This window comes from Janthinobacterium sp. BJB426, from assembly GCF_002735705.1.
Taxonomy (GTDB): Bacteria; Pseudomonadota; Gammaproteobacteria; order Burkholderiales; family Burkholderiaceae_D; genus Janthinobacterium.
In genome coordinates this window covers 1-57336 of sequence record NZ_PDZL01000021.1, presented here as the reverse complement: position 1 = coordinate 57336, position 57336 = coordinate 1, and the positions used below count along the sequence as shown (strand labels likewise).

The 57336-nt window shown below is 63.8% G+C and carries 49 protein-coding genes and 1 pseudogene (1 of these 50 only partly in view); 28 read left to right on the top strand and 22 right to left on the bottom strand.

Annotation, left to right across the window (positions count from 1 at the left end; genetic code table 11):
- The 5 genes from CSQ93_RS24455 to CSQ93_RS24435 all read left to right on the top strand — a co-directional run.
- Positions 1–609, top strand: partial view of a TlpA disulfide reductase family protein gene (locus tag CSQ93_RS24455; RefSeq protein WP_099380279.1) — the 3' portion only. 216 nt of this gene lie to the left of the window's left edge; 609 of the gene's 825 nt are visible here — the last part of the coding sequence; its start codon lies off the left edge, out of view; its stop codon occupies positions 607–609.
- Between the two features lie 58 nt (positions 610–667).
- The gene (locus CSQ93_RS24450; protein ID WP_099380278.1) at positions 668–943 is read left to right on the top strand and encodes a metal/formaldehyde-sensitive transcriptional repressor; all 276 of its coding nucleotides are present in this window, start codon (positions 668–670) and stop codon (positions 941–943) included.
- A 10-nt stretch (positions 944–953) separates the two neighbouring features.
- Positions 954–1913, top strand: coding sequence for a CDF family Co(II)/Ni(II) efflux transporter DmeF (gene dmeF / locus CSQ93_RS24445; RefSeq protein WP_099380277.1), 960 nt, complete (start codon positions 954–956; stop codon positions 1911–1913).
- Positions 1914–2003: 90 nt separating this feature from the next.
- The gene (locus tag CSQ93_RS24440; protein WP_034756972.1) at positions 2004–2345 is read left to right on the top strand and encodes a zinc ribbon domain-containing protein YjdM; all 342 of its coding nucleotides are present in this window, start codon (positions 2004–2006) and stop codon (positions 2343–2345) included.
- Positions 2346–2410: 65 nt separating this feature from the next.
- Positions 2411–3439, top strand: coding sequence for an RNA methyltransferase (locus CSQ93_RS24435; RefSeq protein ID WP_099380276.1), 1029 nt, complete (start codon positions 2411–2413; stop codon positions 3437–3439).
- Here CSQ93_RS24435 and CSQ93_RS24430 read toward each other — a convergent pair.
- Positions 3436–3840, bottom strand: a complete 405-nt coding sequence (locus CSQ93_RS24430) for a hypothetical protein (protein ID WP_099380275.1) — start codon at positions 3838–3840, stop codon at positions 3436–3438. The two genes, CSQ93_RS24435 and CSQ93_RS24430, sit on opposite strands and share 4 nt — an antisense overlap.
- Before the next feature lie 221 nt (positions 3841–4061).
- Here CSQ93_RS24430 and CSQ93_RS24425 point away from each other — a divergent pair, with 221 nt between their 5' ends.
- Positions 4062–4739: a phosphoribosylanthranilate isomerase gene (locus CSQ93_RS24425; protein WP_099380274.1), complete on the top strand. Its 678-nt coding sequence runs from the start codon at positions 4062–4064 to the stop codon at positions 4737–4739.
- Here CSQ93_RS24425 and CSQ93_RS24420 read toward each other — a convergent pair.
- From CSQ93_RS24420 to CSQ93_RS24390, 7 genes are all read right to left on the bottom strand, one after another.
- Positions 4736–5644, bottom strand: coding sequence for a LysR family transcriptional regulator (locus tag CSQ93_RS24420; RefSeq protein ID WP_099380273.1), 909 nt, complete (start codon positions 5642–5644; stop codon positions 4736–4738). The two genes, CSQ93_RS24425 and CSQ93_RS24420, sit on opposite strands and share 4 nt — an antisense overlap.
- 198 nt (positions 5645–5842) lie before the next feature.
- Complete coding sequence (locus CSQ93_RS24415; RefSeq protein ID WP_099380272.1) at positions 5843–6370, bottom strand: 4'-phosphopantetheinyl transferase family protein; 528 nt, start codon at positions 6368–6370, stop codon at positions 5843–5845.
- A gap of 9 nt (positions 6371–6379) precedes the next feature.
- Entirely contained in the window at positions 6380–10435 is a 4056-nt protein-coding gene (locus tag CSQ93_RS24410) for a Pls/PosA family non-ribosomal peptide synthetase (RefSeq protein WP_099380271.1), read from the bottom strand.
- Positions 10436–10583: 148 nt separating this feature from the next.
- A complete protein-coding gene (locus CSQ93_RS24405; RefSeq protein ID WP_099380270.1) occupies positions 10584–11291 on the bottom strand; it encodes an anaerobic ribonucleoside-triphosphate reductase activating protein in 708 nt (235 codons plus the stop codon).
- Positions 11281–11481 carry an anaerobic ribonucleoside-triphosphate reductase gene (gene nrdD / locus CSQ93_RS29700; protein ID WP_092712624.1) on the bottom strand — a complete coding sequence of 67 codons (201 nt, stop codon included), beginning with the start codon at positions 11479–11481 and terminating at the stop codon, positions 11281–11283. Before nrdD ends, CSQ93_RS24405 begins: the two co-directional genes overlap by 11 nt.
- On the bottom strand, positions 11478–13226 hold the full coding sequence (locus tag CSQ93_RS24395) for a ribonucleoside triphosphate reductase (protein ID WP_099380269.1): 1749 nt from the start codon (positions 13224–13226) through the stop codon (positions 11478–11480). The genes nrdD and CSQ93_RS24395 overlap by 4 nt, the downstream gene beginning before the upstream one ends.
- A gap of 118 nt (positions 13227–13344) precedes the next feature.
- A complete protein-coding gene (locus CSQ93_RS24390) occupies positions 13345–13761 on the bottom strand; it encodes a hypothetical protein (RefSeq protein ID WP_099380268.1) in 417 nt (138 codons plus the stop codon).
- A 162-nt stretch (positions 13762–13923) separates the two neighbouring features.
- On the opposite strand from CSQ93_RS24390, the gene ubiU reads away from it, so the two are divergent.
- From ubiU to ubiT, 3 genes are all read left to right on the top strand, one after another.
- Positions 13924–14961: a ubiquinone anaerobic biosynthesis protein UbiU gene (gene ubiU, locus CSQ93_RS24385; protein ID WP_416208778.1), complete on the top strand. Its 1038-nt coding sequence runs from the start codon at positions 13924–13926 to the stop codon at positions 14959–14961.
- 124 nt (positions 14962–15085) lie between these two features.
- Entirely contained in the window at positions 15086–15982 is an 897-nt protein-coding gene (gene ubiV / locus CSQ93_RS24380; RefSeq protein ID WP_099380267.1) for a ubiquinone anaerobic biosynthesis protein UbiV, read from the top strand.
- A 20-nt stretch (positions 15983–16002) separates the two neighbouring features.
- Positions 16003–16530 carry a ubiquinone anaerobic biosynthesis accessory factor UbiT gene (gene ubiT, locus CSQ93_RS24375; RefSeq protein WP_099380266.1) on the top strand — a complete coding sequence of 176 codons (528 nt, stop codon included), beginning with the start codon at positions 16003–16005 and terminating at the stop codon, positions 16528–16530.
- 20 nt (positions 16531–16550) lie between these two features.
- Here ubiT and CSQ93_RS24370 read toward each other — a convergent pair whose 3' ends face one another.
- A complete protein-coding gene (locus CSQ93_RS24370) occupies positions 16551–16814 on the bottom strand; it encodes a heavy-metal-associated domain-containing protein (protein ID WP_086138331.1) in 264 nt (87 codons plus the stop codon).
- 249 nt (positions 16815–17063) lie between these two features.
- On the opposite strand from CSQ93_RS24370, the gene CSQ93_RS24365 reads away from it, so the two are divergent.
- The 15 genes from CSQ93_RS24365 (at position 17064) to CSQ93_RS24295 (ending at position 36162) form a co-directional block, all read left to right on the top strand.
- The gene (locus CSQ93_RS24365; protein WP_158301343.1) at positions 17064–17933 is read left to right on the top strand and encodes a substrate-binding periplasmic protein; all 870 of its coding nucleotides are present in this window, start codon (positions 17064–17066) and stop codon (positions 17931–17933) included.
- A 261-nt stretch (positions 17934–18194) separates the two neighbouring features.
- Positions 18195–19877: an aspartate-alanine antiporter gene (gene aspT, locus CSQ93_RS24360; protein WP_099380265.1), complete on the top strand. Its 1683-nt coding sequence runs from the start codon at positions 18195–18197 to the stop codon at positions 19875–19877.
- A gap of 56 nt (positions 19878–19933) precedes the next feature.
- Complete coding sequence (gene aspT / locus CSQ93_RS24355) at positions 19934–21622, top strand: aspartate-alanine antiporter (protein WP_099380264.1); 1689 nt, start codon at positions 19934–19936, stop codon at positions 21620–21622.
- Between the two features lie 56 nt (positions 21623–21678).
- Entirely contained in the window at positions 21679–23289 is a 1611-nt protein-coding gene (locus CSQ93_RS24350) for a bifunctional aspartate transaminase/aspartate 4-decarboxylase (protein WP_099380263.1), read from the top strand.
- Positions 23290–23476: 187 nt separating this feature from the next.
- The gene (locus CSQ93_RS24345; protein ID WP_233516327.1) at positions 23477–24886 is read left to right on the top strand and encodes a TolC family protein; all 1410 of its coding nucleotides are present in this window, start codon (positions 23477–23479) and stop codon (positions 24884–24886) included.
- 2 nt (positions 24887–24888) lie between these two features.
- Positions 24889–25863, top strand: coding sequence for an HlyD family secretion protein (locus CSQ93_RS24340; protein WP_099380261.1), 975 nt, complete (start codon positions 24889–24891; stop codon positions 25861–25863).
- 6 nt (positions 25864–25869) lie between these two features.
- A complete protein-coding gene (locus tag CSQ93_RS24335) occupies positions 25870–27051 on the top strand; it encodes an ABC transporter permease (protein WP_099380260.1) in 1182 nt (393 codons plus the stop codon).
- Positions 27048–28199: an ABC transporter permease gene (locus CSQ93_RS24330; RefSeq protein WP_099380259.1), complete on the top strand. Its 1152-nt coding sequence runs from the start codon at positions 27048–27050 to the stop codon at positions 28197–28199. Before CSQ93_RS24335 ends, CSQ93_RS24330 begins: the two co-directional genes overlap by 4 nt.
- Before the next feature lie 169 nt (positions 28200–28368).
- Positions 28369–29949: an AAA family ATPase gene (locus CSQ93_RS24325; RefSeq protein ID WP_099380258.1), complete on the top strand. Its 1581-nt coding sequence runs from the start codon at positions 28369–28371 to the stop codon at positions 29947–29949.
- On the top strand, positions 29946–30413 hold the full coding sequence (locus CSQ93_RS24320) for a hypothetical protein (protein ID WP_099380257.1): 468 nt from the start codon (positions 29946–29948) through the stop codon (positions 30411–30413). Before CSQ93_RS24325 ends, CSQ93_RS24320 begins: the two co-directional genes overlap by 4 nt.
- Before the next feature lie 9 nt (positions 30414–30422).
- Complete coding sequence (locus CSQ93_RS24315) at positions 30423–31400, top strand: hypothetical protein (RefSeq protein ID WP_099380256.1); 978 nt, start codon at positions 30423–30425, stop codon at positions 31398–31400.
- A complete protein-coding gene (locus tag CSQ93_RS24310; RefSeq protein ID WP_099380255.1) occupies positions 31397–33166 on the top strand; it encodes a vWA domain-containing protein in 1770 nt (589 codons plus the stop codon). The genes CSQ93_RS24315 and CSQ93_RS24310 overlap by 4 nt, the downstream gene beginning before the upstream one ends.
- Position 33167: 1 nt before the next feature.
- The gene (locus CSQ93_RS24305; RefSeq protein WP_099380254.1) at positions 33168–33761 is read left to right on the top strand and encodes a hypothetical protein; all 594 of its coding nucleotides are present in this window, start codon (positions 33168–33170) and stop codon (positions 33759–33761) included.
- The gene (locus tag CSQ93_RS24300) at positions 33758–35137 is read left to right on the top strand and encodes an AMP-binding protein (protein WP_099380253.1); all 1380 of its coding nucleotides are present in this window, start codon (positions 33758–33760) and stop codon (positions 35135–35137) included. Before CSQ93_RS24305 ends, CSQ93_RS24300 begins: the two co-directional genes overlap by 4 nt.
- On the top strand, positions 35134–36162 hold the full coding sequence (locus CSQ93_RS24295; RefSeq protein ID WP_099380252.1) for an AAA family ATPase: 1029 nt from the start codon (positions 35134–35136) through the stop codon (positions 36160–36162). The genes CSQ93_RS24300 and CSQ93_RS24295 overlap by 4 nt, the downstream gene beginning before the upstream one ends.
- On the opposite strand, the gene CSQ93_RS24290 is transcribed toward CSQ93_RS24295, so the two are convergent.
- Positions 36134–36697 carry a TetR/AcrR family transcriptional regulator gene (locus CSQ93_RS24290; protein ID WP_099380251.1) on the bottom strand — a complete coding sequence of 188 codons (564 nt, stop codon included), beginning with the start codon at positions 36695–36697 and terminating at the stop codon, positions 36134–36136. The genes CSQ93_RS24295 and CSQ93_RS24290 overlap by 29 nt on opposite strands.
- Before the next feature lie 165 nt (positions 36698–36862).
- Here CSQ93_RS24290 and CSQ93_RS24285 point away from each other — a divergent pair, with 165 nt between their 5' ends.
- The gene (locus CSQ93_RS24285) at positions 36863–37672 is read left to right on the top strand and encodes an SDR family NAD(P)-dependent oxidoreductase (protein ID WP_099380295.1); all 810 of its coding nucleotides are present in this window, start codon (positions 36863–36865) and stop codon (positions 37670–37672) included.
- On the opposite strand, the gene CSQ93_RS24280 is transcribed toward CSQ93_RS24285, so the two are convergent.
- From CSQ93_RS24280 to CSQ93_RS24230, 11 genes are all read right to left on the bottom strand, one after another.
- Positions 37669–38955, bottom strand: coding sequence for an O-acetylhomoserine aminocarboxypropyltransferase/cysteine synthase family protein (locus CSQ93_RS24280; RefSeq protein ID WP_099380250.1), 1287 nt, complete (start codon positions 38953–38955; stop codon positions 37669–37671). The genes CSQ93_RS24285 and CSQ93_RS24280 overlap by 4 nt on opposite strands.
- A 93-nt stretch (positions 38956–39048) precedes the next feature.
- A complete protein-coding gene (locus CSQ93_RS24275; RefSeq protein ID WP_099380249.1) occupies positions 39049–39960 on the bottom strand; it encodes a carbohydrate kinase family protein in 912 nt (303 codons plus the stop codon).
- Positions 39957–41585 carry an alpha-amylase family glycosyl hydrolase gene (locus CSQ93_RS24270; RefSeq protein ID WP_099380248.1) on the bottom strand — a complete coding sequence of 543 codons (1629 nt, stop codon included), beginning with the start codon at positions 41583–41585 and terminating at the stop codon, positions 39957–39959. Before CSQ93_RS24270 ends, CSQ93_RS24275 begins: the two co-directional genes overlap by 4 nt.
- 2 nt (positions 41586–41587) lie before the next feature.
- Positions 41588–42478, bottom strand: a complete 891-nt coding sequence (malG, locus tag CSQ93_RS24265; RefSeq protein WP_099380247.1) for a maltose ABC transporter permease MalG — start codon at positions 42476–42478, stop codon at positions 41588–41590.
- Positions 42479–42488: 10 nt separating this feature from the next.
- Positions 42489–44000, bottom strand: coding sequence for a maltose ABC transporter permease MalF (gene malF, locus CSQ93_RS24260; RefSeq protein WP_099380246.1), 1512 nt, complete (start codon positions 43998–44000; stop codon positions 42489–42491).
- A 93-nt stretch (positions 44001–44093) separates the two neighbouring features.
- On the bottom strand, positions 44094–45314 hold the full coding sequence (gene malE / locus CSQ93_RS24255; RefSeq protein ID WP_199534497.1) for a maltose/maltodextrin ABC transporter substrate-binding protein MalE: 1221 nt from the start codon (positions 45312–45314) through the stop codon (positions 44094–44096).
- Between the two features lie 108 nt (positions 45315–45422).
- Positions 45423–46508: an ABC transporter ATP-binding protein gene (locus tag CSQ93_RS24250; protein WP_099380245.1), complete on the bottom strand. Its 1086-nt coding sequence runs from the start codon at positions 46506–46508 to the stop codon at positions 45423–45425.
- Between the two features lie 84 nt (positions 46509–46592).
- Complete coding sequence (locus CSQ93_RS24245; RefSeq protein ID WP_099380244.1) at positions 46593–48230, bottom strand: alpha-amylase family glycosyl hydrolase; 1638 nt, start codon at positions 48228–48230, stop codon at positions 46593–46595.
- Positions 48231–48470: 240 nt separating this feature from the next.
- Complete coding sequence (locus tag CSQ93_RS24240; RefSeq protein WP_099380243.1) at positions 48471–49481, bottom strand: substrate-binding domain-containing protein; 1011 nt, start codon at positions 49479–49481, stop codon at positions 48471–48473.
- A gap of 418 nt (positions 49482–49899) precedes the next feature.
- A complete protein-coding gene (locus tag CSQ93_RS24235) occupies positions 49900–51120 on the bottom strand; it encodes a maltoporin (RefSeq protein ID WP_099380242.1) in 1221 nt (406 codons plus the stop codon).
- 221 nt (positions 51121–51341) lie between these two features.
- Positions 51342–52901, bottom strand: coding sequence for an MFS transporter (locus CSQ93_RS24230; RefSeq protein WP_099380241.1), 1560 nt, complete (start codon positions 52899–52901; stop codon positions 51342–51344).
- A gap of 115 nt (positions 52902–53016) precedes the next feature.
- Between CSQ93_RS24230 and CSQ93_RS24225 the strand changes: the two genes are divergently transcribed.
- The 3 genes from CSQ93_RS24225 to CSQ93_RS24215 all read left to right on the top strand — a co-directional run bounded on the left by CSQ93_RS24225 (position 53017) and on the right by CSQ93_RS24215 (position 57100).
- A complete protein-coding gene (locus CSQ93_RS24225) occupies positions 53017–53931 on the top strand; it encodes a LysR family transcriptional regulator (protein ID WP_099380240.1) in 915 nt (304 codons plus the stop codon).
- A 312-nt stretch (positions 53932–54243) separates the two neighbouring features.
- Complete coding sequence (locus CSQ93_RS24220; RefSeq protein WP_099380239.1) at positions 54244–55365, top strand: patatin-like phospholipase family protein; 1122 nt, start codon at positions 54244–54246, stop codon at positions 55363–55365.
- Positions 55366–55453: 88 nt separating this feature from the next.
- A complete protein-coding gene (locus CSQ93_RS24215; protein WP_099380238.1) occupies positions 55454–57100 on the top strand; it encodes a methyl-accepting chemotaxis protein in 1647 nt (548 codons plus the stop codon).
- 39 nt (positions 57101–57139) lie between these two features.
- Here the strand turns inward: CSQ93_RS24215 and CSQ93_RS24210 are convergent.
- Positions 57140–57336, bottom strand: a pseudogene (locus CSQ93_RS24210) (IS1595 family transposase); the annotation flags it as partial.

The following is a 57336-nucleotide window of genomic DNA, read 5'->3' as shown; positions in this document are numbered from 1 at the left end:
TGGTCCATCATCAATATCCGCGATGGCGGCTTCCTGGCGCCGGCCGGCATCGCGGCCGCGCTGGCCATCGCCGCGTGGCGCTGCCGGCGTCCCGCCATGGCGGCCATGCGCCGCCCGCTGGCCGTCAGCGTCGCGTGCGGCGCGCTGGCCTGGGGCGTGCTGAGCGCAGGGATCTCGCTGGCCTACGACAAGCCGTCGGCCTTGCCGGCCGTGGCGTTGCAGGCGCTCGATGGCGCGCCAGTGACCCTGGCGGCGCTGGCCGGCGGCAAGCCCATGGTAGTCAACCTGTGGGCCAGCTGGTGCCCGCCATGCCGGCGCGAGATGCCCGTGCTGGCCGCCGCGCAGCAGGCGCGCGCCGATATCGTCTTCGTGTATGCGAACCAGCGCGAGGATGCGGCGGCGGCCAGCGCTTTCCTGGACCGGAGCGGCGTCACCCTGCGCAATGTGGTGCTCGACAGCGTAGCGGCGCTGGGCAAGGCGGCCGGGTCCTCGGCCCTGCCCACCACCCTGTTTTATGACGCACAAGGTCGCCTGGTCGATACGCACCTGGGCGAATTGTCCGACGCCTCGCTGGCCAGCAAGCTGCAAAAGATCGCGCCAGCGCCCTGACGCGGCCGCAGCCGTTTCTGATAGTATACCCCCCTATAGTATTTATGGAGGCGGGATCATGGGACACACGGCGCACCACAAGACCAAGCTGCTCAATCGCGTGAAGCGTATCCGGGGACAGGTGGAAAGCCTGGAGCGGGGCCTGGAAGAGGGACGCGACTGCGGCGAAGTGCTGCAGCTGATCGCCGCCGTGCGCGGCGCCGTCAATGGCTTGATGGCCGAAGTCATCGAAGAACACTTGCGCGAGCACGTGGCCAGTCCCGATATCTCCGGCGAGGAGCGGGCCAGGGGCGCCGACGACATCGCGGGCATCCTGCGCACCTACCTCAAATAAGGAGACCGCCATGCAAACGCCATTTATCAAGGAAGACCTCTCCGCCTGGCAGCACGAACACGTCTTTGGCGCAGCCAGCGACAAGGCCGAGCGCCGCGCGCGCATCGTCATGTGGATCACCCTGGCCACCATGGTGCTGGAAATTGTCGCTGGCTGGTGGTACAACTCCATGGCCCTGCTGGCCGATGGCTGGCATATGAGTTCGCACGCGCTGGCCATCGGCCTGGCCGCGTTTGCGTATGCGGCCGCGCGCCGCTATGCGCGCGATCCCCGCTTTGCCTTCGGCACGTGGAAGATCGAGGTGCTGGCCGGCTACACCAGCGCCATCCTGCTGCTGGGCGTGGCCGTGCTGATGGTCGTGGCCTCCGTCGAGCGCCTGTTGTCGCCGCAGCCCATCCACTATCCGCAGGCGATGGCGGTGGCGACTTTCGGCCTGGCTGTCAATCTCGTATGCGCGCTGATCCTCGGCGGACACCACGATCACCACCATGGTCACGGCCATGAGCATCACGACCATCACGACGACCACCATGGCGAAGACCTGAACATGAAGGCCGCCTACATCCACGTGCTGGCCGACGCCGCCACGTCCGTGCTGGCCATCATCGCGCTGGGCGGCGCTTGGGCTTACGGCTGGCAATGGCTCGATCCCGTGATGGGCATCGCGGGCGCCGTGCTGGTGGCCCTGTGGGCGAAAAAGCTGATGCAGGAAACGGGCAAGGTCTTGCTGGACCGCGAGATGGACCACCCCGTGGTGGAGGAAATCCGCGAGGCGATGGAGGTGGAAAGCGCCGGCGACACGCCGCGCATCGTCGACCTGCACGTGTGGCGAGTCGGCAAGCAGCTGTACTCGTGCGCCTTGTCCGTCGTCAGCCGCGATGCCGCATTGACGGCCGCCGAGCTGCGCGCGCGCATCGGCATCCACGAGGAAATCGTCCACAGCACCATCGAGATTATTCGCCGGCCTTGACAATGATGGCGAAAAAGCATGCTGATGCGGGGCGTAGGCAGTATAATGTCGGCTTTTACAGCACGCGCTGTTCACCAGACAGAGAATAAAATGAGCACATTACCACCATGCCCGCAATGCAAATCCGAATTCACGTACGAAGACGGCAGCCAGTTGATCTGCCCTGAATGCGCGCATGAATGGTCGGCCACGGCCGGCGAAGCGGTGGAAGAGGGCGCCAAGGTGTACCGCGATTCGGCCGGCAATATCCTGCAGGACGGCGACACGGTCAGCGTCATCAAGGACTTGAAATTGAAGGGCGGCGGCGGTGTCGTCAAGATGGGCACCAAGGTCAAGAACATCCGCCTGGTCGACAGCGACCACGATATCGACTGCAAGATCGACGGCTTCGGTTCCATGAGCCTGAAGACGGAATTCGTCAAGAAAGTCTAACGCTATTCCCTGTCATACGGCGCGCCTGGCTTGATACCAGCGCGCCGTTTTTTTATTCAGACGCCATGCAAATCGACCATCTCCGCCAGCGCCTGCGCGCCTTGGGCGCCAAGCCCCTGCACGAACAGCGCGTGCTGCGCGACTGGATCCAGGGCCAGCCGCACGACCAGGGCCGGCGCCGCGCCGCAGACTTTTTGCCGCTGCCCGTGCGCGAGGCCTTGCCCGCGCTCGACCTCGAATTGCAAGGCATGCTGAAATTGCTCAGCACACACCCGGGCGCGGACGGTTCCGCGCGCCTGCTGGTGGGCCTGCACGACGGCCAGACGGTGGAAAGTGTGCTGCTGCCGCGCGACGGCTTGTGCGTATCGAGCCAGGTCGGTTGCGCCGTGGGATGCCAGTTCTGCATGACGGGCCGTGACGGCTTGATCCGGCAAGTCACCAGCGGAGAAATTGTCGCCCAGGTGGTACTGGCGCGCACCATGCGTCCCGTGAAAAAAGTCGTCTTCATGGGCATGGGCGAGCCGGCGCATAACCTGAACAATGTGATGGAAGCGATCGAGCTGCTGGGTACCGAGGGCAATATCGGCCACAAGAACCTCGTGTTTTCCACGGTGGGCGACCCGCGCGCCTTCGAGCGCTTGCCGCAGGGGCGGGTCAAGCCGGCGCTGGCCTTGTCGCTGCACACCACCAAGCCGGAGTTGCGCGAACAGCTGCTGCCGCGCGCGCCCAGGCTGTCGCCGCGCGAACTGGTGGACTTCGGCGAAGCATATGCGCGCCTGACCGGCTATCCGGTGCAGTATCAGTGGACCCTGATGGAAGGCGTCAACGACGGTGACGATGAGATGGACGGCATCGTCGCGCTCTTGCAGGGCAAGTACGCCGTGCTCAACATGATCCCGTATAACACCATAGCCGACTTGCCGTTCAAGCGCCCCAGCTGGGAAAAGGCGCGCGCCATTGCCGCCGCCCTGCACGCGCGCGGCGTGCTGACCAAATTGCGCGATTCGGCCGGGCAGGACGTGGAAGGCGGCTGCGGGCAGTTGCGTGCGCGTGAGGCCAAGGGCAAGGTCATTCCCATTCGTGCCAGCGTCTAAACTCCTCCCAGCAAATCGTTTTCATTCAATATCGCAAACGCGATCTCGGGGTGCGCGGCCAGGCAGCGGCGCACGGCGGCGGGAATGGCGGCGCGCGTCTTGCGGCACAGGCCGGGCCGTTCCATCAGGCGGATCTGGAAGCCGCGCACAGTGCGCACTTCGCCGCTGCCCGGTGTAATCTGCAATTCCACGCCCAGGTTTTTCTGCAACAGCAGTTGCAGCTTTTGCAGTTGCGCATGGGTGGCGATGGCCTCGATGTGCGCCAGCAAACGCTTTTCTTCCGTCAGGTTCAGGCGCAGGATGGACAGATCGGCCTGCGCATCGTCGAGCAGGCGCTCGCGCCCGCAGTCGCACAACTGCGGCGGACACTCCTTGCGGACTTCAAAGTCGACGATACGCATGTGCGGCTTCCAATGGCGATCCGGGATAAATCAAGTATCGTCCGCCGCCTGGCGCATGTCAATCAGCGCGGGCTGACGATCAGACGCCAAAGAGTCTGCCCTTGCTCGTTGCTGTGCTGGTGATGGTTTTGCGGCGGCATGACGCGGCCTTGACCGCGTGTCTTGGCGCGCGCGCCGCCCTGTGTTGTAATGTTGCTCATTCCATTTGAACACGCAAGGCCATGAGAACCCGCATCAAGATTTGCTGCATCGCTTCCATCGATGAAGCGCAACTGGCCATAGCCGCCGGCGCCGACGCGCTGGGCCTGGTGGCGGCCATGCCGTCCGGCCCCGGCCCGATTCCCGACGCGCGCATCGCGCAGATCGCCGCCTGGACGCCGCCCCCGGTAGCCACGTTCTTGCTGACGTCCGAGACGACGGCGCAAGCCATCGCCGAACACGTGCGCGCCACGCAGCCGTCCACCGTGCAGATCGTCGGCCATATCGACCCGCGTGAAGTCGAGGAACTGGCGCGCCTGCTGCCCCATGTGCGGCGCGTGCAGGTGATCCATGTGGAAGGACCCGAGGCTTTGGCGCTGATTCCCGCCTACGCGCCCCACGTACACGCTTTCCTGCTCGATTCGGGCCGCCCCGGCGCGCTGGTCCCCGAACTGGGCGGCACGGGCCGCACGCACGACTGGTCCATCAGTGCGCGCTTCGTGCGCGCCAGTCCCCGTCCCGTTTTCCTGGCCGGCGGGCTGAATGACACCAACGTGGCCGATGCACTGCGCCAGGTGCGTCCCTACGGCATCGACCTGTGCTCGCGCGTGCGCACGGATGGCAAGCTCGATGTCATGAAACTGGCCTTGCTGATGGCGGCCGTACGCGACGTGGACGCGGCGCTGTATGCGGAGGGCTAATCAGCCGCCGGCAGCACATTCATCTCGCGCACGAACGCTTCCGTAAACGCGGCCACCATGCCGCTGGCCGCGCGCGGCGAAATCAGGCCGACGATGGAATGCGATTCCTCGTCCGGCAGTGCAATAAAACGCACGCCTGGCGGCGCCACCAGGCGCATGCTGTCGGGGACGATGGCGATGCCCATGTTGGCCTCGATCAGGTTCAGCTGCGACGTCTTGCGCGACAGGGCGCGCGCCGCCTTCGGAAAGAAGCCCTGCGCCAGGCACAGGCCCGCCACCAGGTAGCTGAGGCCTCCCCGGTCCTTGTGCGGGATCGAGACGAACGCTTCGTCGCGCAGGGCGGCTATCGTCGTGCGTTCCAGCGCGGCCAGCGGCGAGGCAGATGACACGGCCACCACCAGTTTTTCCGCAAACAGTTCGCGCACGACGATATTGGCATGCTTGCGCAGGGTGGGTAGGCGCACGAGGCCCAGGTCGGCGCGGCCTTCCTCGATATCGGCAGCCTGGTTTTCCGACGAGCCTTTCGACACATCGAGCGAGACGCCGGGAAACTGCGCCAGTAGCCGGTTCAGCACGGCGCCGATGGCGGGCGTCAGGGTGACGGAACTCGAATGCAGCAGGCGGATGATGCCTTGCGCCCCTTGTCCCACGTGGCGCGCCTGCCGCACGGTTTCGTCGATGTCGTCGAGGATGCGCTTTGCCCGTTCATAAAAGACCTGTCCCGCGGGTGTCAGTTCGATATGGCGCGCGTCGCGCGTCAGCAACTGGGCTTGCACCTCGCCCTCGAGCTCCTTGATCTGCCGGCTCAGGGCCGACTGCGCGATAAATAACTTTTCCGCCGCGCGCGAATAGCTGCCCGCATCGACGACTTCGACAAAATAGCGGAACTGTCTGATGGAAATCAATCGTATGCCTTTTCGAGATCGGAGACTGCCTGATTTGATATTAGCCTGGCCCCGGCATTCGCGTTACAGTGGCCTGGTCTGCTGTCACTGCAAAGGAATGGCCATGCTGGAATTGATCGGGGTGCTGGGATTGCTCGTCAGTATTATCGTAAAACTGATTTTCGTCCAGATCGGCGGAGCTGGCAAAGGCAAGGAAGATTAATATGCCAGAGTCGCGACATACGGTGCCGGCAAAGCCAGCGCTTGCAGGCGGCACGCCGGCGTGGTCCCATCCCACTCCGCCAGCGGCAGTCCTGCGCACTTGAGCACCGCCTCGCGCGCCGTCCATGCCTGCGCCAGGGCCAAGGGGCGCTGTGCATCGGGGCAGGCGGCCAGTTCCTCGGCCACCTGCGGCCCCAGATAGTCGCGCGCCAGATTGAACCAGCCGGCAATGTCCTGCACCCGCATCACGTCGATGCCGACAGGGCCATGCAGGCCGATGGCGGCCAGCGAGATGCCTTCGTCATGGGTAAATGACAAACCCGCCACGCGGCCGGCCAGTAGCAAACGGGGAGGGGCGCCCGGTGTTGACTCCACCGAGATCGCCTCGATATCCATCTTCAGCCATGTCGCCATCGCCTCGCGCACGGCGGCGCGGAGGCGCAACCGGGCCTCCAAGCGCGGCAGCACGGCGGCAATGCCGATCACCAGCACGCCATCCGTCGACCAGAACACCGTGGCATCCATCAGCTGCGATCAGCTACGCAGCGGCGCGGCCGGGCAGCCCGCCCAGTTGCTGCCGGCGGGGATGTGCTCGCCCTTCATCACCAGGGTCAAGGGTCCCAGGCGCGCATTGTCGCCCACCTTGGCGCTGTACAGCACGGAGCTGCGCGGGCCCATGTAGACGCGCTGGCCGATCTCCACGTGGTCGATCTTCATCACGCGGTCCTCGAACAGATGCGTTTGCGGACAGGTGAGCGCATTCAATTCGCTGTAGTCGCCGATGTGCACGCAGTCGAATTCCGTGATGTCGGTCGTGTCCATGTAGACGCCGCGGCCGATCTTGCAGCCGAACAGGCGGAAGGCCAGCGGCAGCCACGGCGTGCCGCGCAGGTAGCGCATGAAGTTGGGCACGGCGATGCCTTCGTACAGATTGGTCACGCCTTCGGAAATCCACACGAACGGCGTCCACATGGGGGCCGCGTGCTTGCGGTAGCGTCCCAGCAGCAGCCATTTGAACAGCACCACCACCAAAAAATTGCCGATGCCGTAGGCCAGGCCGGCGATGGCCAGGTCGCCCACCACTTCGCCCCAGCGTCCGGCGCCCGCGATCGGCATCACGTCCAGTACCAGGGTGTAGCCGACGGCGATCACCACCGCGTGCGGCGCGACGATGCGGAACGCTTCGATCAGGCTGCGACCCAGGCGGCGCAACAGCGATGGCTTGAATGTCAGGTGTTCGGCAAAGCCGCTGACCTGTTCGCGCGCGGGTAAATGCATGGGGGGGGAGCCCAGCCACGTGTCGCCGCTGTGCATCTGCTCATTGCGCGGCGCATGCGTGTGCACGCCGATCAGTACGTGTTCGGGCAGCGTGGTGCCATCCGGGATATAGCTGCCGTTGCCGACAAAGCTGCGGTGCGAGATGACAGTGGGACGCATGGTCATCCAGCCGCCGTCGATCTGTTCGTCGCCCAGCATGACGGCGTCGGCGATGAAGGTATCGTCGCCCAGGGTCAGCATGTCAGGCACCACGCCCAGCGCCGTGGAAATCTCGGCACCCTTGCCGACCTTGGCGCCCAGCAGGCGGTACCAGTACGGCGCGTACACGGTGGCGTAAATGCCGTGCAGGACGTTCAGGCTCGATTCCTGGATATGGCTGACCAGCCACTTGGCGCAATAGATATTGCTGTGCACGGGCGAGCTGCCCGGCTTCAGGCGCGGCAGCGCGCCCCAGCGGATGGCGGCCGACAGCAGGGCCGTGAGCACGATCAGCACGGCGCTGGCGGGGAAGGCCAGCAGGAAGTAGCGGGCCAGCTGGGTCGTCACGTCGCGTCCCTGCAGCCACGGCATCATTTCGCGCTCGTCGAACCAGTCGATCAGCACGAAGCTGGGGAAGACGGGCATGAAGAACAGCACGGCGATGAGTACCATGCCGAAGCAGAAGAACACGGTTTCGCCCGTCAGGCGCAGGCGCGAAACGGCGGGGCGGGGCGGCTGGCTGGCAGGGTCAAACGCGCCAATGTCGCGCGCGGGAGAACCTGTGTACACGCGTCCGGCCGGCACCGCCGCGCCATCGGCCAGGGCCGATTGTCCTTCCAGGTGGCCGAAGGCGCCCACTTGCGTGTTGCCTTCCAGGATGGCGTAAGAACTGATGCAGGCGTCGTCGCCGATGCTGATCCGGCCCAGCAGCAAACGGCCCCGCTCGACCCGGGCGTTTTCAAAGTTGACGGCATTGCCCACGCTGACGTTGTCGCCGATGGACAGCAGGTCGGGCACGCGCAGGGTCATCGAGCCGATGACGACTTCCTTGCCGACTTTCGCGCCCAGCGCGCGCAACCACCAGCTGTTCAGGGACGAGCCGCTGAGCAGGTAGGCGGGCGCCGATTCGACCAGGCGGTCGGCCAGCCACCAGCGGTAGTAGGTGACGCCCCACAGCGGATAGCTGCCCGGTTTCAAACGTCCGGCGATCAGCCACTTGCCGGCGATTGCAATGGCAAATTCGGCCAGGGTCGCCAGCAGGAACACGCCGATGGAGGCGGCGATGGCGCGAGGCACGGTATCGCCCGTGTCGCCCGTGAAGAAGTGGTAAGTGAAGAACGGCGCCATCCACTGCGCCATGCGCAGGGTGACGAGGCCAGGCACGGCCGCCGCCTGTGCCGCGCCGCAAATCCAGCGCTTCAGGGTCGATGGTGGCGTCCATTCCGCTTCCGGCGTGGCCAGCGCCGGCGCTTCATTGAGCACGGCGGCGATCTTGCCGATTTGCCGGTTCTGGTAAATGTCGCGCACCGTCATATGGGCGTAGGCCGGATCGGCGCGCAGTGCGGACGCCAGGCGCGCGGCCAGGAAGGAATGGCCGCCGAGGTCGCTGAAGAAGTCCAGCTGGCGCAAGATCGCCTGGCCCGGGAACAGCTTGGCCAGCGCCGCGAACAGGGCCGCTTCGGCCGGCGTTTCCGGCACGTCCGATTCACCCGCTTCGCCAGCCGGCGGTGCGGACAATGGCATGGCTTTCAAGGCCTTCCTGTCGATCTTGCCCGAGGTCAGACGCGGCATCAGCGGCAGCAATTCAAAACGGCCCGGCACCATATACGGCGGCAAGTGCAAGTTCAATGCCGCACGCAGGGTTTTCGCCGCCAAGGCATCGTCGGGCGCCTCGTCGCTGCCGACGATATACGCCACCAGCTGGTCGATACCGTCATCCTTGCGCAACAATACAGCCACCGTACCCACGCCCGCCTGCTGCGCCAGCACGGCTTCGATCTCGCCCAGCTCCACGCGGAAGCCGCGAATTTTCACCTGGTCGTCGGCGCGGCCCAGGCACAGCACCTGGCCATCAAGATCGATGCGCGCCAGGTCGCCCGTGCGGTACAGGCGCGCATCGTCAGGACCCGTGCTCCAGGGATTGGGCAGGAATTTTTCCAGCGTCAGGTCGGGCCGGCCCAGGTAACCTTCGGCCAGGCCGGGGCCGATGATGCACAGTTCCCCCGTCTCGCCGCGCGGCAGCAGGACGAGCGGGCGGTTTTCTCCCGGCTCGGCCACCTGCAGCACCAGCAAGCCATAGTTGGGCAGCGGCGTGCCGATGGTCACCGGCTCGCCGGGCCGCAAACGCGCCAGGCTGCACGAGACGGTCGCTTCCGTCGGGCCATAGGTGTTGAACATGGCGCGGCCCGGGCGCGACCAGCGCTCGACCAAGGACTCCGGGCACATCTCGCCGCCCAGGTTGATCAGGCGCAGGCTCGGCACTTCCTCGGCAAACAGGGCCAGCAAGGTCGGCACGGCGTGGAGAACGGTGACCTTGTTGTCGGCCAGCGCGCGCGGCAAGGCTTCCGGGTCGCCTGAAATCTCCTTGGGTCCCAGCCACAGGGTGGCGCCTACCAGGTAGGCGATCCAGATTTCCTCGAACGACATGTCGAAGGCGACGGAAAAGCCCTGGTAGACGGTGTCGGATTGCGTCACTTCCAGCACGGCGTTTTCGCTGCGCAGGAAGTGGCAGATGCTGCGCTGGTTGATCAATATGCCCTTGGGCTTGCCCGTGGAGCCGGACGTGTAGATCACGTACGCGGGGTGTTCGGGCAGCACGGCTCCGCGCGTCGGCAGCACTTCGCCCGGCGCGGCGGGGGCCAGCAGGCTTTCCGCCGTCCACACGGGACGCCCAAGTCCGGCATCGGCCAGGCGCGGCGCGAACTGCGCGCAGCTGACCACACCAAAGCCATTGGCGTCATCAAGGCACACTTGCAGGCGCTCGACGGGCGTGTCTTCATCGACGGGCAGCCAGGCGGCGCCCGCCTTTGCAATCGCTGCCTGCATCAGCAGCAGATGGGCGCCACGCGGCAGCCACAGTCCCACGATGTCGCCGGGCTTGACGCCGGCCGCCACCAGGCGCGATGCGGCCAGGCCGGCCTGCGCATCGAGCTGCGCATACGTGATGCGGCGCGCGCCATCGATCAGGGCGATTTGCTCGGGGCAGCGGCGGGCCGTTGCCTCCAGCAGGTCGGCCAGCACTTCCTCGCGCAGCAGATCCGGTCGCGGCGGGCCGTACAGGATGTCGGCGTGGGTGGAAGGGATGCCTGGGTTGACTGCGGTGAAATCGTTCATGGATGACGCTTATCTGTAATGCGGTGTGAGGAATCTGCTATGCCGGGCATGGTGCGCGGCACAGTTGATACATTACAGTACGCAAGACATTTCAGCGTTGCAGAACGGGGAATTTTGTGGGACTTTCAACAATTATGTGGCTGCAGGATCAACCGCCATGATTACGGAATGTAAAACGCGGAAACATGGCGCCGATTTGCGCCACGGTGCGCGGCGCCGGATAGCCGTGCAGGGGGCGGCCGGCCAGCGCCGCATCCGCGCAGCCTTCGGCACGGAACTGCTGCAGCACGTAATTATCGACGCCTTTGGCGGCCAGGGTGGTGGCCAGGGCCAGCAACTGCTCGTCCGGCAGCAGGTCCGGATGGGTGGTGGTGCGGCACTCGTAGGCGACGCCGCTGGCGAGGATGGCGTCCAGACAGGCGCGCGCCGGGTCGCCGCTGGCGGCCACGCGGGTCACATGACGATAGTCGGCAAACGGCGCCTTGATGTCGAAACCGACCCAGTCGACCAGGGGCAGCACTTCCTGCAGGCGTTGCGGATAGATGCAGGCCGTGTGCAGGCCGATGCCGAAACCCAGTTCCCTGACGTCCTGCATGGCGCGCGCCAGCGCCGGGTCCATGCATGCTTCGCCGCCGCTGAAGACGACGGCGTCGACCAGGCCCACGCGGCGGCGCAGCCAGGTCAGGACGTCCTGCCAGGGCATGGCGCCTTCCGGCGTGCGGGGCTGCAAGTGCGGATTGTGGCAATAGCCGCAACGCCAGGGACAGCCCTGCACGAACACCACGGCCGCCAGCTTGCCCGGATAGTCGGTGGCGGAAAAGGGCGTCAGGCCGCCCACTTTCAACTCAGCCGCCATGGCACGCGGGCTGGCCAACACGGGCGCTCGCTTCCGTAAAGTACTGGCGCTCGTGGAATTCGCCCTGCTTGCCGATGTTGAACGAGGCGACGGGGCGGTGGTAGCCCATCACGCGCGTCCAGATTTCGCAGCGCTGGCGTTCGGTGTCGAGCAGGGTGATGGCGGGAGTGAAGTCGGGACGTGCGTTCATGGCGTTTCCTTGAGTGGGTGAGCGAGATCGGACTGCTTGCGGGCGATCAGTTCCGCGTCGCAGGTGGGACAGAATTCATGTTTGCCGGCCAGGTAGCCGTGGCGCGGGCAGATGGAAAACGTGGGCGTGACGGTAATGTAGGGCAGCGAAAAGCGGCTCAGCGCGCGTTTTACCAGTTCGCGGCACGCGCTCGCATCCGACAGCGCTTCCGTCATGTACAGGTGCAGCACCGTGCCGCCCGTGTACTTGCGCTGCAGCACGTCCTGTAATTCCAGCGCCTCGAACGGGTCGTCCGTGTGGCCGACGGGCAGCTGCGACGAATTCGTGTAGTACGGGTTGTCGCTTGTTCCCGCCTGCAGGATGGCGGGATAGCGCTTGCGGTCTTCGCGGGCGAAGCGGTACGTCGTGCCTTCGGCCGGCGTCGCTTCCAGGTTGTACATATGGCCCGTCTCTTCCTGGAAGGCCACCATGCGGGCGCGCACGTGGTCGAGCAGGCGTATCGCCAGCGCATGGCCCTCGGCGGACGTGATGTCGTAAGCGTCGCCGCTGAAATTGCGGATCATCTCGTTGATGCCGTTCACGCCCAGGGTGGAAAAGTGATTGCGCAGGGTGCCCAGGTAGCGTTTCGTGTACGGGAACAGGCCTTGCTGCATCAGTTCCTCGATGGTGCGGCGTTTGATTTCCAGGCTGGTCTTGCCCAGTTCCAGCAGGCGGTCCAGGTCGGCCAGCAACGCTGGCTCGTCGCCGCGCCACAAGTGACCCAGGCGCGCGCAGTTGATCGTCACCACGCCCAGGGAACCGGTCTGCTCGGCGGAACCGAACAGGCCATTGCCCCTTTTGAGCAGTTCGCGCAAGTCCAGCTGCAAGCGGCAGCACATGGAGCGGATCATGTTCGGCTTGAGTTCCGAATTGATGAAGTTCTGGAAGTAGGGCAGGCCGTAGCGGGCCGTCATCTCGAACAGGCGTTCCGCGTTTTCGCTATGCCAGTCGAAATCCTCGGTGATGTTATAGGTGGGGATGGGGAAGGTGAAGACCCGGCCCTTGGCGTCGCCCGCCATCATGATCTCGATGTAGGCGCGGTTGATCATGTCCATCTCCGCCTGCAGCTCGCCATAGCTGAAGTCCATCTCCTGGCCGGCGATGACGGGAATCTGTTCGCGCAGGTCGTCCGGGCAGACCCAGTCGAACGTGAGGTTGGTGAATGGCGTTTGCGTGCCCCAGCGCGATGGCACGTTGAGGTTGAAGATCAGCTCCTGCATGTACTGGCGCACGTCTTCGTAGCGCAGGCTGTCCTTGCGGATGTAGGGCGCCATGTAGGTGTCGAAGGAGCTGAACGCCTGCGCGCCGGCCCACTCGTTTTGCAGGGTGCCGAGAAAATTGACGATCTGGCCGATGGCGCTCGACATGTGCTTGGGCGGGCCCGATTCGATCTTGCCTGGCACGCCATTCAAGCCTTCATGCAGTAGGGTGCGCAGCGACCAGCCGGCGCAATAGCCGGCCAGCATGTCGAGGTCGTGGATGTGCAGCGCCGCTTCGCGGTGCGCCGCGCCCACTTCCGGCGGATACACCTGGTCCAGCCAGTAGTTGGCGATGACCTTGCCCGACACGTTGAGTATCAGGCCACCCAGCGAGTAGCCCTGGTTGGCATTGGCGTTGACACGCCAGTCGCGCCGGTCCAGGTATTCATTGATGGACGCGGCGACATCGACCTGGCCGCGTGTGGGGGAAACTGCATTTGTCGTCATGAAACCTCCAATAAACACAACATGCGGTGTTTTTATGGAGATTAATCACTAAATATAGTGGCGTCAAAGGGTGCGTGCAGTTGCGTGACGAATCCTTGATGCAGGTGAAAAAACCACCTCAGCCGGTTTTGTTCCAGCGCGTTTCGCGCAGGATCAGCCAGCTCGCGCAAAAGAACGCGACGCCGCAGGCGGCGATGCTGGCGACGGAGGCGGGCAGCACGTGCGCCCAGATTTCCAGCGGCGAGTAGGTGCTCCAGCTGGCCACGCGTGCGTCGAACGTCACGTAGTTCGCCAGCAGCCAGTAGACGGCCAGCAGGCCCGTGCAGATGGCGGCCTGACGCAGCAGCGGCAGTTGGCGGCGCGCGAACACGGCCAGCAGGAACAGCAGCAGCACGCCCGGATACGCGCCCAGTACTTCCGGCGACAGGACGGAGATGGTCTCTGCGTCATAGCCATCGGCCGGGCCGGCCCACTGCACTTGCAGCGCGGTGAGGAACAGGGTGAGCAGGAAAATCAGCAGCGGTTTGCGGGTCATGGCGGGCAATCGAAGAGGGAGAAAAGTGGGGCATTTTACAGCCAGGTCAAGCAAGTTGAACGCGCGCCAGCCATGCATGCATTCCTTCACCTGCGTCAAGGACTGGGCGGCATGGGCGGGGCTATAGTCTGCACCCTGAGCCGATACAGGACTGTGAATATCATGATGCTTGATTCAACCACCGCCACCCGCGTGGCCGGACCGCTGGAACTGGTCTGCCCCGCCGGCAGCCTGCCTGCCTTGAAAGCGGCCGTCGACAATGGCGCCGACACCGTCTACCTGGGCTTTCGCGATGCCACCAATGCGCGCAATTTCGCCGGCCTCAATTTCGACGAGAAGGCCATCGCCGAGGGCGTGCGCTACGCCCATCAATATGGACGCAAGGTGCTGCTGGCGCTGAACACCTATCCGCAGCCGCACAACTGGGCCGTGTGGCGCAGCGCCATCGACCGCGCCGCGCAAGCCGGCATCGACGCCATGATCGTGGCCGATCCTGGCCTGATGGCGTATGCGGCCCAGCACCACCCGCAGCTGCGCCTGCACCTGTCCGTGCAGGGCTCGGCCACCAACTATGAAGCCATCAATTTTTACCATGAACACTTCGGCATCGCCCGCGCCGTGCTGCCGCGCGTGCTGTCGATGGCGCAGGTCGAGCAATTGATCGCCAAGACGGAAGTCGAGATCGAGGTCTTCGGCTTCGGCAGCCTGTGCGTGATGGTCGAAGGGCGCTGCGCGCTGTCGTCGTATGCGACGGGCGAGGCACCGAACACGCACGGCGTGTGCTCGCCGGCGAAATCCGTGCGCTGGCTGGAAACGCCGAAGGGCCTGGAATCGCGTCTGAACGGCGTGTTGATCGACCGCTATGCGCCCGGCGAAAACGCCAGCTATCCCACCCTGTGCAAGGGGCGTTTCGAAGTCAATGACGAAGAGTATTACGCCATCGAGGAACCGGCCAGCCTGAACACGCTGGCGCTGCTGCCGCAGCTGATCGCCATGGGCGTGCGCGCCGTGAAAATCGAAGGACGCCAGCGCAGTCCCGCCTATGTGGCGCAGGTGACGCGCGTGTGGCGCGAAGCGATCGACGCCTGCCGCGAAGGCAATGCGCGCTACGCTGTCAAGCCGGGCTGGATGGCGGCCATGGACAAGCTGGCCGAGGGCCAGCAGCACACCTTGGGTGCCTACCACCGCTCTTGGAAATAGCAAAACCTACTGCGCGTCCCGGGGCGTGGCCTGCGATGCTCGCTGTGCTCTAGCACAGCTGCGCTTCTCGGCCTCGCCGCGAACCGCTCGCTACGGTTTTGTAAACTAAAAAAATGGAAAAGACATGTTAAAACTCTCTTTGGGCCCCTTGCTGTACTACTGGCCGCGCGCCACCGTTTTCGAGTTTTACCAGCAGATCGCCGGCACCGCCGTCGATATCGTGTACCTGGGCGAAACCGTCTGCTCGCGCCGGCATGAGGTACGCCTGGCCGACTGGCTCGATATCGCCGACATGCTGGCCGCCGCCGGCAAGGAAGTGGTGCTGTCGACGCAGGCGCTGATCGAGGCGGGCGCGGAACTGGCGACCCTGCGCCGCATCACGGGCAATGGCCGCTACGGCGTCGAGGCCAACGACATGGGCGCCGTGCACTGCATGGAAAAGGGCGCGTCCTTCGTCGCCGGTCCCCATTTGAACCTGTTCAATGGCCCCAGCCTGCAATTGCTGGCGCGCCTGGGCGCGCGGCGCTGGGTGATGCCGCTGGAAATGGGGCAGACGGCGCTGGCCGAGATGCAGCGCCAGAAACCGGAAGGGCTGGAGACGGAAGTGTTCGCCTACGGCCGCATGCCGCTGGCGTTTTCCGCGCGCTGTTTCACGGCGCGCAACCGCAATCTGCCGAAGGACGATTGCGGCTACAGCTGCCTGGAAGAGCCGGACGGCCTGCTGCTGCGCACGCGCGATGAAGTGCCGTTCCTCGTGTTGAACGGCACGCAGACGCAGTCGGCGCTGGTCTACAACCTGGTGCGCGAACTCGACGCCATGCGCGACATGGGCGTGGCGGTGGCGCGCATCAGCCCGCAGGCCATGCATACGGAACAGGTGATCGCCATCTTTGACCGCGCCCGCCGCGGCCAGGTCAGCGGGATCGGCGCCCAGGCCCAGCTGGCGGCCTGCCAGCCGGCCGGCGCCTGTGACGGCTACTGGCACGGCCAGCCCGGCATGGAACAGCACGCCGCCCATTGAACGCCTCGAAAGGAAGCACCATGCAAGATCAACTGGAAAGATTGCCCGTCCCGGCCAAGCCGAGTATGAGCAAGCCCGCCGTGTCGTACCGGCTGCCCGAACCGCTGGCCGAATTGCTGTCCAAGCTGCCGCCATATCCCGCCTCCTGGCTGTTCGTGCAAGGCTTGAACCGCCTGCTGGCGCCGCAATTGCCCGACGATGTGCGGCGCAGCCTGGAAGGGCGCAGCCTGCGTTTGCGGCTGCTGGACGCGGGCATCGCCTTCGATTTCGAGTGGCAGGGCACGGTGTTCGTGGCCGAGCGCTATGTCGACGTGCCGGACCTGTGCATCGCCGCCAGCGTGCATGATCTGATGCTGCTGGCGCGGCGCCAGGAAGATCCGGACACCCTGTTCTTCAGCCGTCGCCTGAGCCTGGAAGGCGACACGGAACTGGGTCTGCTGTTCAAGAATACGCTCGATGCCATCGAGTTGCCGCCGTTCGACTTGCAGGCGCTGGGACCGCGCCGCGTGCTGGCGCATCTGCGCGACCGGGGCGCGCGGGAAGGCTGAGCGGAGAAAGGAGCAGGCGTTCAGTGGCGGCAGTGGCCGCAGGCGCCGCTGCAGGACGGCAGTTGTTCTTCATTGGAGGCCTCGCCCATGAAGCCAGCGTCATTGACGGCGGCCAGCAGGCGTTCCTGCGTGGCCAGGCGTTCGTCGAATTGCACCGTGGCGCCGTGGCGCGCCAGCGAGACGCACACAGTGGCCACGCCCGTGACGGCTTCGAGCGCGCCCGTCAGCCTGTCGGCGCAGCCTTCGTGATCCATCCCGATAATATTCAAGCGTGCTGTCTGCATGGGGGTCCTCTTGTTTTTCAAATAAAAAAACAGCGTAGGCGAGCGGTGCGCATGCCGTCCAGAGTAGCACGCAAGATTTATTTTCTATTTGCGGTTTTATTGATCTGGATTAATACTCACCCCTCCTGGTCAGCTTGAAAGTGCTGTTGTTTTGTACACAGTTGCCGTATTCCAGTCGACAAGCGTGCTCTGCTGCGCGATACTGTCATTCTGATAAGAACGCTATGAAAGCGCTGGAAAGGAGGGGCCATGCTGCGCCGCCCCCTGCTCAAGCTTGCTGCCCTGTGGCCATTGGGCGCGGCCATCGGCGCGGTGCCGCCGCCGCTGCCGCTCGTGTATCCGCGTCACCAGGCGCTCGATGATCCGCAGCAAGGTTATGTGACGGCCTTGCTGCAACAGGCGCTGGCCCGTTCGGGCCAGGCCTATGCCTTGCGCCGCTCCGAATTGCGCATGGTGCAGACACGCGCGATGCAGGAAATCGCCACGGCCTCGGGCGGCGTCGACATCGTCTGGGCCATGACGAGCCGCGCGCGCGAAACGCAATTGTTGCCGGTGCGCATCCCCATCGACCGCGGTTTGATCGGCTGGCGCGTGGCCCTGATCCAGGCCCGCCAGCCGCAGCTGCTGCGCGGCGTGCGCAGCATTGGCGCCCTGGCGCGGCTATCGGCCGGTCAGATGCGCGACTGGCCCGATTCCGCCATCCTGCAGGCGAATGGCTTGCGCCTCGATACCTCGAGTACCTATGAGGGCCTGTTCCAGCAACTGGCGGCGGGGCGCATCGATTACTTTCCCCGTTCCGTGATCGAGGCGCAAAGCGAGCTGGCCAGCCATGCGCACTTGCCGCTGGCGCTCGACACGCACCTGGTCATCCGCTACCCGGCCGCGCTGTACTTTTTTGTCGGCCGGCACCGGCCGGAACTGGCGCGCCACATTGAAAGGGGACTGGAAACCATGCTCGCCGATGGCAGTTTTGTACAGCTGTTCCAGCGCCATTTCGGTCGCCTTGCGGAGGCTTTGCAACTGTCCCACCGGTACGTGCTGGAACTGGCCAATCCCGACTTGCCGGAGGAGACGCCTTTGGTGCGCAAGGCCCTCTGGTATCGTCCAAAACATCACTAGTAGTTTTATTGATCAGTGTCAAACAACCGCTTCAATCGTGCGCAGGATGTTTGATGAAACGCAAGGTGAGTTCAACAGAACACCTGTTGACACTTGTAAATTTTTCACCGAACATGATTCCTCGTAACAACATTTCTCCGGCGCAAGCGTTTACCGCAGGTGCCGTGCAGGATCCGTGCGCCCGTTCAACAGCCAGCTGCCGTCAGCCGCCGAACGCTCTGTTCTCTTGTAACCATCCGTTATCTTTTCGAAGGTTTGTCCATGCTCGATTCGATCACGTCCGTATTGCACCAGGTGCCGGAACTGGCCCTGTTCCTGGCGCTGGCGCTGGGCTATGCGGTAGGGCAGATACGTTTCGGCCCGATCCAGCTGGGCGGCGTGTGCGGCACCCTGATCGCCGCGCTGCTGATCGGCCAGCTGGGCATCACCCTGGACGCCAGCGTCAAGAACGTCTTTTTCATGCTGTTCATCTTTGCCCTCGGCTATGCGGGTGGGCCCCAGTTCTTTGCCAACCTGAATGCCAAGGGCTTGCGCCTGGGCTTGCTGTGCCTGATCGAGGTGGTGGTGGTGCTGGGACTGGTGCTGCTGGCCACGCGTTTCCTTGGCCTGGACCAGGGCACGGCAGCCGGCATGATGGCGGGCGCGGCGACGGAATCGGCCGTCGTCGGCACGGCTACGGACGCCATCTCGAAGCTGGCGCTGCCGGCCGCCCGCATCGCCGAGCTGCAGGCCAACGTGGTGACCGCGTATTCCATCACATATATTTTCGGCCTGATCGCCATCGTCATCGCCACCAGCCAGATTTTTCCGCTGTTGTTGCGCGTCAACCTGCGCGAGGAAGCCGATAAATTGTGGGAAAAGATGGGCGGCGCGCAGACCGATGGCGATGGCGTGCAGGCCACGCCGGAAATGGTGGGCCGCGCCTACCGCATCAGCCGTGGCGCGGGACGCCGTCTCGACGCCTTGCAGCATATTTTTGCGGGCCGCGCCAGCATCACGCGCGTGCGCCGGCATGGCAAGGTATTGCCTTTGGAGCCGGAATTGCGCCTGCGTAATAACGACGAAGTACTGGTGATCGGCCACCGTCCCGCGCTGGTGGCGGCCGAAGCCATCCTGGGCGAGGAATTTGCCGACACGACGGGCTTGAACATGGCCGTCTCCGCCGTCGAAGTGGTGCTGCAGCAAGCCGCACTGGTGGGCCAGTCCCTGCGCCAGCTGACCTTGCCAACCGGCGTGCACGTGGCGGCCGTCGTCCGTGGCGAGCACAGCATGCCGCCCTTGCCTGATCTGGCCCTGCAGCGCGATGACGTGCTGCGCCTGTACGGCACGACGGAAGGGCGCGAGCTGAACACGGCGCTGGCCGCCATCGGCAAGCGCGTGCCCACGGGCGACCGCAGCTATATCGTCTACGCCAGCATCGGCATCGTGCTGGGCGTGGTCATCGGCGGCTTCAGCGCCAAGCTGGGCGGCATCCCGTTTTCGCTGGGCACGGGCGGTGGCGCCTTGCTGACGGGCCTCGTGTTCGGCTGGTACCAGGCGCGAAAGCCGGGCATGCCGGGCATCCATCCCAGCGCGCTCGACATGATGAAGGATATCGGCCTGGCCACCTTCATCGCCTGCGTGGGCCTGGCGTCGGGGCCGCAGGCGATCGACCTGATCCGCCAGTACGGGTTGTCGCTGCCGCTGATGGGCGTGTTGATCGCCGTCATCCCCGCCTCGCTGTCCCTGCTGGTGGGGCACTTTTTCCTCAAGCTGGAAGCACCCGTGCTGCTGGGCGCCATCGCCGGGCAGCAGTGCAGCACGCCGGCCTTGTCCGCCGTGCAAAACGCGGCCGGCAATTCCACGCCCTTGCTGGGCTACACGATCACGTATGCGATCTCGAACGTGGTGCTGCCGCTGCTGGGGCCGCTCATCGTGGCACTGGCGGGGTCGGTGCACGCATAAGTAATCAGCAAGGGCACACGCAGTAAAGAATTCCTTCAACACGAAAGGCGGTCCGCATGGAATGGTTGCATGAGTTATTCAAGAAGTCGCCCGAAATTGCCTTGTTTCTCTCCCTGGCAGTGGGTTATTACATCGGCAAGATCAAGTTCGGCTCGTTTCAGCTGGGCGGGGTCGCCGGTTCACTGCTGGTGGCGGTACTCGTCAGCCAGGTAGGCGTCGCCATCGATCCTGGCGTCAAGTCGGTGCTGTTTGCCCTGTTCATTTATGCCGTCGGCTATGAAAGCGGGCCACAGTTCTTCAACTCGCTGGGGCGCCAGTCCGTGCGCGAAATCATCCTGGCCGTCGTGCTGGCCGTGACGGCGTTGCTGACGGTGGTCATCCTGGCCAGGGTCTTTGGCCTGGACAAGGGCCTGGCGGCCGGCGTGGCGGCGGGCGGCTTGACGCAGTCGGCCATCATCGGCACGGCTGGCGATGCGATCACCAAGCTGGGACTGGCGGCCGACGAGGTGGCGCGCCTGCAGGGCAACGTGGCCGTCGGCTATGCCGTCACGTATGTGTTCGGCTCGTTTGGCGCCATCATCGTCTGCGTCAATATCTTGCCAAAGCTCATGGGCCGCACCATCCGCGAAGATGCGATCAAGGCGGAAACGGCGCTGCAGGCGGGCGTGCAGGTGCTGGGGCCAGGCCAGACGCCGGCCGCGCCTGATTTGATCGGCCGCATCTACGACGTGGGCCCCGGTGCCGGCCGCTCCGTGGCGGACATCGAAAGCGCCAATCCGAACACGGCCATCACTATCGAGCGCGTGAAACGCAATGGCCAGATCATCGACGTCAGCCCTGACCTGGTGCTGGCGGCCGACGATATCGTGCTGCTGGTGGGACGTCGCGAAGCCATGCTCAGCGTCTCTTCCCAGTTGGGCAAGGAATTGCTGGCCGTCGAAGGCATGGAACTGGTGATGCAGCGCCGCGACATGGTGCTGACCAACAAGGCTTACCACAACAAGACGGTGGGCGAGATCCGCAGCGCGACGGCGCCGGGCGTGCGCCACGGCATCTTTGTCGTGCAACTGAGCCGTATGGGCAAGATCCTGCCCATGCAAGCGGAAACCGTCGTGCAGACGGGCGACGTGGTGACCATCTATGGCGCCGAGCAGGACGTCAAGCGTGTGGCGGCCGAAGTGGGCTACATGATCGTGCCGAGTGCCAAGACGGACTTCGTCTACATGGGCGCCGGCCTCGTCGTCGGGCTGCTCGTGGGCTTGCTGGTGGCGCGCATCGGTTCGATTCCGCTGACCCTGGGCAGCGGCGGCGGCGTGCTGCTGTCGGGCCTGGTATTTGGCTGGTTCCGCGCCAAGCGCCAGACGTTCGGCTATATGCCCAGCGGCGCCGTGCAAATCCTCAAGGACCTGGGCCTGGCCGGCTTTGTTGCCGTCGTCGGCCTCACGTCGGGACTGCAAGCCGTGCAAACCGTGCGCGAACACGGCCTGACCCTGTTTGGCGTTGGCGTGGTGGTCACCATCCTGCCGATGATTTTGACCATGCTGATCGGCCGCTACATCTTGCGTTATGACAACGTGGCAGTGTTTGCTGGGGCCTTGTCCGGCTCGCGCAGCGCCAATCCCGCGTTCGGCGAAGTGCTGAACGCGGCGCAAAACTCGATTCCCACCGTACCGTTTGCCATTACGTATGCCTTGGCCAACGTTTTCCTGACCTTGCTGGGGCCGCTGATCGTGGCCTTCGTCTGAGTCTGCATGTGTTGGCAAGAACCTCAAAATTATCAGTCTGATAAGGAGTAGTAAAAATGGATTTCAGTAACCCAAGCAAACTCGCCCTGTTGAGCCCCTTCGAACTGAAGGATGCGCTGATCCAGACGGCCAAGCAAAGCAACCGCCTGATGCTCAATGCGGGCCGCGGCAACCCGAATTTCCTGGCGACCACGCCGCGCCACGGTTTCTTCCAATTCGGCCAATTCGCCATGACGGAAGCGGAACGTTCCTATGTCTATATGGACGATGTGGGCGGCTTCCCCACGCGCGACGGTATCGAGGCGCGCTTTGAAATCTTCGTGCGCAAGCATGAAGGCAACCCGGGCGTGCATTTCATCGAGGCGGCCGTGTCGTACGTGCGCGACCAGCTGGGCTTGAGCGCCGGCGATTTCCTGTATGAGATGTGCGAAGCCATCCTCGGTTGCAACTATCCGGTGCCGGACCGCATGCTGCGCCTGTCCGAGAAAATCGTCGGCCAGTATATCCACCGTGAAATGATCGGAGACCATCCGTTTGTCGGCAACTTCGACATGTACGCCGTCGAAGGCGGCACGGCTGCCATGACGTATCTGTTCGCCAGCCTGAAATCGAACCACATCATCCAGGAAGGCGACACGATCGCCCTGGGCATGCCGATCTTCACGCCGTACATCGAAATTCCCCAGCTGAACGACTACAAGCTGAACACCGTACACATCGATGCGCCGCAATCGAACAACTGGCAATTCACCAAGAAGGAACTGGACAAGCTGCTCGATCCGAAAGTAAAAGCTTTCTTCCTCGTCAATCCCAGCAATCCGCCCTCCGTCAAGATCGATGACGAAACCTTGGAATACATCGCCAAGATCATCAAGAAGCGTCCGGACCTGATCATCCTGACCGATGACGTGTACGGCACCTTTGCCGACAATTTCGTCTCGCTGTTCGCCATTTGCCCGTTCAACACCATCCTCGTGTATTCGTTCTCGAAATACTTCGGCGCGACGGGCTGGCGCATGGGCGTGGTGGCCACGCATGAGAACAATGTGCTCGACGCCAAGATTGCCAAGTTGCCGGAAACCATCAAGAAGCAGCTCGACGCGCGCTATCACTCGATCACCACGGAGCCGCGCGAACTGAAATTCATCGACCGCCTGGTGGCCGACAGCCGCACGGTGGCGCTGAACCACACGGCCGGCCTGTCCACGCCTGTGCAGGCGCAGATGACCTTGTTCTCCCTGTTCTCGCTGATGGATGAAGAGCAAAAGTACAAGCAGTCGATGAAACGCATCGTGCTGCGCCGCAAGGAAGCGCTGTACCGCGAGCTGGGCTTGCCGATGGTGCACGACGCCAATTCCGTGCGTTACTACCATCTGCTGGACATGGAATCGCTGGCCGCGCAGATGCATGGCGTGGAGTTTTCGCAGTGGCTGCTGAAAAAACTCAAACCGAACGAAGCGCTGTTCCGCCTGGCCGAGGAAACGGGCGTCATCCTGCTGCCGGGCCGCGGCTTCGGCACCACGCACCCGTCCGGCCGCGTGTCGCTGGCCAACCTGAACGAATACGATTACGCCAACATCGGCCGCGCCATCCGCAACATGGCGTCCGAGTTCTTTGCCGTGTTTGAAAAGGAAAAAGAGAAGGGGAGTAAAAAGGCCAAGAAGTAAGCCAAAAGCAGATAAGCTGCTGGATGCTTGAGCTCAACGGGCGCCCCGCAAGAGGCGCCCGTTTTTATATGCCAGTCTGGTAACCAATAGTGCAGGCTGGAATAGACATCCGTGGATATAATTGCTATTGTGAAAGTATAAACATGGCAACCCCGTGCTTTCCCCTCATTCATTGACTGGACGCTACATGGGCAGATTGCAAGGACACTTATCATTATTGCTGGCGAGCGCGCTGGGCGTGGCAGTGCCCGCCCTGGCGGAGCCGCTGACATTCAACGAGGCGCTGCAGCAAGCGGCCAAGGCTTCGGGCGCCGTGCAGGGCGCCGCGCTCGACGTGCGCGCAAAAACATTGAAGGCGGAAGCCTTGTCGAATATCGATGGTCCTTCCGTGGACTTGACGGCGTTTCGCGGCCGTTTGTCGACGGACTTGAATATCGATACGAGCGGCTTGTCCGGCGTGGTGGGCGGCATCGAATCCGTGCTGCCGCCGATTCCCGGCTTGCCTACGCCGCATATTCCCAATTCCCTGAACCGCGAAGTGGTGACGGACCTGACCTCGTTCGGCTTGCTGGGCATGTGGCCCATCTACACGGGCGGGCGCCTGGATGCCGTCAAGGGACTCGCATCGAGCCTGACCCTGGCCGCGCAAGCGGAGCGCACGGAGGCGGAAGAGCAGCTGGCCACCCTGGTGGCGCAGCGCTATTTCCAGTTGCTGCTGGCCAAAAGAGTGGTAGCCGTGCGGGCCGAAGTGACGGCTGGCGTGACGCAGCACCAGCGCGACGCGGCCAAGCTGGAAAAGGGCGGCCTGATTTCGCGCGCGGAACGCCTGCGCGCCGACGTGGCCCTGGACAGCGCCCGCAGCGACGAAGCGCAGGCGCGCAGCGACGAGGAAATCGCCCAGGTGGCGCTTGACCGTTTGCTTGCCGTCAGCACGCAAGTGCTGCCCAGCACGCCGCTGTTCGTCAACAGCTTGCCGGTCGGCACCTTGCAATCGTTCATCAGCACGGGCATGCGGGAAAACGCGAACTGGAAAAAGATCGACAGCAAGCGCGTGCAGGCCGAGCAAGCCTTGAAGCTGCATGGCAAGGAATACGCGCCCACTGTCTTTGCCATCGGTAATTACAATTTAAATCGCGGCAATGAGAAACTCGTGCGCTCGAACTGGGCCATCGGCCTGGTCGTGTCCGTACCGCTCGTGCACCGCATCAATACGGGCAAGATGATCGCCGCCGCCAAGCTGGACCAGGAGCGGGTGGAAGTGGTGGCGCGCCAGGCCGAGCGCGACATTCCCACCCTGATCGAAAAGAACTGGCGCGCGCTGGAAAACGCCCGCATCCAGTATCTGTCCACGGCGTCGTCGGTGGAGCTGGCGCGCGAAAATATCCGCTTGCAAACGGTGGCTTTCCAGCAAGGACAAGTGACGTCGCTGGAAGTGGTCGATGCGCGCCTGAACCTGGCCAAGGTCGAGACCCAGCGTGCGCAGACGGCCTATAACTATGTGATGGGCCTGGCGCAATTGCTGGAAGCGACGGGCGAGACGCAGCGCCTGGGCAGCCTGGCCGCCGCGGCCGATATCCAATTACCTGTGGACAAATAATAATGAGCACCTCCAAAAAACCCTTGGCCATAGTCGCCGCCGTCATCGTCCTCGGCTTCGTGGGCTGGGGCCTGTACCAGGCGTTCCAGCCGCAGCGCCTGCCTTTGCAGGGGCAGATGGATGCGCAGGAAGTCAATGTCTCGTCGAAAGTGCCGGGCCGGGTAGGCGAGCTGTACGTAAAGCTGGGCCAGACGGTGCCGAAAGGTGAGCTGCTGTTCCAGCTGACGAGTCCGGAAGTGGATGCGAAGATCGCGCAGGCGACGGCCGCCACGCAAGCGGCCGAGGCCGTGGCGCAAAAGGCGCAAGCGGGAGCGCGTCCGGAAGAAGTCGCCGCCGCCAAAGCCAACTGGGAGCGGGCGCAAACGGGCGCCACCATCGCCAAAACGACGTACACCCGCGTCAACAATATGTACGAACAAGGCGTGATCGCCCAGCAGAAACGCGACGAGGCGCAAGCGCAATGGCGCGCCGCCGACCAGCTGGCGCAGGCGGCCCGCGCGCAATATGACATGGCGCAAAAGGGCGCTCGTCCGGAAGACAAGACGGCCGCCGCCGCCCAGGCGCGCCAGGTGGGGGCCGTGCTGACGGAAGCGCAGATCGCTCTGGCGGAAACGAAGATCGCCGCGCCCGTGGCGGGCCAGGTCAGCAAGATCCAGATACAGCCCGGCGAACTGGCGCCGCAGGGCTTTCCCGTGATTACCCTGGTGAACCTCGATGATGCCTGGGCCGTGCTGCAGGTGCGCGAAGATGAAATGGCCGCGTTTGCCATGGGCAGCACGCATACGGCGAATGTGCCGGCGCTGAAACAGCAGCTGAGCTTCAAGGTCAGTTCGGTCGCCGTGCTGCCGGACTTCGCCACGTGGCGCGCGGCCCGTCCGGGTGGCACGGATTTGCGCACGTTTGAAATCCGCTTGCGTCCCGCCATCAAGGTCGAGGGCTTGCGTCCGGGCATGTCGGTCGTGTTTCCACCGCTCTGATACTAGATGAGCGAGATTGACAAAGAGCAGCCGGCGGCGCTGGCACGCGAGTGGCGGCGCTTGCGCGGCGACTTCTGGGATCTGGGCATGCTCAGCTGGATTCCGGTTGTGCTGTGCGGCATGTTGTGGCTGGTGTTTTCCGCCGGCATTGCGCGCGACTTGCCCATCGTCGTCATCGATAACGACAACTCCACCCTGTCGCGCCAGCTGACGCGCTGGCTCGACGCCTCGCCAGGCATCGCCGTGGCGGCGAAAGTGGCGTCCAGCGACGCAGCCTTGCACCGCTTGCGTGAGCGCACGGCGTTTGGCTATCTGGTCATTCCCGACGATTTCGAGCAGAAACTGCTGGGCGGACGCCAAGCCACCGTGCAATGGCTGTACAACGCGCAATTTTCCTCGCACGCGGGCGCCTTGCTGCGCGACGTGCGCACGGTCAGCACGACCTTGTCGGCCGGCATCGAGATGACGGCGCGGGTGAAAAAGGGCATGTCGGGCGTGCAGGCTGCCGCCCAGTTCGAACCGATACGCACGACCTTGAACAGTTTATACAACGAAAACACCAGCTATGAAGCGTTCCTGACCCTGGCCCTGATGCCGGCCATGCTGCAGATTTTCATCGTCGTCGCCGTCGTCACTTCCATCGGACGCGAGTTGCGCGATGGCACGGTGCCGCAATGGCTGGCCTCGGCGAAGGGCAGCTGGCTGCGCGCCATCGGCGCCAAGCTGCTGTTTCCCTTGCTTGCTTATGTTGCGCTAGCGCTGCTGTACCTGCTGTTTTTCAGCCTGGCGCGGGGCTGGGCCGTGGCGGGCAGCTTGCCGGCCTTGCTGTTGAGCATGCTGCTGCTGGTGCTCGCCTATTGTGGCCTGGCCACTTTGCTGATCGCCGCCACCCTGTCCCTGCGCCTGGCGCTGTCCGGCGCCGCCTTCATCACGGCGCCGGCCTTCGCGTTTGCGGGCCAGGCCTTTCCCTTGATGGCCATGCCGGCGCCAGCGCGCGCCTGGGCGGAAGCCTTGCCGCTCACGCATTATCTGCAGTTGCAAACGAAATATTGGCTGGCTGGCGCGCCGTGGCGTTATGGTGTGCAGGAAATGCTGATACTGGCCGGCTTTGCCATCGGCTGCGGCGCCGTGGGCGTGTTCCTGCTGGCGCGCCGCGCGAATGCGCCGGCCGCCTGGGGACGCACATGATGTGGCAATCCTTCCTCGCCACATGGCGCGCCATGCTGACGGACAAGGGTGCGCTGACCTTGCTGTTCATCGGCGGTATCATCTATTCCTTCTTTTATCCGCTGCCGTACTCGACGGAAATCGTCCAGCGCGTGCCTGTGGCGGTCGTCGACCAGGACCGAAGCGCCATGTCGCGCCAGCTGACGCGCTTTGCCATGGCCCATCCCTCGCTGCAGGTGATCGCCGTCACGCCGGACCTGCCCGTCGCGCAAGATTTGCTGTGGCGCGACAAGGTCATGGGCGTGCTGATCATTCCCGACGGCTTGCAGACGGACGTGCTGGCTGGGCGCGCCGCCCATGCCCAAGTGGCGGGCAACGGCTTGTATTTGATGCTGAACAAGGTGGCCTTGAACGGGCTGGCCGAAGTGGTGGGCACGGTCTCGGCAGGCATCGAGTTGAAACGCTTGGGCGCGGGTACGCCATCGACCATCCAGGCCAACCAGCAGCGCTCGCCCATTGCCTTTGACGCCGTGCCCCTGTTTAACGTCAAGGAAGGCTATGGCGCGTATGTCGTGCCCGGCGTGGCCACCCTGATCGTGCAGCAGACCTTGCTGATCGGCATGACCATGCTGTTCGGCACCTGGTACCAGCGTAAGAGTTTCCCCGTGGCCGGCAAGCGCACGACGGGTGGTTATATCGGCATGCTGCTGGCGTTTGCCTGCGTGGCTTTCCTTAACTGCTGCTATTTCTTCGGCTTCGTCTTCTGGTTCCAGGATTACCCCCGTGGCGGCAACTTCGGCGGCATGCTCTTGCTGCTGGTGCTGTTTTCGCTGGCGGAAGCGGCCTTCGGCATGCTGCTGGGCATGCTGTTCCGCACGCGCGAACGGGGCACGCAGCTGATGATCGCCACCTCGATGCCCGTGCTGTTCCTCGCGGGCCTGACCTGGCCCGTGTCGTCCATGCCCGTCGTGCTGCAATGGCTGCGCTGGCTGCTGCCATCGACGGCCGGCATCCAGGGTTTTGTCGCGCTCAACCAGATGGGCGCCTCATTGTATGAAATCCGCCATGAGGTGGCGGGCTTGCTGGCCTTGTTGCTGGCCTGCGTGGTGCTGGGCTGGTGGCGTTGGCGCAGGATGGAGGAAACCGGTGTTGATTTGAACAAGGCGTAACTGGGCCGATATGCAATAATTTCGTTTCCACATTAAATAACAACGCCTGACAAAATCGTAGCGAGCGGAAGGGAGTTGCGGCCGAGAAGCGCAACTGTACGAATGTACAGTGAGCATCGCAGGCCGTGAATGCCGACGCGCAGTAGGTTTTGACATGCGTTCGCCAATCATGTCTGCTTTTAATTTGTTCCAGCGCCTGTCCCAAGCCCCTACCAAGCCCAAGGCGGCGCCTGCCGCGCGGCAGTTCGACGTGGCGGATTTGTACCAGGGGCCCATCGCGCTGGGAGCGGAAGGCGAGACGCAAGCGCGGCCTTTCGATGAAAAGCTGCGCCAGGCCTATTTTTGGATCGTCAACCACGCCATCATCAGTCCCCATTACGATATCGAGTACAACGACGGCCCATCGCAGACATATTCCGTGGGCGACAGCCGGCGCACCCTGAATTTGCCATCGGCGCAAAGCTATTCCAGTTTTATTTTGCTACCCCTGCTGACCTTCGCCACGCGCCGCAAATGCCTGTTCGTCGGCGGGCCGGGAAGGGGCAAGACGGCCAGCGCCTTGCTGATGGGCGTTCTGGCCGGTTCCACCGTCAAGGAAGTCAAGCGCGCCATGCAGCACGGCCATCCGCAGATGACGGTGGCCGACTTGCTCGGCAATCCGCTGCCGGCCGATTTGGTCAACGCGCAAAGCATGGACGATATCCGCATCGCCTGGCGCGCCTGGCTGGGCATGCGCGTGAAAATCGTCGATGAATACAACCGCATCCCCACGCGCACGCAAAGCGCGCTGCTCACCGTCATGGGCGACAATTACGCGGAAGTGCTGAACCACATTTACGAATGCCCGGAAGCGGCCTGGTATCTGACGGCGAACGATGACCACGGCGGCGGCACCTACCAGGTGATCGAGGCGCTGCGCGACCGGGTCGATGTGACGGTGCAGGCGCTGGCTTTCAACCCGCGCTTTTTGAATGAACTGCTGCTGCGCGTGGAAGAAAACGTGCGGCCCGAAGAGTTGGTGCCGCCCGATATCATCTTCACGGAAAGCGAGGTCGATCAGATCGGCGCATCCATCCGCCAGGTGGCCATACCGGACGCCGTGCGCCGCCGTCTGGAATTCTTTGCCAGCCAGTTCGAGCTGTTCGAGACGGCCGGCGGCCAGTTCGAATACATGACCAAGGATACGGCCCGCCTGGCCGGCGCCGACCGTGGCGCCGCGCAGGCGGCTGACAATGGGCGCGACCGCCTGAAGGACCTGGGCTGCCAGACTCTCAATGGCATTTCCGTGCGCACCCTGATGGCACTGATGATCTACGCCAAGGCCATGGCGTATTTCCGCGGCAATGGCGAAGTGGAGCTGGAAGACTTGCGCCAGGTGCTGCCGTTTGTCCTGCATAACAAGCTGCAGCCGGACCCGGACGCGCCATTTTTCGCGCTGCCGGAAAACGCCGCCTACCGCAGCGACAGGCTGGGCTGGCTGCGCCGCCTGTTCGATTTGTCGAACGATGAATTCAACCGCCTGGATCTGGATCGCGATGATCCAGTGGGCGTGCTGTCCGCCGAATTCGACCTGGGCCTCGATGGCGTCAGCGAGCGCGAGACACTGGCGCGCCTGAACCGCATTGAAAAGCTGATCGGCGAACGCACCAAGGGGAGAAAGCTGTATGGTCCCCTGTACGACGACCTGTTGAAACTCAAGTATCTGCACCAGCGCTATACGAATTACCGCAGCTGGCTGCGTTCGCAATGAGCGTCCTTCGCTGTCAAGGCTTCCTGGAAGCGCTGGCTCTACTCAATAGTGAAGCGAGCGACCTGTGCGCGAGCTACGAGTTGCAGCGCCTGCCCGCTGCGCCCGATTTGACCACGGCGCTGGGCTTGCGCGTCGAAGATCATGCCTTGAACGTCATCGTACCCGCACGCGACTTGCCGGCAGCCCTGTGGCACATCGCGGCGGTGCCGTGCGGGCGCGCGCACCTGGAGCAGGTGTGCCAGCGCTGGTTTTTCTCGTCGCGCCACATGCAGGCGGCGCCTGCCGGGCGTTTCCGCGCGCACCTGGTGGCCGCCTTCCTGGCATCGCTCGACGAGGTGCCCGGTGATTTTTCCCTGCACGCCGTGACGATGATGCCACCAATGTGGTACGCGATCCACTGGGACGAGATCGCGTTCGAACTGGGGGATGAACGCTATCTGCTGCACTTTTCGCACAGCGACTGAAAGGCTGCGATGATTTCTCCTGCCTTCGCATCGATACTTGCCAGCGGCCGTGCCCAGTTCAACGCGCGCGCTGTGGAAGCGCGCCGGCGCTTTCCCTCGCTCGACATGGCAGCATTTGGCGCCTTCTTGCACGACGGCGTCGATCCGCTGGTGCAGGCCGTGGCAGCCGCCGCGTCCGAGCGCGTGGGCGGCGTAACCCTGGCCGCCTATGACATGGCCCTGGAACTGGTGGGCCATGGCCTGGCCGGGCCTGCCGCGAAAAACCCGTTCCTGAACACCGTCTGGCGCGAGCTGGCGCCGCAGCTTTCTACGCTGCTGGCGACGGCGCCCATCGCCGTGCTGGGCATGCTCAGCAACGCCGCCGTCCACATCGCCTCCGTGGCGGGGGCGCGTCCCGCGCAATGGCAGCGCGAGCTGGCCGCCCTGGCGCCGCAGATCGCCACGCTGGCGCAGCTGCGCGCCGTGGGCCAGGTGCTGGCGTGGCGCGCCGGCGTCGCGCATTTCCGCCTGGGGGCGCTGGCCGCCGCCGACACCTTGCCGCCCGCGCTGGCGCTGGCCGCATTTGGCGAACCGGGCGCGCAGTGGCCGCAGGTGCATGCGCAGCTCATGGCGAATCCATGGCGCGGCAATGCCGAGGGCAGGGAATTCGGCAGCTTCAGCGGCCTCGGTGGCGCTTTCGGCACGCCGCCGCAAGTGCGCGCCACGGTGGACGGTTGCGGCTTTGCTGTGCGCAGCGCCGAGCGCCACTACTTGCTGGTGGCCGACGCCTATGGCGCCGTGCTGCACAGCGCCACGGCGCAGGAGTTCGAGCAAGCGCCAAGTGCCCCGCCAGCGTCCGTGCGGCTCGATGGGGCCACCGTGCATATCGGCGCGCGCAGCATCGCGCTCGACCTGCCGGCCGGCGACATCGCGCTTGCCGCGAATGCGCACACCTTGGCCATCACGTCGCCGTGGACGCACGCGATCCGCCTGCTGCCGCTCGCATGAAGACGTCCGCCGACACCGCGCTGATCGACAACTGGCGCGCCGCCTGGCCCGAGGCCCTGGCCGTGTGGAGCAAATTTACGCGCTTGCGCGACCCGAACCTGTGCGCCAGCCGCGTCGAGGCCAGCAAGCAGGGCTTGTCCGGCAGCTTCGCCATGATCCGCTTGCTGGACCAGAGCGTGGTGGTGGACTTGCCGCTCGTGACGGAGCTGGGCTTGCAAGACTATGCGCTGGAAGTGCTTGCCCATGAAATTGGCCACCACATCCTCGCGCCGGGCAGCGCCAGCGACCAGTTTCGCCTGCTGGCGCGCATGCGCCGCGCCTTGCCCACGCTGGAGCAGCATGCGCCCATGGTGGCCAACCTGTACACGGACCTGTTCATCAACGACCGCCTGCAGCGCCAGGCGAATCTGCGCATGGCCGACATCTACCGCAAGCTGCAGCAGGGACGCGAGGTGCAAGCTGACGCCAAAGGCAGCGGCGGCGTGTGGACCCTGTACATGCGTATCTATGAAAACCTGTGGCAGCTGGAAAAGGGCGAATTGGGAGGCGGCCAGGCCGACGAACGGCTGGACACGGACGCCTGGCTGGGCGCGCGCCTGATCCGCGTCTACGCGAACGACTGGATGCTGGCGGCGGGCCGCTTCGCCACCTTGCTGCTGCCCTATCTGGTGGAAGACACGGATGCGTTGAGCCCGAGCCGCTATCTGCTCGACACGCGCGATGCGGCCCGTGGCTGCCAGACGTATGGCGCACAGCAGATCGAGGATGACGAGGCGGACGGCGCCATCCACCCCGTGCACGACAAGCGCATCTCTGGCCTTGATGGCGAGGAACCTGTGACCGAGGCACCCGCCAGGCCGGGCGGCGGGCAACTGCGCGAACCGTTCGAGCTGGGCGATATCTTAAAGGCGTCGGGCGTGAACCTGAGCGACCATGAAATCGCCATCCGCTACTACCGCGAGCGGGCCTTGCCGCACCTGGTGGCGTTTCCCAGCCGCCCCGCGCCCGAATCGCAGGAGCCGCAGATGGAAGGGCTGGAGCCATGGGAAATCGGCGACCCGCTGGAAGACATCGACTGGCTGCAATCCGTGATGCAGTCGCCGCGCCCCGTGCCCGGGGTGACCACCGTGCGCCGCGTGTACGGCCGCGAACCGGCGCGCGCCATCGATGCCGTGCCCGTCGACCTGGACATGTACGTGGACAGTTCCGGCTCCATGCCGAACCCGCAGGCGCACACCTCGTTTTTGACACTGGCTGGCGCCGTCATCGCCTTGTCGGCTCTGCGCGCCGGCGCGAAAGTGCAGGTGACCCTGTGGAGCGGCAAGAACGAGGTGATGCAGACGCCGGGTTTCGTGCGCGATGAAGACATGATCCTCGGCGTGCTGACGGAATTTTTCGGCGGTGGCACCTGTTTTCCGATCCACCGCCTGCGGCAGACCTATGCGGCCAGGCGCGAACGGCCCGCGCACATTTTGATGATTTCCGACGATGGCATCACCACCATGTTCGACAAGGATGAATTGGGTAACAGCGGCTGGGATATTTCCGCCAAGGCGCTGGCGCAGGGCGGCGCGGGCGGCACCATGGCGCTGAACCTGGAGCGCGACTGGGAGGGCGCTGCCAGCCACACGTGGCTGCAGAAAACCTACGACGATTTGAAGCGCGCGCGCCGCGAACAGGGCTGGGATATCCACGCCGTCGAGCGCTACGAGGACTTGCTGGACTTTGCGCGGGCGTTCAGCCGGCGCCACTATATACAACAATGATATGCATACTCACGGTCCCCACCTCGAAACCCTGACCCACCGCCTGGCCGACACGCCCGTCGAATTCCTGGCCGAGCCCCGCATCGCCGGCGTCGCCAATGTGCAGGCCGTGGCCGTTGCTGCGCTGGTCAACGACATTTTGCTGCTGCATGGCACCCGCGCGCCGGCCGCGTCACTGCAGGGTTTTATCGGCGCGCAAGTGAAGGCGGACCGCAACCGGCTGGCGCTGGCCATGATCCTGTGCTGGCTGCTGGCCGACGACTGGTTCACCGGCCAGCAGTTGCCGCAGCACGATTTGTTGCAGTTACTGGGCGAGGCGGCGCGTGAACTGGCCGCTGCCACGCCGGCCCACCAGTTCACGCAGGATCCCGAGCGGCGCGAGGAACTGGCGCGCATCGTGCTGGCGCGCCTGGGTTTTCGACCTTGCGACGAAAGCGTGGCGCAGGCCACGGATCGATTGTCCGCCATTAGCGGTACGGAGCGCCGTCGCCTGCTCGAGGCGAGCCGGCTGGCCGAGCAGCGCGCGCGGGAAATCCGCGAAGCGCTGGCGAAAAAGGCGGCCGAGGAATCGGCCGACAAGTGGTCGCGCGAATGACGCTCGCTGGCAAACCTGATGTCAATCTGCCGGGCGGCGCCTGGAAATCGGACCACGACTACTGTCCCACCCTGACGCCAGCGGGTGCGCGCATGCTGGAAAAACTGCGCAGCCATCCCGCGGCGCCCGTCTACCGCAACCGCAGCGGCAACAAGCTTCTCGCTGCGGAGGTGGAAGCCTTGCGCGCCTACGAGCAGGAAGTCATGCAGGCTGTCGTCGCTTGGAACGATGCCGCGCCGCCGCCCTGGCTGGCGGATTTTCTCAGGACAGTCTATGTCACGGTGCCGCATTACCGCGCTTGCGGTTCGCCGCCTTCCCGCCTTGCAGACGTGGCGCCCATCAGCCGCGCCGAGCTGGCGCACGACATCGCCGCCTTCGTGCCCGATGATGCGGATCTTTCGCGCATGATCAATTTCCAGACGACGGGCACCACGGGCCATCCGCTGCTGATCGCTTCCCACCCGCTGGTGGCGGGCCGCTACCTGGCCTTTCACAAGCGCGCGCTGCACCGCTTCGGCGTGATTCTGCGCCATGGCGCGGGGCAGGTGGGCGTGATGCTGCTGGGGCACCAGCGCCGCTGCTTCACCTATGTCTCCGTCACGCCGACGATGAATGAATCTGGCTTGGCGAAGATCAACCTGCACCCGGATGACTGGCGCGACCCGGAGGACCGCGCGCGCTACCTGGACGCCATGGCGCCGGAGCTGATCGCGGGCGACCCCATCTCGTTTGCCGAGCTGCTGACTCTGTCCATGGCGCACAAGCCGGCTGCATTGATGTCCGTGTCGATGATGCTGTTGCCCGGCATGCGCGCGCGCCTGGAAGCGCGCTTCGGCTGTCCCGTGCTCGACATCTATTCGCTCAATGAAGTGGGACCGGTCGCCGTCTACGATGAACGGGCGGGTGGCCACGTGCTGCTGCAGCACCGGCTGTACGTGGAAATCCTCGATAGTGCGGGCCAGCCCGTGCCCGATGGCACGCGCGGCGAAATCACGGTGACGGGCGGCTTCAATTTCTGCCTGCCCCTCGTGCGCTACCGCACGGGCGATTATGCTTCGCTGGCGCATGGCCCGCACGGTCCCGTGCTGGTGGGGCTGGCCGGGCGCAGTCCCTTGCGCTACAGGACGGTCAAGGGCGAGTGGATCAACAATATCGACATCACGCACGCCCTGAAACCGCTGGCCATCGCCCTGTTCGGCGTGCACCAGCATGGCGATGGCGCCATCGCGCTGCGCCTGGCGCCGGGCGCCATGCCGCAGGCCGACCAGGCGCGCACCTTGCTCGCGCCTTTTTTCGGCACCATCACGGTCGAGACTTTGCTGGCGAAAGACAAGATCATTCAATACACCTCGGATTTGCAGGAAGCAGTAGCATGAACCTTTACAAGCGCGGCCTCGCGGTCGGCAAATTTTGCCCGCTGCACCAGGGCCACGAACTGTTGATCAACCGTGCGCAAGACGCCAGCGAAGAACTGCTGGTGGTCAGCTACACCAAGCCTGAATTTTCGGGCTACGAGCCGGCGCGCAGGGAGCGCTGGCTGCGCGCGCAATTTCCGCAGGCGCACATCGTCGTGCTGGACGATGCGCGCCTGGCCGCCCTGTGCGCCGCACGCGGCGTGCCAGCGCGCGCGTTGCCGCACAACGATGACGATGGCGAGCTGCATCGCCACTTTATGGGCTGGCTGTGCTGGATGGTGCTGGAACTGCCCGTCGACGCCGTCTTCACCAGCGAGGATTACGGCCCTGGCTTTGCACAGGTGCTGGAACGGCATTATGCGCGGGGCACGGTGGCGCATGTGAGCGTGGACCAGGCGAGAACCGCGGTGCCCGTATCGGGCACACTGGCGCGGCAAGACCCGCATGCGCACGGCGCCTTTCTGTCGCCCATCGTGCGCGCCGATTTTGTCACGCGCGTGTGCGTGCTTGGTGGCGAATCGAGCGGCAAGACGACCCTGGCGGCCGCGTTGGCGGCGCATTTCGAGACGGCCTGGGTGGCTGAATATGGGCGCGAACTGTGGGAAAGCCAGGATGGTATTTTGGTTTATGACGATCTGCTCAAGATCGGCCGGGAGCAGCTGCGCCGCGAAGCGCAGGCGCTATTGGCTGCGCGGCGCTGGCTGTTTTGCGATACCTCGCCCATGACGACGTATTTCTACTGCGTCGAGATGTTTGGCAAGGCCGAGCAGGAACTGGCGCAGCTGGCCGAACACCGCTATGACCTGGTGCTGCTGTGCGCCCCCGACTTCCCCTTCATCCAGGATGGCACGCGCCGCGACGAGGATTTCCGCGCGCGCCAGCATGCGTGGTACCGGGACGAGCTGGCGCGGCGGGGGATTGCCTATATCGATGTGTCAGGCACGGTGGCCGACAGGGTCAGGCAGGTGGCGCAAGTGTTGCGCTGACCGCTGCCAGGATCTCATCGGAAAACGCGGCGTCGTCGACGGCGCGCGCCAGCGCCACGGCGCCCACCATGGCTGACAGCATGACGATGGCGTCCTGCCGCGGGTCGCGCTTTTTCCGCCACGGGAAATGCGTGGCCAGCTTGCCGATGATGGCTTTCAGGTGGACGGTAAAGGCAGGGCGCACGGCCGGCTGCTTGCGCGCGTCGCCGGCCAGTGCAGCCAGCAGACAGCCATCGCCCGGCGCATCGCGGTGGGCCGTGCTCACGTAATCGCGCACGTACTGGCGCATCGCTTCCGGGCTTGCCGTTGCAGCATCGAGTGCCACGCGCGAATGTTCCGAGCCATGCAGGGTGCTTTCGGCCATCAGCGCTTCCTTCGAAGCGAAGTGGTTGTAGAAGGGGCCGTGGGTCAGCCCCGTCGCCTGCATGATCTGTCCCACGCTGACGCCGTCATAGCCCTTTTCACGGAACAGCCGCGCCGCTTGCGTCAGGATGCGCTGGTGCTTTTCGGCGGTTTCTTCGGCGGGATAACGCATGGCAGGCTCCTGATCGCGATGTAAAAATAATGGTTGACATCATACATGATATTCGTCATGCTTCAACACATTAAACATGATGATCGTCATATTTAATGTGTTGAAGCATGATGGCTGTCATGTTTGATGGCGCCGACCCACCCCTATATTGAAGAAGGAATGATCATGAATGCAGTTACTACCCAAGGCACGGCCCTCATCACCGGTGCATCGTCGGGCCTGGGCGCCGTGTATGCGGACCGCCTGGCCGCGCGCGGCTTCGATTTGATCCTGGTGGCGCGCCGGGTCGAGCGCCTGGGCACCCTGGCCGCCTCGCTGGCAGAAAAATATGGCGTGGCCGTGCGCGCCATGGCGGCCGACCTGTCCGACGTGGACGACTTGCGGCGCGTGGCCAACGAGCTGTCGTCGAACGCCGCCATCACCATGCTGGTCAATAATGCAGGCGTCTCGACCCTGGCGCCCGTGCTGGACTCGGCCCCCGAGGGCATCTCCGCGATGGACCAGGTCAACGTGACGGCGCTGGCCGAGCTGACCTACGCCGTGCTGCCGCAATTCAAGCAACGCAATAGCGGCACCATCATCAACATCGGTTCCGTGCTGTCCTTCCACATCCTGCCTGTCAGCACGGTCTACAGTGCCACCAAGGGCTATGTGATGAATTTCACGCGGGGCTTGCAGCAGGAACTGGCTGGCACGGGCATCACGGTGCAGCTGGTGCTGCCCGCGTCGACGGCGACGGAAATCTGGGAGTTGAGCGGCGTGCCGCTGGCGCAGCTGGACCAGGCCACCATCATGCGCGCGGAAGACTGCGTCGATGCGGCGCTGGCGGGCCTGGACCTGGGCGAACTGGTGACCCTGCCTTCCGTGGAAGACCAGGCATTGTGGGAGCAGTTTGATGCGGCCCGCCTGGCCCTGTTCGCGGGCGCGATGCGCGGCAAGCCGGCATCGCGCTATGGGGTCAAAGCCAGCGTTTAAGCGGCGTTCAGCGCCTGTTCCAGGTCTTCGCGCAAGTCGTCGATATGCTCGATGCCGACGGACAGGCGCAGCATGTCTTCGGACACGCCCGCTTTGGCCAGTTCCTCGGGATTGAGCTGGCGGTGCGTGGTGGAGGCAGGGTGCGTGGCCAGTGACTTGGCGTCGCCGATGTTGACCAGGCGCGTGAACAGCTGCAGGGCGTCGAGCACGCGGGCGCCGGCCGCGCGTGGATCCTCACCAGTCGCCAGTTTCAGACCGAACGATAAAATGCCCGAGGCGCGGCCATTCATGTATTTCTTCACCAGCGCGTGGTCCGGGTGGTCTTCCAGGCCTGCGTAATTGACCCACGCAACTTTCGGATGCTGTTTCAGGTGCCTGGCCAGGGCCAGCGTGTTGTCGCAGATGCGGTCCATGCGCAGGGCCAAGGTCTCGATGCCCTGGATCAGCTGGAAGGCGGAGAGGGGCGAAATCGCCGCGCCCATGTTACGCAGCGGGACGACGCGCGCGCGGCCGATGAAGGCGGCGGGGCCGAACGCTTCCGTGTAGACGACGCCGTGATACGACACGTCCGGCTCGTTCAGGCGCTTGAAGCGTTCCTTGTGTTCGGCCCATGGAAACTTGCCGCTGTCGACGATGGCACCGCCCACGGTGGTGCCGTGGCCGCCCAGGTATTTGGTCAGCGAATGGACGACGATGTCGGCGCCGTGCTCGATGGGGCGGAACAGATAGGGGCTGGGCACCGTGTTATCGACGATCAGCGGGATGCCGTGCGCATGCGCGATCTCGGCCAGTTTGGCTACATCGGTGACATTGCCCAGCGGGTTGCCGATCGATTCGCAGAAGATGGCCTTGGTGCGCGCATCGATCAGGGCGGCGAAGGTTTCGGGCTGGCGCGCGTCGGCGAAGCGCACTTCGATGCCGATCTGCGGCAGGGTGTGGGCAAACAGGTTGTAGGTGCCGCCATACAGCTGGCTGGCGGAGATGAAATTGTCACCCGCTTCGGCAATCGTCTGGATCGCATAGGTGATGGCCGCCATGCCCGAAGCGACGGCCAGCGCGGCCACGCCGCCTTCCAGCGCTGCGACGCGCTTTTCCAGCACGTCCTGCGTGGGGTTCATGATGCGCGTGTAGATATTGCCTGCCACCTTGAGGTCGAACAGGTCGGCGCCATGCTGGGCATTGTCGAAGGCGTAGGCCACCGTCTGGTAGATGGGGACGGCGGCGGCCTTGGTGGTCGGGTCGGGGGTGTAGCCGGCGTGCACGGCCAGGGTTTCGATTCTCATGTGGTCTCCGGTTTCAATAGTCTGTGTGGTGAAATCCGCAGCCATTGTGCCATGCGCACCTTAGCTCGATGCTACGCTTGATAGAATATTAAGTCATAAGCTAGTGTGGTCTTGATATAAGTCATTCAGCTCTGCCAGCCCGATGAAGCGTTCATGCGTGCCGTTCTGCGCGCAGGCAAACGCGCCGCCGATGGCGCCACGGCGCATGGCCGCGTCGATGCCCGCGCCATCCAGCCAGGCCTGCAAAAACGCCGCCACGAAGGAATCGCCGGCGCCATTCGTATCCACCACGGGCAGCGTCAAGCCTGCCGTCGGAGTGTGGCGCACGGACGCGCCGTCCCGTTCCAGTAGGTAGGCGCCGTGCGCGCCCGCCATGGCGATGACGGCTTGCGCGCGGCCTTCCGCGATAATCGCGCGCATGACGTCGTCCCGGCGCTCGCCCAGCGCGGCCGTACTGAGAAACACCAGGTCGGCGCGCAGCGCAAAGACCTTGTGGTGTGGGTTGACGCCATCCCAGTCGTGCAAATCGGTCGACACCGTCGTGCCGCACACCAGCGCATCGTCGAACAGTTCGGCCACCCAGCCCATGATGGAAAAGTGCGCGTGGCGCGCCGGACCCAGGTAGGGTAGATAGAAGGCGGCCGGCATGCGCACGTCTTCCGGATGACGGCCATCGTACAGCGACAGCCGGCGGCCTTGCGGGTCGACCAGGTTGACGCTGCGCCGCGTGCCCGAGGGTTCGACGATGTGCGAGAAATCGAGCTTGGCATCTTTATAGCGCTGCAGGATGGCTGCGCCTTGCGCATCGTCGCCGATGAAGTCGATGAACTTGCAGCGCAAGCCCAGCGCGTGGCAACCGAGCGCCACGCCATTGCCCGTGTGCGCCACGTAGTCTCGGATGGGCGGCACGTGCAGCGAATCGGCGACGGGCAATTGCAGGTCGGGGACGCGCACGATGGTGTCGATGCCGGCGCCGCCGACCACTAAGATGTCATAGGTACTCATGGTGCAGCCTTTTCTAACAGGACGGTGCCGGCCGCGTTCACCGCGACGGCACCATCTTTGACGATACAGGTTTGATTGGTATAGGCGTCGCGTAGCAGGGTGCCGTCGGCGAAAACACCGTGAACTTTCAGTTCGAGTGTGCCTTGCGCCTCGGGCACGGCGATGACGGCGTCGCCATCCATCACGCGGGCGAACACATACGGCTTGTCGTTGATGAACCGGTGCTCGCCGCGCGCCAGGGCAGGGTGGCGCAGACGGAACTGACCCAGCTTGCGCGCATGCGCCAGGGTGGGCGCATCCAGCGCAGACCAGTTCATGCTTGACCGTGTCGCCTGCTGTTCGTCGCCGACGGGCGCCGCGCCAGGCTGGCGCGCGCTTTCATCGCCATAGAACAGCTGCACGCCGCCTGGCGCCAGCAGCAGGGCGGACAAGCCATGCTTCAGTTGCTCGCGCGGGAACAGGCTGGTGTCGTGCGACGAGATATACGACAGGATGTCGTAGCGGGGACTCTTATTCAGCAAGCCTGCGTACTGGCGGTACACGCCATCGATGCTTGTCCAGTCGCCGCCCGCGCGGCTTTGAAAGTCGAAATTGATCATCGAGTCGAAGCCGGCGTCATGCCAGCGGCTGCGCTCGGGGCCATGGCCCCACGCTTCGCCCGTCATCCAGAACGGCGCATCGTCGATTTTCTGTTGCGGATGGCGCGTTTTCCAATCTTTCAAGGCATCGGTGGCCGCCGCGCGCAGGGCCAGCCAGCTGGCTGGCTCCACGTGCTTGACGGTGTCGGCCCTGAAACCGTCGACGCCGAATTCGCGCACCCAGTCGGCCAGCCACTGCACCAGGTAGCCGCGCACGGTGGTGTCGGGCAGGGCCACGGCGCGCGTGTCGGCTTTGTGTTGCAGGATGGGCGGCAAGCCCACGGCCTTGCCGCTCTCCGTGCGGAAGTCGGGCAGGTAGGCCAGCTGCATGGTGAAATCATCCTTGCCGCCATCCGGGTAGCCGGGCAAGCCCGCGCGCACCCAGTCCGGGCCCCACCACTGCGCGAATGCGAAGTTGTTGTAGTCGATGAAGCTGTGATAGTCGCGCAGCACGGCCTTTTCATGGCCGGGCCACAGCACGGGCACCTTGTATTCAGCCAGGGTGCGCAAGTCCGCGTAGCCGGGATGGTTCAGCACCACGTCGAACAGGACGCGGATGCCTTGCGCGTGGGCGATGTCGATCATCTCGCGCAATTCTTCGCGCGTGCCCATGTTGGCATCCATGGTGGTGTAGTCGAGCGCCCAGTAGCCGTGGTAGGCGTAGTGCTGGAATTGCTGCTTGCCGCCCACTACCCAGCCGTGTATCTGCTCGTACGGTGCCGTGATCCACAGGGCGTTGACGCCCAGTTCGCGGAAATAGCCGGCCTTCAACTGCTGCGTGATGCCGGCGAGGTCGCCGCCGTGGAAGCTGCCGATATCGCCGCCTTGCGGGTCGGCGGCGCGGCCATAACTGTGGTCGTTGCCGGGATTGCCGTTGGCGAAACGGTCCGTCACGGCGAAGTAGACGATGGGGTTATCTGCGAAGCTCCCTGCCTGCGCCGAAGCGCACAGAAGCAGGGCGGCCAGCGTAGTCAGGGTGCGCCGCATGGTCAGCCTTTCACGCCGCCAGCCGTCAGACCGGAGATCATCCATTTTTGCGCCAGCAGGAACACGGCCGTGATGGGCAGGCCGGACAGAATGGCTGCCGCGGCGAAGTCGCCCCACAGGTATTTTTGCTCGTACAGGAACAGTTTCGAGCCGACGGCCAGGGTCAGGTTGTTCTGTTCATGCAGCAGCACGGAGGCGATCGGGTATTCGATGATGGCGCCGATGAACGACAGCAGGAATACCACCATCAGGATGGGCACCGTCATCGGCAGCAGCACGTAGATGAAGGCCTGCCATTGCGTGGCGCCGTCGACCTTGGCCGCTTCCTCGATTTCGATGGGAATGGTTTGATAGTAGCCCTTGATGGTCCAGATGTGCAGGGCGATGCCGCCCGTGTAAGCCAGCACCAGGCTGCCGTGGTGGTCAATGCCCAGCCATGGCACGTAACTGCCCAGCACATCGAAGATGGCGTAGATGGCTACCAGGGCCAGCACGGCGGGGAACATCTGCAGCAGCATCAGCGCGGACAGGGTCTGCGACTTGAAGCGGAACTGCATGCGCGCGAACGCGTATGCGCAGGTGGTCGACAGCAGTACGGTGACGGTGGCGCTGATGCTGGCCACCTTGATGGAATTCCATAGCCACAGCAGCACGGGGAAGTCCGGTTCGACCAGGGCGCCGTTGGGCGCCTGGTAAGACATGCCCAGCGCCAATCGCCAGTGCTCGAAGCTGATCTCGGGCGGGATCAAACTGCCCGAGGCGAAGTTGCCGGGCCGCAGCGAGATCGACAAGATCATCAGGAAGGGGAACATCACCAGCGCGATCAGCGCGATCACGGCGACGTGGGCCGCCAGGATGCGCCAGCGGTTGGAACGGTCGACAACGATAGCCATATGCTGTCCTTTATGCTTTGTTCATGCGCGTCAGGCGCATGTTGACCAGCGAAATCGCGGCCACGAGGAAGAAGATCAGGGTCGAGATGGCGGCGGCCAGGCCAAAGTTCTGGCCGGAATCCTCGAACGCGATGCGGTAGGTGTAGGAGACGAGCAAGTCCGTCGTGCCGGCCGGCAAGGTTGTGTCGAGAAAATCGGGACGTCCGCCCGTCAGCAAGCTGATCAGTACGAAATTATTGAAGTTGAAACCCAGGCTGGCCACCATCAGCGGCGTCAGCGGCTTGATGATCAACGGCAGGGTGATCTTGAAGAAATTCGTCAGCGGTCCCGCACCGGCCAGGGCCGAGGCTTCGTACAGGTCCGACGGGATCGCCTTGATCAAGCCCATGCACACCACCATCATGTAGGGGTAGCCGAGCCAGGTGTTGACGATCAGGATCATGGCCTTGGCCAGGGTGGTGTCCGAGAACCAGGCGGGCTTGATGCCGAACAAGGCGTCGAGCACGAGGTTGATTTCGCCAAAGTTGTTATTGAACAAGCCCTTGAAGACCAGGATGGAAATGAAGCCCGGCACGGCGTATGGCAGGAACAGCAGGGTGCGGTACAGGCCGCGGAAGCGCAGCGCATCCCAGTTCAAGAGCACGGCCAGCACCATGCCCAGGCCCGTCGTGGTGGCCACGCTGATCAGGGCGAAAACGATGGTCCACACGAAAATGCGCAGGAAGGGACCGCGGAACGCTTCGTCGGAGAAAATCTTGACGAAGTTGGCGAAACCGACATTGACCTTGAAGCCCGGTTCCAGCTTGGTGCCATCCGGCATTTCATAAAAGCCTGTCTTGAAGTTCGGTGTCACGAGTTCGCCCGTGGCGATTTTCTTCAGGGTCTTGTCGGGCAGTTGCTTGTAGACATGCGCGACGGGGCCGAATTCGCGCAAGCCCACCATGCGCAACTCGATCCTGTTCGGCAGGATCAGGGTGAGCAGTTTCAAATCCTTTTGCAGGGCGATGATGTCCTTGATGGGCAGCGGCGGGGCCAGCACGGGCGCTTGCACGGGATCGAGCGGCGCCACTTCCACGTTCAGGGGCACGGCGCGCTTCAGGGCCAGCGGCTGCGTCAAGAGCACTTCGCCCGTATCCGGGCTTTCCAGGCGCAAGCGGTATTCCTTGTTGTCAGGATGCACGGTCAGCGCGTAGCCCGTGCTTTCCACGCGCTGCGTCTCATCCAGCAGGTATTGCGTGGCCCGTTCATAGGTGAGCAGGTTGCGCGAACTGAAATTGGTAAAGCCGATCGACACCGTGTACACCATGGGTAGCAGCACGAAGACGATCACCGCTGTGATACCGGGAAACAGATAACGATAGGCATAGGCGCGCGGCGACGTGAAGACAAACGTCGTCAGGGTCAGCAAGCCGAGGAAAACGGCGGCCAGCATGGTCTGGCCGGAAATGTACAACATGAAGAGCAGATACAGACCCAGCGCCATGCTGATGGTCAATACCGTAGGGCCGATAAACTTGCGCACGATGGGATACCTGTGAAGATGGTGAGAGACTTGGGGGGCATGCGTGCCAGTGGCGCGCATGCCGATCCCGCAGGGGCAAGCCCCTTGAGTGACTTAATTCGCCGTCGTGATCCGCTTCGCCGCCGCGTCCAGGCCATCCTTGGTCGTCTGGCGGCCTTGCGTGATGTTTTCCAGCGCCGATTGCATCGACGACCAGAAGCGGCCCATTTCCGGGTTGTTTGGCATTGGACGGCCCGCTTGCGCGCTTTCCATCGTTGCCTGGATGTTCGGATTGGCTTTCAATTCCGCGAACAGCACCTTGTTAGCTGGCGTGCCCAGCGGGACGTCGGCGTTGATGGTTTTCAAGCCATTGAGCTGCAGCATCTGGTTTTCCAGGAATTCCGTCGCCAGGTCCTTGTTCGGGCTAGCCTTGGAAATCATCGCGCCCAGCACGCCCACGAATGGCGTGGCCGTCTTGCCTGCCACGGTAGGGATCGTTGCCACGCCGAAGTTGATCTTCGACTTGCGCGCATTGTCCCACGACCATGGGCCGTTGATCATCATGGCGATCTTGCCCTGGTTGAAGCCGGCTTCCATCTCGGCATAGCCGGCACCCTTCGGCATGGCGCCGCTGTTGATCAGGGTCATCAGCGCATTCACGCCCGCCTGCGAACCGGCATTGTTCACGCCCGTCTTCGCCGCATCGTAGCGGCCGTCGGACTTGACTTCAAACGGGAAGCCGCCGCCCGCGCCCAGCAAAGGCCACGTGAAATAGGTATTCGTGTAATCCCACAGGATGGCTTTCTTGCCTTGCGCGGACAACTTTTTGTCCAGCGCGGCGATTTCCTCGAAGGTTTTTGGCGGGGTCGGCACCAGGTCCTTGTTGTAGACGAGGGCGACGGCTTCGATGGAGATCGGGTAGCCCCAGGTCTTGCCGCCAACAGTAAAGGCGTTCCAGGCCAGCGGCAGGATGGCGGCGCGCGCTTCCTTGCTAGGCGTCAATGGTTGCAGCAAGCCGGCGTCGATCCAGGTGCCGATGCGGTCATGCGGCCAGATCCAGATGTCCGGGCCCTTGCCGGCGGCCGCTGCTTGCTGGAATTTGTTTGGTGCATCTTCCGGATGCTCGACGACGACCTTGATGCCCGTCTTCTTGGTGAATTCTTCGCCGACCTTGGCCAGGCCCTTGTAGCCTTTGTCGCCATTGATCCAGATCAGCAGGGTGCCTGCTTCGGCCGCGTTCGCCATGCTGACGGCGGCCAGGTTGCCGATGCCGGCCAGGGCGGCGGCGATCAGGGTGGTTTTGATGAAGCTGCGTTTCGGGTGCGTGAAGGACATGTCAATCTCCAGTATCTTTTTTTATGTTAAGTTTATGTTGAGTATCAAGGCTGAAACGATGCAACCAGGCCAGGCGGCGCCTGTAGCGCCTGGCCCTTAAATCTGGAATCAGGTACGGGTCTGGCCATGCTCGTCGAACACGTGGACGCGGGCCGGCGCCACCTGCAGCGCCACGGACTGGCCAATGGCCCAGTCCGTTTCCGCATCGGCGCGCACCACCAGCGGCTCGTCGCCGCCCGCTACCTGCACATACAGATAGCTGATGTCACCCAGTTTTTCCACCGCATGCACGGTGGCCGTGATGGCGGCAGTGGCGCCGGGCGCGCACGCCTTCACGTGTTCGGGACGCGCGCCGACGGTGACGGGGGTGCCGCTGGCAAGCGGCTGTGTCAGGACGGCCTGCAGCATGCCGCCCGCATTGGTGGCGATGGTGGCCACGCCGTCCGCATAGCTGTGGATCTTGCCTTTGAGGAAGTTCATGCGGGGCGAGCCGAGGAAGCCTGCCACGAACAGGTTGGCCGGATGGTGGTACAGCTCCAGCGGTGCGCCCACTTGCTCGATGCGGCCCGCGTTGAGCACGACGATGCGGTCGGCCAGGGTCATCGCTTCGACCTGGTCATGCGTGACGTAAATCATGGTCGAGCGCAATTCGCGGTGCAAGTTCGCCAGTTCGATGCGCATCTGCACGCGCAGCGAGGCGTCGAGATTCGACAGCGGTTCGTCGAACAGGAAAACGTCGGGTTTGCGCACGATGGCGCGGCCGATGGCCACGCGCTGGCGCTGGCCGCCCGACAAGTCTTTTGGTTTGCGTTCCAGCAACGGTTCGATGCGCAGGATTTGCGCGGCGCGCTGCACGGCATCGGCAATTTGTACCTTGTTCATGCCAGCCAGTTTCAGGCCAAACGCCATGTTTTGTGCCACGCTCATGTGCGGGTACAGGGCGTAGCTCTGGAATACCATGGCGATGCCCCGTTTGGCGGGCGGCACATCGTTCATGCGTGTCTTGCCGATATATAAGTCGCCGCCGCTGATTTCTTCCAGGCCGCAGATGCTGCGCAGCAAGGTGGATTTGCCGCAACCCGACGGGCCCACGAAGACCATGAATTCGCCGTCGGCGATCTCCAGGTCGATGCCGTGCAGGGTTTGCACGTCGCCATATGCCTTTTTCAGCCCTGCTAATTTCAGTCCAGCCATGTCGTCCTCATCATCTCAATTTGGCCCCGCTGATGCGCGGGGCTCGTTATTGTAATTGGCGGCATGGCCGCCAAAGCCTGCGATCTACGCCAGGGTGCCGAACCAGCCGCCATGCGGGGGCAGGGTGATCTGCTGGCCATCTTTATTACCTGGCAAGCCGTGACCGGCCAGGTCGGCCGCCGGCGCCGCGTCTGGCCAGGCGAAGGTGACGGCTTGCGTGCCCAGGTTGAAGGCCGCCAGGATGGACGGTTGGCCTGGCAAGTCGCGGCGCAGGGCCAGCACGGGTTCCGGCGCATCGAAGAAGACGATGTCGCCGCGCAGCAATTGCGGCAGGGTGCGGCGCCAGGCGAGGATGTTCTGCGCAAACCGCAATGGTGAAGCGGAATCGTTTTCTTCGACATCAACGGCGCGCGCCAGATGCTCGGGCGGCACGGGCAGCCAAGGTTTGGCATTGCTGAAACCGCCATGCGGCGCATCGGCCACCCACGGCATTGGCGTGCGGCAGCCGTCGCGGCCCTTGAACTGTGGCCAGAACGGGATGCCGTACGGGTCTTGCAGCGCCTCGAAAGGAATGTCCGCTTCCGTCAGGGCCAGCTCGTCGCCCTGGTACAGGCACGGCGTGCCTTTCAGCGCGGCCTGCACGGCCAGCACCACCTTGGCCAGCGACGGCGATGGATTCTCGCCGCCCCAGCGCGTCATGACGCGCACGCTGTCGTGGTTGCCCACGGACCAGGAAGCCCAGCCGTCGGCCACTTGCGCCTCGAACTCTTCCACCTGGGTGCGGATGTGCGCGGCGGAAAACTCCGCCGTCAGCAAGTTGAAGCTGTAGGCCATGTGCAGTTTGTCGGCGCCCGTGTAGGCAGCCATGGTGGCCAGCGCATTGTCGTCGCCCACTTCGCCGATGGAAATGGCTTGATACTCGTCAAGTACGGCGCGCACGCGCTGCAGGTAGGCGATGTTTTCCGGCTGCGTCTTGTCGTACACGTGCGCCTGCATGCCATACGGGTTGATGGCCGACACACTGCTCGCATCGCGCTGCGCGGCTGGCGGATTGTCGCGCAGCAATTGGTCGTGATACGGGAAGTTGCAGGAATCGAAGCGGAAACCGTCGACGCCGCGCTCGAGCCAGAAGCGCAGGTTGTCCAGCTGCGCTTGCTGCACGGCCGGGTTGTGGAAATTCAGGTCAGGCTGGCTGGCGAGGAAATCGTGCAGGAAGTATTGGCCGCGGCGCGGCTCCCATTGCCAGGCGGAACCGCCAAACACGGACAGCCAGTTATTCGGCGCCGTGCCGTCCGGTTTCTGGTCGGCCCATACATACCAGTCGGCCTTGGCATTGTCGCGGCTGGAGCGGCTTTCCACGAACCACGGGTGGTTGTCGGACGAGTGCGACAGCACCTGGTCGATCATCACTTTCAAGCCCAGTTCATGGGCGCGCGCCACCAGACGGTCGAAATCGGCCAGGGTGCCAAACATGGGGTCGACGTCGCAGAAGTCAGCCACGTCGTAGCCGAAGTCTTTCATCGGCGACGTGAAGAAGGGCGAGATCCAGACGATGTCGGCGCCCAAGGCGGCGATGTAATCGAGCTTGGAGGTAATGCCGGGCAAGTCGCCGATGCCGTCGCCATTGCTGTCGAGGAAGCTGCGTGGATAAACCTGGTAGATGACGGCGCTGCGCCACCAGTCGGCGGGCAGGTGGGCGAGATTGTTCTGGATGGTCGGCATGAATGATTTCTTAAAAGTTGCCTGTAGCCTTGGCTATCAGGGCGGCGCTGCTGGTTGGTAGGCGAACGTCTTATTTTAAAATTCAAAGCGCTTTGGGTGTGAAATGAGTATAGTTCAAAGCGCTTTGAAAAGTAAAGCGATACACGCGCCAGACATACGATTTTTTTATGAGGGTGATTCAGGACAACAATGCGGCCGCGCCGGCCAGGCGGCCGGCGGCGTAGGGACAGCGAAAAACGCCTAGTGCGGCACGGGGCCGGCCGACTCGCCCGGCAACAGTTCGCACGGCCACAGTTCCTGCAGGTCGGTGACGGGCGTGCCGTCCATCAGGGCCAGCAGCATATGGATCATCTTCGCGCCGGCACCGCGCGGGTCGGGCTGGACGACGGTGGTGACGTTGTGGCCGGCCAGGGAATCTTCCATCACGCCCCAGACGATCAGCGACATGTCGCGGCCGATGGCGATGCCCGCGTCAAGCAGGGCGCGTACGGCGCCCACGCCCGACATGTGATTGTCGACGATGACGGCCGTGGGGCGGGGCGAGCGGGCCAGCAGGCGCTGCATGGCCTGGTAGCCGGCGCGGCGGTCGTGCGCATTGTCGACCAGGTTGTCCGGGTCGACGGGCAGTCCGCCCGCCTGCATGGCGTGCTGGAAACTTTCCACGCGCTGGCGCACGAAGTTCAGGTCCGGCGTGGCGCTGATCAGGCCAATGCGCTGGTGGCCCAGCTGCGCCAGGCGCTCGACGGCCAGGCGCATGCCCGCCTCGTTGTCATAGTCGAACCATGCGTGCGGCTGGTTCAGCTGCGTGCGGCCATGCGCGACAAACGGCATGCCCTGCTGCGCCAGGTAGGCGATGCGCTCGTCGAACGGCTTTGTACGGCCGACGATCAGGCCATCGATGCGGCGGCCCTTGACCATGCGTTCATACGTATGGAATTCATTGGTGGCGGAGGCGGGCGCGATCATCATGTCCATCTGCTGCGCTTCCAGCGCTTCCGACATGCCGCCGACGATCTCGATGAACATGGGATCGGCCAGGTCGTTCGGCATCAGCGGGTAGATGATGCCGACGATATTCGTGCGCCCGACGGCCAGGCTGCGCGCCATGGGATTGGGACGGTAGCCGGCCGCCTGCGCGGCGGCCAGCACCCGCTCGCGCGTGCGTTCGCTTACTTCAGGATAGCCATTCAAGGCGCGGCTGACGGTGGTTTCGGATATTCCTAGCGTTTTGGCGAGATTTTTGAGGTTCATGGATGCTGCAGTCGGGGTCTATCCAGGGTGGGTCGGGAGCGTTGCGGCGCGATAAAGGGTAGTTTATCTGATAAATGCCGGATTGATCAGGGGTATGGCAAACGGCGGCGGCGCCCAAAAAAATACGCGGGCAAACCCAGGGGCGCCCGCGCTAAAAGAGGATACTGCTGAATCACTACATTGAAGCTGCCGGCCATCGCGTGCAGCGGCGAAATGGTGGGTCCGGGTACTACCTGCCCCTGGATGAGCGGGCGGTGCTGCTGCCAGTGGCTGGCGCCTTGCGGCATCAGCCAATGTTGGATGCCTCTGATTAATAAAGAGCGTCTGATAAAACGTTCAGGGCAATGCGCACGGTCGCAGACAGTACGCTAGTACGGCAAGACCGTGCAACGCCGCCATGGACGTTTTTCAGATGCTATTACCACCACGACTCGACCTGGAAACCAACCGAGCTGCCGTTGGTCTTGCCACCGAACACGCCCGTCGACGACAGCGCCGATTCCGCGGCGGCGGCCGACTGGGCTGCCTTGTTCCATTTGGCGTAGGTGTAGAAGGCACGCAGCACGGGGCGCGACCAGAAGCTGTTGCCTGCCGACAATTGCGGCGCGAAGGTCAGCTTGGTCAGGTTGCGGCTTTCGCCACCTTCCGGCTTGACGATATCGTGGCCCAGTTCCACGGCCAGGCTGTAGTTGTCCGTGAAGTGGTAGACGGGACGCGCGCCGATCGACGTCCACTTGCTGCTCACGCCTGCCGATTCCTTGTCTTCGTAGACGAAGGTGCCCATGCCCGACCAGGCGCCTTTGGGCTGGATCATGATCTGTTCCGTCAGGCGCACGACCTTGTCATCCTTGTCTGCGCCCAGGCTGAAGCCGCCCGTGTTGGCGGCGCTGCCTTTGCCGTACTGCAATGCCACCTTGTTGAAGCCGCCCAGCAAATTGCCTTGCGTATGCATGATGGTCAGCAAGTGGCCGCTGGCGATGGGGGCCGCGCCTTGTGCGTTGCGTTTCTGATTGAATTGCAAGCCCAGGGTCAGTTCGCCGTCCGGATTGACCTTGATGCCGGAGAAGCGCAAGTCGTGGGACAGGCCCATGCGCTTGCTGTCGCCGTCATCGGCCGTGCGCACGATGGCGTAGGCCAGTTTGGCGGCGCCCAGGTCGATGTTTTCCAGGCCGGCGCCAGGGCCGCTGTTATTCCAGAAGTAGTAATCGGTGATGTGCACGTCCTGGCGGTCGTAGTAGCGCTTGCCGACCCAGGCGCGCGCTTCGGCGAAGGCGCCCGTGCCGATCTTGTCGGCAACGACGTTCATTTCGCGCCACGACGGGTCCGATTGTTCCCAGTCCTGGTTCTGGTTGACGGAGAACGCCACCAGGGTATTGATGCGGAAAGTGGTGCCGTTGGCTGCCTTGAAGGCTTCACCGCCGAATTTCAGCTCGCCGTAGGTTTCGCACTCATTGCCCAGACGATACTTGGACGAGGCGCCGGCCAGGCCGAAACACGCTTCCTTGCCGCCTTCGCTGCTGGTGCCGAAGCCCGAGCGGATATAGCCGCCGAAATCGATCGGCAGGGCGGCCTGGGCGGCCGAAGCGCTCAAGGCCAACGCCACGGCGGCAGGCAAAGTTTTCAAGAAATGTTTGTTCATTGCGTCTCCAGTGTTTTTATAGGTGTGGGATCGGTGCGCATAACTTCGCACAACCAAAGCGCTTTAGTTATGTTTCAAAGCGCTTTGAGTATAGTTCAAAGCGCTTTGATCAGTAAACTAGTTTTAATCCTTGAAACTTTTTAGGTGTTGCGGAGAAACATCAGGGAGGGCAGCGGCGCGTGGGCGCCGCCGTGTACGGCAGACGGAATGATGGTCGTGAATTATTGCTGTGCTTTGCAGGCGGGCAGGGCGGCCGTGTCCGTTGCGGCAGGGGCCGGATGACGCAGGAATGCCAGGATTAGCAGTGCCGAGGCCGTCGTAATGCTGGCCAGCACATACAGCAAGTGACGGAAGGCCGTGCCGTACGCTTGCGCCAGTTCGGCGACGCCGGCCTGCGGCAACAGGGTAGCTGCATGGCGCAGCTCGCCGAGGGCCAGGAAGGGGCCCGCGTGCGCCGCCTGTTGTGCGCCGATGCCGGCCATGCCTGCGCCGCCCAGCGCCGCGACAGTAAGCGTGCCCAGCAGCGCGCTGACGATGGCCAGCGCCAGGCCTTCGCCCGCCACGCGCGTCGTATTGAAGATGCCGGCCGCCATGCCGGCCCGCTCGACGGGCACGACGCTGATGGCCAGGCCATCCATCAAACCCCAGGGCAGGCTGATGCCGCAGCCGATCAGCAGCAGCGGCCCCAGCAAAGTGTAGGGCGACTGGCCCGGCACGCACGTCGACAGCCACAGCAAGCCGCCCGCCGCAAGCAGCAGGCCGCTGGCGCAAATGTGCGCGGGGGCAATGCGTTGCGCCGCCAGGCCGGCGAGAACCGGCAGCACCAGCATGGGCGCCGACAGGGCAATCATCATGCGTCCCGCCTCCAGCGCGCTGTAGCCTTCGATGCCGATGAAGCGGGCCGGCAGCAGCACCAGCAGCACGACGAAGGAAAACGCGGGCGCGGCCGCCAGCAGTTGCACGCCGGCAAAGGCGGGCAGGCGGAACAGCGACAAATCCAGCATGGGCCGCACCGCGCGCCGCTCCACGCGGACGAATGCAGCCAGCAGCAAGGCCGCGCCACCGAGCAGCCCCAGGCTGGCGGCACTGCCCCAGCCACTGTCGGGCGCCTGCAGCAAGCCATAGGTAAACAGGGACAGCGCACCGGTAAACGTCAGCGCGCCGGGCCAATCGACGCCTTGCGCTTGCGGGTCGCGCGATTCGCGCATGGCGCGCGCGGCGGCCAGCAGGGCGGCCAGGCCGGCCGCGGCCGCGGCGACAAAAATGGCGCGCCAGCCCGTGCGGGTGATCAAGGTGCCTGCCAAGAAGGGGCCGAAGGCCAGCCCCACGCCGAAGGCTGTGCCGATCAGGCTGAAGGCGCGCGCGCGGGCAGGGCCGTCGAATTCCTGTGCCAGGGCCGCCAGTCCGCTCGACAGGGCCATGGCGCAGCCCAGGCCCTGGACGGCGCGCAGCATGTCGAGCCACACAATGCCGGGCGCAGCCGACAGCGCCAGCGCGGCGGCGGAAAACACGCCCATGCCCAGCAAGAACACGCGCTTGCGGCCATAGCGGTCGGCCAGCGCGCCGGCCACCATCAGGCAACCGCCAAAGCTGAGCATGAAGGCATTCGTGATCCACGCCAGCGCCAGCGGCGTGCCGTGCAGGTCGGCGGCGATGGCGGGAATGGCGATGGCCGGCCCCGTAAAACTGAGCGGCATGCATAGCGCGGCCAGGCAGACGGCGGCCAGCACGAAGGCGCGCCTGGCGGGGGAGGCCGGCTTCATACGGTGATTCGTATTCATGGGAATGATTCCAGAAAGAGGGAATCCGATGATAATATGGACGTAATCCATGAAAAAGTGGTTGAAAATCCACTAATAACGGACAAATATTCTCTAATCAAGATAGCGAGATGGCATGGATAATCTGAACGGCATTGCCGCCTTCGTGCGCGCGGCGGAAACTTCCAGTTATGTGGCGGCCGGGCGGCTGCTTGGGGTGTCGGCCTCGGCCGTGGGCAAGAGCGTGGCGCGGCTGGAAGAAAAGCTGGGCGTGCGCCTGCTCAACCGCAGCACGCGGCGCATCAGCCTGAGCAACGAGGGCGCGCTGTTTTACGAGCGCTGTCAGCGCATCCTGGCCGACCTCGGTGATGCCGAGGCGGAACTGTCGCACCTGGCCGAGGCGCCGCGCGGCAAGCTCAAGGTCAGCCTGCCCGTGATCGGCTACCGCATCATCCTGCCCCTGCTGACCGAGTTTACCCGGCTGTACCCGGAGATCGAGCTCGACCTCGATTTCAACGACCGCCTGGTCGACGTGGTGGCCGAAGGAGTCGACGTGGCCGTGCGCAGCGGCACCTTGACAGATTCGCGGCTGATGGCGCGCGAACTGGGACCGTTTGCCTTTGCCATCGTCGGTTCGCCCGCGTATTTCACCCGCCATGGTGTGCCGGCCACGCCGCGCGCGCTGGAAGGGCACGCTTGCGTGCGCTATAAATTCCCCACCACTGGGAAACTGCAGGAATGGGCGTTGCAGCGCGCCGGGGGCGACAGCGGCGGCGAGTTGCGCTTGCCGACCGCCTTGACCTGCAACAATATCGAAGCCTTGATCGGCGCCGCCACGCAGGGCGTCGGCCTCGCTTACCTGCCTGACTTTATCGTGCGCGATGCCATCGCTCGGGGCGAATTGCAAGCCGTGCTGGCCGGCTATTTACTGCATTCGAGCAAGTTCTGGGTGCTGTGGCCGTCAAGCCGCCACCTGTCGCCCAAAATTCGCGTCTTTGTTGACCATTTGTGTACCCACCTGCATTTTTCCTCGCTCCCTTCCATCCCCTGAATGGCCTGACAGCCGCCATGGCGGCTGGTTGAGGAATATTCCTACCCTACAGAGATTTTTCCTAGCATCGCGGAACATTTATTTGCTGCAATGCACCACGCTACGCCGCGCGCCGTCACCTTATACCCTTTCTGAATACCCATCATGCGTTAACTAAATTGCCATAAGGAATTTATTTATGTTAATTTAATATCTGTTTCCGCAACATTGCATCAACTTCATGGTTGTGGAAATAAGTGCATGATGAGGCGCCATACGCGTGTAGTAACCAACAATTAGGGGTAATCACCCCGTTCCGTTCAGGGAGTGTGCATGAAGACAGTCACGACGACACCGCTGGATCCGGCGCCAGCCGCGCCAGCGAAACCGGCCCGCAAAACGGGTCTGCTGCTGGGTGGCGGCGCACCAAATTCCACCTTGATCGCTGGTGCCCTGGCCGCTTTCCTCGACGAAGGCATCGAGTTCGACGTCATTTCCGCCTCGGGCGCCGGTGTGTTGATGGGTTTGCTTTACACGACGCCGCATGAAGCCACGCCGCGCCAGGCCTTGCAAAGCTGGGCCGACACGGGCGTGGCTGACAGCATCTACAAGATGATTCCGATTAACTACAAGGTATTCCAGAAGCCGGGCATGCATGCGAGCACGTTCCGCGACGCCTTCCAGCCGCCAGCCAACAATCCTTTTTTTCAGGCGTTCCAGCAAACGTTTGCGGGCGTGCCCACGGCCTGGTCGGACTGGGGAAAATTGATGGTGTCGTCGCTGTCGCCATCGGACTTGTCGGCGAAAAGCCTGGGCCTCTGCGCGCACTTGCCGTTCCTGGAAAAAGCCGTGGATTTTTCGGGCGTGGCGCGCATGCGCCCCGATTTCTACATCAATGCCTACAACCTCAGCGAGCACCGCATGCAAATCTGGGGCAAGCATGAGATCGAGCCGATCCACGTGCGCGCTGCCCTGTCGTTTCCCTTCCTGTATGCGCCCACGACCATCGCCGGCGACGATTACATCGAAGGCGCGGCGCTCGACACGCTCAATTTCGACCCGTTTATCGAAGGCAAGGGCGAACACGCTGATGCCGACACCCTGGTCATCCTCGACATCCTCGGTGACGAGCGCTTGCTGCGCAAGCCGCGCAACCTGTACGACGCGTGGGTGCGCTCCATCATCACGCCGCTGGTGAAAATTTCCAAAAGCGAGCTGCGCCTGTTCGAACTCGAGCACAACACGGATGCGCGCACGGGCCAGCCCAAGCGGCGCTTGCTCAAGCTCGACCTGATGGGCGGCATCCCGGAGCTGCACTGGCCCGACACCCTGGACTGGTCCAGCTCGAACATGCAGCTGCTGTTCGACGTGGGCCACAAGGCGGGCCTGGCGTTTTGCCGCCAGCATGGCGACTTGCTGCGCCGCACGCCTGACGCCGCACCGCTGGCGGCCTAGTACCGCTGGCAAGCGATCCCGGCCACCTGATCGGCAGCTATTTATCCCGCCTGGCCTTGCCAGGCCACACTTTTTACTGTGAAACACCATGAATATCACCAAGCAATTAATTCTGACCCTCACCATCGCCTTGCTTGCCCTGCTATTGCTGGGCGCCGGTGGCGCCATCCAGCTGCAGCGCGCCCAGGAGCGTTTTGACACCGTGCAAAACCGCATCATTCCCAGCATCCAGGGCTTGAATGCGGCCAAGGGTTTCCTGGCCGACTCGCGCCTGGCCGGTTACCGCCTGTCCGTGTTCTCTAACCTAGCCGACAAGACGGCGCTGGACAAGGCAGTGGCCGACGCCAACACGAATTTCGACAAGGTCATCGCCACCTACCGCGCCGAGCGCCTGTACGACGCGACGGACAGCAAGATGCTCGACGCCGACCAGGCCGCCATGGAAGCCTACCGCCGCGCGCTGGCGCCATTCTTTGCCGCCGCCTACGCGGGCGACATGGACGGCGTGCGCGCCACCTTGTTGGCCGGCACGCCGCTGGCCATCACGGCCGCCGCCGCGAAAAAGAGCATGGATGACCACATCGCCTACAACAACAAGCTGGTCGACGATGTCAAAGCGGAAAGCTTGGCCGCCTACGACACGGCGTTCAACACCATGCTGGCCGTGCTGGGCGTGGCCGTGCTGCTGACGGGTGCGCTGGCCTGGCACATCTACCGCACCATCAGCGGCGGACTGGGCAATATCGAACACACGCTGGAGCGCGTCAGCGCCTCGCTGGACCTGTCCGCCGCCATGCCCGTCGAACGCATGGATGAAGTGGGCCGCACGGCGACGGCCTTCAATAAATTCCTGGAACGCATCGTCGGCGTGATCGCCACCGTGCGTACCTCGGCCGATACGGTCAGCGTGGCGGCCGCGCAGATTTCCGCTGGCAATGCGGACTTGTCCGTGCGCACGGAGCAGCAGGCGTCTTCCCTGGAAGAAACGGCATCGAGCCTGGAAGAGCTGACCTCGGCCGTGCGCCAGAACACGGACAATGCGCGCCAAGCGAACGCGCTGGCCGTGTCGGCCTCGGACGTGGCTCGCAAAGGCGGCGCCGTGGTGGCGCAAGTGGTGGGCACGATGGGTTCCATCAACGAATCGGCGAAGAAGATCGCCGACATTATCGGCGTGATCGACGGCATTGCCTTCCAAACCAACATTTTGGCGTTGAACGCGGCCGTCGAAGCGGCCCGAGCGGGCGAGCAGGGCCGTGGCTTCGCCGTGGTGGCCACCGAGGTGCGCAACCTGGCGCAGCGCTCGGCGGCGGCGGCCAAGGAAATCAAGGGCTTGATTGAGGATTCCGTGGATAAAGTCAACACGGGCAGTGTGCTGGTCGACCAGGCCGGCGCGACGATGGAAGAAATCGTCGCCAGCATTCGCCGCGTGACGGACATCATGGGCGACATCGCCAACGCCAGCCACGAGCAAAGCGCCGGCATCGAGCAAGTGAACCAGGCCATTTCGCAAATGGACCAGGTCACCCAGCAGAACGCGGCCCTGGTGGAAGAGGCCGCCGCCGCCGCATCCTCGCTGCAAGACCGAGCCGTCGAGCTGGTCGATGTGGTGGCCGTGTTCCGCCTGCGCGGCGATGCCCAAGGGAAAGCGTTGAAAGCGGCGGGCGGCTTGCCGGCCCCGGCAACGGCCGCCGCCAGCCGGCGCCTGGCGCTGCCTGGCCGCAGTGCCCGCGCTTAAACCTTGTGACTGCCCCGATACGCCGGGGTTTTTTTTAGGCTATGTCACCGTCAGATGTGGGAATGCGCCCAGCGTTGCTTTCAATAACGTTTCTGGTGAACGGATGCGTCCGGCGTCGAGTATCCAGCGCCAGCCCAGGTAATTTGGCAGGTAGCGCGTGGCCACGCCGTGAAACGGACGCAGCCATTGCCGCAAGCGGCTGTGATACGCATTGACGTTCTGCACATGCGCGGCGC

Coding starts and splice junctions, on each gene's coding strand:
- CSQ93_RS24450 (WP_099380278.1), top strand. CDS start 668: ATGGGACACACGGCGCACCACAAGACCAAGCTGCTCAATCGCGTGAAG.
- dmeF (WP_099380277.1), top strand. CDS start 954: ATGCAAACGCCATTTATCAAGGAAGACCTCTCCGCCTGGCAGCACGAA.
- CSQ93_RS24440 (WP_034756972.1), top strand. CDS start 2,004: ATGAGCACATTACCACCATGCCCGCAATGCAAATCCGAATTCACGTAC.
- CSQ93_RS24435 (WP_099380276.1), top strand. CDS start 2,411: ATGCAAATCGACCATCTCCGCCAGCGCCTGCGCGCCTTGGGCGCCAAG.
- CSQ93_RS24430 (WP_099380275.1), bottom strand. CDS start 3,840: ATGCGTATCGTCGACTTTGAAGTCCGCAAGGAGTGTCCGCCGCAGTTG.
- CSQ93_RS24425 (WP_099380274.1), top strand. CDS start 4,062: ATGAGAACCCGCATCAAGATTTGCTGCATCGCTTCCATCGATGAAGCG.
- CSQ93_RS24415 (WP_099380272.1), bottom strand. CDS start 6,370: ATGGATGCCACGGTGTTCTGGTCGACGGATGGCGTGCTGGTGATCGGC.
- CSQ93_RS24410 (WP_099380271.1), bottom strand. CDS start 10,435: ATGAACGATTTCACCGCAGTCAACCCAGGCATCCCTTCCACCCACGCC.
- CSQ93_RS24405 (WP_099380270.1), bottom strand. CDS start 11,291: ATGGCGGCTGAGTTGAAAGTGGGCGGCCTGACGCCCTTTTCCGCCACC.
- nrdD (WP_092712624.1), bottom strand. CDS start 11,481: ATGAACGCACGTCCCGACTTCACTCCCGCCATCACCCTGCTCGACACC.
- CSQ93_RS24395 (WP_099380269.1), bottom strand. CDS start 13,226: ATGACGACAAATGCAGTTTCCCCCACACGCGGCCAGGTCGATGTCGCC.
- CSQ93_RS24390 (WP_099380268.1), bottom strand. CDS start 13,761: ATGACCCGCAAACCGCTGCTGATTTTCCTGCTCACCCTGTTCCTCACC.
- ubiU (WP_416208778.1), top strand. CDS start 13,924: ATGATGCTTGATTCAACCACCGCCACCCGCGTGGCCGGACCGCTGGAA.
- ubiV (WP_099380267.1), top strand. CDS start 15,086: ATGTTAAAACTCTCTTTGGGCCCCTTGCTGTACTACTGGCCGCGCGCC.
- ubiT (WP_099380266.1), top strand. CDS start 16,003: ATGCAAGATCAACTGGAAAGATTGCCCGTCCCGGCCAAGCCGAGTATG.
- CSQ93_RS24370 (WP_086138331.1), bottom strand. CDS start 16,814: ATGCAGACAGCACGCTTGAATATTATCGGGATGGATCACGAAGGCTGC.
- CSQ93_RS24365 (WP_158301343.1), top strand. CDS start 17,064: ATGCTGCGCCGCCCCCTGCTCAAGCTTGCTGCCCTGTGGCCATTGGGC.
- aspT (WP_099380265.1), top strand. CDS start 18,195: ATGCTCGATTCGATCACGTCCGTATTGCACCAGGTGCCGGAACTGGCC.
- aspT (WP_099380264.1), top strand. CDS start 19,934: ATGGAATGGTTGCATGAGTTATTCAAGAAGTCGCCCGAAATTGCCTTG.
- CSQ93_RS24350 (WP_099380263.1), top strand. CDS start 21,679: ATGGATTTCAGTAACCCAAGCAAACTCGCCCTGTTGAGCCCCTTCGAA.
- CSQ93_RS24345 (WP_233516327.1), top strand. CDS start 23,477: ATGGGCAGATTGCAAGGACACTTATCATTATTGCTGGCGAGCGCGCTG.
- CSQ93_RS24340 (WP_099380261.1), top strand. CDS start 24,889: ATGAGCACCTCCAAAAAACCCTTGGCCATAGTCGCCGCCGTCATCGTC.
- CSQ93_RS24335 (WP_099380260.1), top strand. CDS start 25,870: ATGAGCGAGATTGACAAAGAGCAGCCGGCGGCGCTGGCACGCGAGTGG.
- CSQ93_RS24330 (WP_099380259.1), top strand. CDS start 27,048: ATGATGTGGCAATCCTTCCTCGCCACATGGCGCGCCATGCTGACGGAC.
- CSQ93_RS24325 (WP_099380258.1), top strand. CDS start 28,369: ATGTCTGCTTTTAATTTGTTCCAGCGCCTGTCCCAAGCCCCTACCAAG.
- CSQ93_RS24320 (WP_099380257.1), top strand. CDS start 29,946: ATGAGCGTCCTTCGCTGTCAAGGCTTCCTGGAAGCGCTGGCTCTACTC.
- CSQ93_RS24315 (WP_099380256.1), top strand. CDS start 30,423: ATGATTTCTCCTGCCTTCGCATCGATACTTGCCAGCGGCCGTGCCCAG.
- CSQ93_RS24310 (WP_099380255.1), top strand. CDS start 31,397: ATGAAGACGTCCGCCGACACCGCGCTGATCGACAACTGGCGCGCCGCC.
- CSQ93_RS24305 (WP_099380254.1), top strand. CDS start 33,168: ATGCATACTCACGGTCCCCACCTCGAAACCCTGACCCACCGCCTGGCC.
- CSQ93_RS24300 (WP_099380253.1), top strand. CDS start 33,758: ATGACGCTCGCTGGCAAACCTGATGTCAATCTGCCGGGCGGCGCCTGG.
- CSQ93_RS24295 (WP_099380252.1), top strand. CDS start 35,134: ATGAACCTTTACAAGCGCGGCCTCGCGGTCGGCAAATTTTGCCCGCTG.
- CSQ93_RS24290 (WP_099380251.1), bottom strand. CDS start 36,697: ATGCGTTATCCCGCCGAAGAAACCGCCGAAAAGCACCAGCGCATCCTG.
- CSQ93_RS24285 (WP_099380295.1), top strand. CDS start 36,863: ATGAATGCAGTTACTACCCAAGGCACGGCCCTCATCACCGGTGCATCG.
- CSQ93_RS24280 (WP_099380250.1), bottom strand. CDS start 38,955: ATGAGAATCGAAACCCTGGCCGTGCACGCCGGCTACACCCCCGACCCG.
- CSQ93_RS24275 (WP_099380249.1), bottom strand. CDS start 39,960: ATGAGTACCTATGACATCTTAGTGGTCGGCGGCGCCGGCATCGACACC.
- CSQ93_RS24270 (WP_099380248.1), bottom strand. CDS start 41,585: ATGCGGCGCACCCTGACTACGCTGGCCGCCCTGCTTCTGTGCGCTTCG.
- malG (WP_099380247.1), bottom strand. CDS start 42,478: ATGGCTATCGTTGTCGACCGTTCCAACCGCTGGCGCATCCTGGCGGCC.
- malE (WP_199534497.1), bottom strand. CDS start 45,314: ATGTCCTTCACGCACCCGAAACGCAGCTTCATCAAAACCACCCTGATC.
- CSQ93_RS24250 (WP_099380245.1), bottom strand. CDS start 46,508: ATGGCTGGACTGAAATTAGCAGGGCTGAAAAAGGCATATGGCGACGTG.
- CSQ93_RS24245 (WP_099380244.1), bottom strand. CDS start 48,230: ATGCCGACCATCCAGAACAATCTCGCCCACCTGCCCGCCGACTGGTGG.
- CSQ93_RS24240 (WP_099380243.1), bottom strand. CDS start 49,481: ATGAACCTCAAAAATCTCGCCAAAACGCTAGGAATATCCGAAACCACC.
- CSQ93_RS24235 (WP_099380242.1), bottom strand. CDS start 51,120: ATGAACAAACATTTCTTGAAAACTTTGCCTGCCGCCGTGGCGTTGGCC.
- CSQ93_RS24230 (WP_099380241.1), bottom strand. CDS start 52,901: ATGAATACGAATCACCGTATGAAGCCGGCCTCCCCCGCCAGGCGCGCC.
- CSQ93_RS24225 (WP_099380240.1), top strand. CDS start 53,017: ATGGATAATCTGAACGGCATTGCCGCCTTCGTGCGCGCGGCGGAAACT.
- CSQ93_RS24220 (WP_099380239.1), top strand. CDS start 54,244: ATGAAGACAGTCACGACGACACCGCTGGATCCGGCGCCAGCCGCGCCA.
- CSQ93_RS24215 (WP_099380238.1), top strand. CDS start 55,454: ATGAATATCACCAAGCAATTAATTCTGACCCTCACCATCGCCTTGCTT.